The sequence below is a fragment of the Pseudoalteromonas sp. C2R02 genome, assembly GCF_018860845.1.
Lineage (GTDB): Bacteria > Pseudomonadota > Gammaproteobacteria > Enterobacterales > Alteromonadaceae > Pseudoalteromonas.
This window is the reverse complement of record NZ_JAHKQC010000028.1, coordinates 1-57,671: the sequence shown is the minus strand read 5'-3', so window position 1 is coordinate 57,671 and position 57,671 is coordinate 1. Positions and strand designations below refer to the sequence as shown.

The following is a 57,671-nucleotide window of genomic DNA, read 5'->3' as shown; positions in this document are numbered from 1 at the left end:
CATCTGATACCGGTAACGAAAACTCTGCATACATAGATTGTACTGAGTAACTACCTGATGTTGGGTCTTGTTGTGCTGAAGTGCTCTCTCCTGCTTGTGTTATTAAATCTGGCGTATAAAATCCACTTTCGAAGCGGTTTTCAATACCAACTGCGTAGCCTAGATCTGACTCAGTTAAACCACTTAGACCAGCTGACATAATAAATTGCTCGTTTCCACCTTTATTGGTTTCTGTGTACATAATGCCTTCTGACGCTAAAAACTCAGAGTCAATTGATTCACCACTAAACCATAAATCTTGATTGGCGTAGATACTTTGTTCCATATTACCGGCATGAATTGAGTTTTGTACTTTATCTTCTGAGTCGTTACGACCATAAGTTACAGACAAATCCCATTGTGCATCATTATCTAACAGTCCTTGTACGCCTAATGAAGCACGATAAGTATCGGTAGTCTGTTCAAAAATACGTGGGCCGGCATCACTCATACGACGACGATAATTTAGCTCATCTGGCGTATTACCATTTTCATCTTTAAATTGGTCTGTATATTTATCATCTAATTTCGATGTATCTAAATCTATATTGGCAGGTTGTGGAGCCATTTGCTGATTTGAATCACGACGGGTATACATAAAATCAAAGTTTAATTGTGTATCTGAATCTAAATCGGTATTAAAACTACTAAACAGGCTCACTAATTCATTTGGTGTTTGCGCATAACTATCATCTGTATAGTCATAACAATCTGTTCTGTCTTCGAAGCCACCATTACCATCAGGAGTTTTTCCACCTAATGATCCCTCTTCTACAAAAGAAGAACAGCCTGGGTCAATATGATCACGGTCCCCCTGACTTACTTCACCACGTTTTGAATACTGAACACCTAAAACTAAGTTTCCGTCACCTAGCTGCATACCATGTAATAAACTTATACCTGTGCTAGTTCCATCTCCTTTATCAGTTTGACTCCCTTCAATATTTACTTCAGTACCATCGTAATCTTTTTTCGTGATGATATTTACAACACCGGAAATTGCATCTGATCCATATACTGCTGATGCACCATCTTTTAATATTTCAATTGATTTGATCATCGTAACAGGAATTGTATTTAAATCCACTGAAGAGTCAGCACCTGTACCTGATGCTACCATACGACGGCCATTTAATAAGACTAATGTTCTATTTGCACCCATACCACGTAAATTAACTGTAGCTGAACCACCTGAACCATTATTTGATGAAGAGCCTAAGCTCATACCTGCAGCTGCTGGTTGGGTAGATAAAATATCTTGAACAGATGTATAACCACTTTTCGCGATAAAGTCAGAAGAGATTATCGTCACTGGGCTTGCAGTTTCCATATCAGTTCTATTTATACGAGAACCAGTAACTTGGATTTTTTCAATATCTGTATTTATTTGTGGTACTGATACTTCTTGTGCAAAAACGTTAGGTACAGCTAAAGCAGAGAATGTTGTAATTACAGCTAAATTCAATTGTGTTTTTTTCATTTATAAACCCTATTTTATTTATATGTAAAATCAAAAGATGTAAAATCAAAAGGAAACTGTTACCTTTCAATTCGATAAAGCAAGGTTATGATTATTTAACTGAATAGAAACTGAACCTAAAAAAGGGAATCATGAAAGTCGAAATTTTATAGTTACATTTAGGTTATTCTCAAGAAGAACACACAATTAAAACTTTAATTAAACATTAAATAACAACAACTTACAGAATTTATTTCTCGAAATGTAATTTTAACCAGGTAGTTTGTGATAAAATGTAACCCTAGGCATCTGGTCATATTTTAGAAAGAATTAACGTGTAGATATTTAATAATACCTACAACAGCATGTTAAATTGAAATAAAACATCTAATTAATATTGAGAAGTTAAATTATAAATTAATGAGATAGGCTTTTTATGCTCAAGTGAGGTTTGGTCAATAAAATCTAATGATAATTGCCATTGCATAATAGGTTCAGCACATGCCCCCACCATCGCTTTACTTTGCCAAGTACCATTTTTATATTCAAACGATAAAGGAATGCTCCCCATATACATATTAAGACCTTCAAGCTTAGCTTGATTGATTTTAATGTCTTTAGGCGCTTTAAATTGTATAATAAATTCATCTTCAGGGGTAATTATTTCATTTGCTAGCGATATTTCATATCCCCCACTATAGTTACAGGGCTTATTTTCATTGCAGCTAGAATCTAGGGCATTGTTTTCTGACTCAGAGTTACATGCTAAAAGCAAGCTAGCTACTACTAAAATCGTACTATATTTTAACATCTTCAATTTAAATGGTCACTTTTTAATCTAGTGATTATAATGATATAGCAAAATATACAACAAATTTGAGATTAAAATAACTAGTTAATACCCATAGTTTGATTAAGGTCATTATTTTGAACAATTGAGGTATCTTTTTATCGCTAAAATATTTATCATTCACCCGCAAAAATAAGGGTTTGTCTGGTTTGTTTCTTAAATACGTCACAATATTTAAAAAATAAACTAGATGAAAATAAGTAGGGCCTATTCTTTTAGAATAGGAAGTTGATTTCTTAATGCAATTTATTGCATCGGAAGCCGGAAAATGAGCCAAGTAGCATCACAAACAGAATACAACTATAAAGTTGTACGACAATTCACAATCATGACTGTGATTTGGGGCCTTATTGGTATGAGTGTTGGTGTTCTTATTGCAGCCCAGTTAGTTTGGCCTGCATTGAACTTCGACACACCATGGCTAACATACTCCCGACTGCGTCCGTTACATACGAACGCCGTTATATTCGCATTTGGTACTAGTGCATTGTTTGCTACCGCATACTATGTGGTACAACGTACTTGTCAAACGCGTCTTTTCTCTGACAAATTAGCTGCATTTACCTTTTGGGGTTGGCAACTTGTAATTGTACTCGCTGTTATTACATTACCTTTAGGTATGACACAAGGTAAAGAATACGCAGAACTTGAATGGCCAATAGATTTATTGATCACAATAGTATGGGTTACTTTTGCAGTTGTATTTTTTGGGACTTTAATTAAACGTAAAGTATCTCATATATATGTAGCAAACTGGTTCTACGGTGGTTTCATCTTAACTGTTGCTGTATTACATCTTGTAAACAGCATGGCAATCCCTGTATCACTGACTAAGTCTTACTCGATTTATGCTGGTGCAGTAGATGCTATGGTACAGTGGTGGTACGGTCATAATGCTGTTGGTTTCTTATTAACAGCGGGTTTCTTAGGCATGATGTATTACTTTGTTCCTAAGCAAGCAGGTCGTCCAGTTTATTCTTACCGTTTGTCTGTAGTTCACTTTTGGGCACTTGTGTCTTTATACATCTGGGCTGGTCCTCACCATTTACATTACACGGCTTTACCTGATTGGACTCAATCTTTAGGTATGGTTATGTCAATTATCTTATTCGTTCCATCTTGGGGCGGTATGATCAATGGTATTATGACGCTTTCAGGTGCATGGCATAAACTTCGTCATGACCCAGTATTACGTTTCTTAGTTGTATCTCTTTCATTCTACGGTATGTCTACGTTTGAAGGTCCGATGATGGCAATCAAATCTGTAAATGCATTATCGCATTACACTGATTGGACTGTTGGTCACGTACATTCAGGTGCTTTAGGTTGGGTTGCAATGGTATCTATTGGTGCTGTTTATCACTTAGTTCCTAATTTATTTAGCCAAGGTCGTATGTATAGCACTAAGCTAATCAATACACATTTCTGGTTACATACAATCGGTGTGGTACTTTACATCGTAGCAATGTGGATTTCAGGTGTAATGCAAGGTCTAATGTGGCGTGCAGTTAATTCTGACGGTACTTTAATGTATAGCTTTGTACAGTCATTAGAAGCTTCATACCCGTTCTACTTCATGCGTTTTGTTGGCGGTGTATTCATCGTTGCAGGTATGGTGATCATGCTTTACAACGTACTTAAAACAGTTTCTGCGAAAAACGACTCGCTTGAAGCTGAAGTACATCCGGCATAAGGGGTAGATAATGAGTCAAAAAAATTCACAAAATAAGCATGAGATCGTTGAAAAAAATGTTGGTTTATTCGCAATATTAACGATTTTTGCAATTAGTTTTGGTGCGTTAGTTGAAATTACTCCACTTATGTTCCAAAAAGATACCACTGAACCTGTAGATGGATTACGTCCGTTAACAGCTTTAGAAATGGAAGGCCGTGATATTTATGTGCGCGAAGGTTGTTATAACTGTCACTCACAAATGATCCGACCATTCCGTGATGAAGTTGAGCGCTACGGCCATTACTCTGTTGCAGGTGAAAGCGTATGGAACCACCCTTTCCAATGGGGTTCTAAGCGTACTGGTCCTGATTTAGCACGTGTTGGTGGTCGCTATTCTGACGATTGGCAATATGCGCATCTAATGGATCCGCGTTCAGTAGTACCTGAGTCTAATATGCCAGCTTTCCCGTGGTTAGATGAAAATGTACTTGATGGTGAACTAATCGCTAAAAAACTAGAAGTTTTTAAAGGTTTTGGTGTGCCATACACAGATGAAGATATTGCTGGTGCTAAAGCTGCAGTTAAAGGTAAAACAGAAATGGAAGCCTTGATTGCATATTTACAACAGCTTGGTACTCATCTGAAATAATTTTTTATAGGTTAAAGAATTATGGATTACGGAACATTCAGAGGCATATTTACTCTGGTTTTAATGGTACTTTTTATTGTTATCGTTTGGTGGGCATTTAGTAAGCGTACTAAGTCAAAGTTTGACGAAGCTGCTAATGCGATTTTCGAAGACGAAAAAAAGCACGAAACGACAATCAACGATAAAGAAAAGGAGTCTGAGAAATGACTAGCTTTTGGAGCATTTGGGTCGTCGTTTTAACACTAGCATGTTTAGCTATTGTTTTTGGCTTATTAGTTTGGAACTTAACAAACTATGCTGGGGTTGAAGAAGGCGAAAGTTGTGGCCATGAATTTGATGGCATTGAAGAATTAAATAATCCACTCCCTAAGTGGTGGACTTATATGTTCTTCGCAACATTTATATGGGCTGTTTATTATCTAGCTGCTTACCCAGGTTTAGGTAACTGGGAAGGTTTAGGTAATTGGACAAGTTCAAATCAGGGTATTAAATCTCTTGCAGAATCAAAGCAAGCGGTAATTGATGCCAAAGCAGCAGGTAAAACGGTTCAACTTGATGTTGAAATGCGTAAAGCAGAAGAAAAGTTCGGTCCTTTATTCGAATCTTTCGCTAAACGTGACATCAAAGATCTTGCAACTGATGAACAAGCATTAGAAATCGGTCAGCGTTTATTTTCGCAAAACTGTGCGCAATGTCATGGTTCAGATGCACGTGGTTACCAAGGTTTTCCAGATCTTACTGATAACGATTGGTTATATGGTGGTTCTCCTGCACAAATAAAAGAGACTTTAATGAACGGGCGTATCGCTCAAATGCCACCTTGGGGTGATGCACTTGGCGAACAAGGCGTAAAAGAAATGACAGCATTTGTTTTAAGCTTATCTGGTCGTAAAGTTAATCAAAAAGACGCTAATGCAGGCGAAGCTAAGTTTGCTATGTGTTCTGCTTGTCACGGTGCTGATGGTAAAGGGTCACTGGCTCATAATTTACCATTTGGCGCACCAAATTTAACAGATAAAGTTTGGTTATATGGTGGCTCACAACGCGCTGTAGAAGAAACTTTAGTTAAAGGTCGTGCCGGCGTAATGCCTGCTTGGAAAGATATTTTAGGTGAAGATAAAGTACATATCATCAGTGCTTATGTTTACAGTTTATCTAATTCTAAGTAAGCATTTTTAAATGTATGAAAGCCTCCTTTTGGAGGCTTTTTTTATACCTAAAATCTATGATTTTGTCGTAAATTCAAGTAAAATACGGCCTAAATTTATTTGATTAAGACGCTTCAGAAAATGACAAAAACTCTTCCCTGGTATAAGCAATTCTGGCCTTGGTTTTTACTATTTATTCCATTAGCAACTGTTGTTGCATGTACTATTTTTGCATATATCGCATTTTCAAATACGCCGGATATGGTAGTTGATGATTACTACAAAAAAGGTAAAGCAATCAATTTAGATTTAGCCAAATTTGATAAAGCAAAAGCACTGTATTTACATGGTGATTTAAAAATAAATAATGATACTGTGTCGTTTAAATTCACTAAAGGTGACAATAATAATGTGCCTTCCTTAAAAGTCTCTTTTTACCATACAACGATTAAAGCGCACGATTTTACAGTCATGCTAACTAAAAATGGTAATGGTGAATTTACCGCTTTAACAGATAAAATTATTGATGGTCGTTTTAATATATTTATCGAACCATTTGACAGTGTTTGGAAACTAAAAGAAACCATTAAGTTACCGTACGACCAAGCGTTTAAAATCTCACCACAATATAATAAAAAATAAGTAATCTATGACACACCCCAAAGAACATGCCTTTTCTTCACAATCTGAATGTTTTCATTGTCTTGAAAGTATCCCTTTGGGGTTTATTCAAACTGTAGAATACGATAATCAAGCGCAACCTGTTTGCTGTATCGGTTGCCAAGCTGTTGCTGAATCTATCATTTCTTCTGGTATGACTGATTATTATAAGTTTAGGACCACTGCTGCTGGAAAAGTACAAGAACTGATCCCTGAGCAATTATTAATGTTCAAAAGTTATGATGATGACGATATTCAAGAAGATTTCATACATCATTCGGGCGAGTTATCAGAAGTTTTACTCAGCGTTGAAGGCATTAGCTGTGCCGCCTGTGCTTGGTTAATCGAAAAACAATTATTATCTTTAGGGCATATTACGCGAGTCGATGTAAATACATCGACACACCGTGCAATGATCTTGTGGGATAAATCACAACTTAAATTAAGTACTATTATTGAAGCTTTGGCGCGTATTGGTTATAAAGCATACCCTTTTCAGCCAGATGTAGAAGAAGCTCAAAAACAACAAGTTGCCAAGTCATATGTACGCCGACTTGGTGTTGCAGGTATTATGACAATGCAAGTTATGATGTTTGCCTTTGCTTTATATTTTGATATGTTTTCTGATATGGAAGATGACTTTGAGCAATATTTTAGGTGGATCAGCTTCGTTTTAGCCTCTCCAGTAATTCTTTATTCTGCCCTTCCCTTTTTAACCAGTGCCATACGCGCACTAAAAGTCAAACAACTCAATATGGACTTGCCTGTTTCCTTAGCTATTTTTGGGGCATATATTGCAAGCACTTGGGCAACAGTTTTTAATACTGGTGAAGTCTACTTTGAATCAATTTGTATGTTCACTTTCCTTTTATTATTAGGCAAGTATTTAGAGTTTAGAGCGCGTTTAAAAGCCAGTGAGTTCACATCAAATTTACAAAAGCTATTACCACTAACAGCGCGTATTGTAGATAATTTTCAAGAACAAATAATCGCAGCAAAAAAACTAAAACTTAAAGATATCATTTTAATTAAACCGGGTGAAATTATACCGGCTGATGGTGTGGTGATAGAGGGTGAGACCACAGTTGATGAATCGATGATGACAGGCGAGCATCAGGCTGTTACTAAAGAAATCAATACTCAGGTTTATGCTGGTACAACTAACCATGATGGTTTAGTTAAAATCAGTGTCAACCAACTTGGCACGCATACCCTAATAAATCAAATCGTTAGCCTACAAAATAAGGCCCTTACCAGTCGCCCTAAACTTGCTGAAATTACCGACAAAGTTGCTCAGTGGTTTGTCGCCGTTTTATTAGTTGTTGCAGGCTTTACTGCTACATATTGGTATGGCATAGACCCACAGCACGCATTTTGGATCACAATATCAGTGTTAGTGGCAACTTGTCCCTGCGCATTAAGTCTTGCTATTCCTACTGCATTGACGTGCAGTGTGGCAAATTTAACCAAAAAAGGCTTATTAATAAAGAAAGCACATGTACTCGAAACCCTCACAAAAATAGATTCTTTTGCATTTGATAAAACAGGCACGTTAACTGAGGGCTGTTTTACAATCAAAAAGTCGCATTATTTAGATAATCGTTACGATGAAAATACAATTTTAGCTTTAGCTTCAGGTTTAGAATTTCATTCACAACATCCTATTGCTAAGGCTTTTAATTTTGATACTTCGTCTTTAGAACCTTTGACAGATGTTACTATTGAGACCGGTTTTGGTATTAAAGGGTTATATCAAGGTCAAGATATCGCCATAGGTAAAAATGGCTGGTTTAACGCTCTAGAGCTCCCAGTTCAAGTTGTGCTTTATATTAACGAAAAACCTATCGCTGCATTTGAACTTGAAGACAAAATACGTGATCGTGCACAACAGTTAATATCTTTTCTTAAAGATAAAAACTTAAATACCCACTTATTAACAGGCGACCCTTCACAGGCAGGGCCTGACCTTGCAAAAAAATTATCTTTAGATGATGTACAAACGGGCTGTAGCCCCGCTCAAAAACAAGACTACGTTGCTAATATAATTAAACAAAATCATGTTGTTGCTATGGTAGGTGATGGCGTTAATGACAGTCCAGTATTTAATACTGCGCATTTATCGATTGCTATGGAATCTGGTGCCGATATTTCTAAAAACACAGCCGATGTTGTGCTATTAAATAGTGATCTAAGCTCCATTGAACATTTAATTAAAATCAGTCATAAAACACGGTGTATTGTGAAACAAAACTTAGCCCTTTCTCTTGCATATAATGGCTCTATTTTGCCTTTAGCAGCAATGGGCATGGTTCAACCTTGGATGGCTGTTATTGGCATGTCAGCCAGTTCTATAATCGTGATAACAAATTCATTAAGACTATTAAAACCATAACAAAGGTATTGAAATAATGAGCATCATTTATGTATTAATTCCGATAGCAATTATATTTGTAATAATCGCAATCGCTGTTTTTTTCTGGGCCGTTAAAAGTGAACAGTTTTCTGATTTAGACAAACAAGCCCACAGTATATTATTTGACGATAGTGAAATTAAGACAAAACCTAACAAAACGAAAGATCCAAAGAATAATCAGCCGCTATGACAGAGTCTTTATTTTTTACCGCTTTTTTTATGGGTCTAGCTGGTAGTGGGCACTGTATTGCTATGTGTGGTGGTATTGCATCATCTTTACAATTTGCGATTGAAGACAAAACAAAAGCACAACAATATGCCCTACTTTATAATTTAGGCAGATTATTAAGCTATAGTATTTGCGGCGCTTTAGTAGGTGGCATTAGTTCTGTTTTTGCTAAACAATCAAACGATTTTTCTTTATTTTTATCTTTTATAAGTGGTATTTTTATGGTGCTTGTAGGCCTATATATCATGCGTTTGACAGCAAGCTTAAATTGGTTAGAAAAATTTGGGAAATTCGCAATATGGCAGCATATTGTTAAATTGAATAAATACTTATTACCACTCAATACAAAGAAAAAAGCATTGGCATATGGTGCGCTTTGGGGCTGGTTACCTTGTGGATTAGTTTATTCTGCATTAACTTGGGCTATCACAACACAAAGTGCGAGTTCAGGCGCATTATTTATGGCTAGTTTTGCTTTAGGCACCTTACCTGCCATGATAGGGTTAAGTTTTGCAGCACAAACTATCAATAACTGGCTCAATAACAGCATAATCCGTATTGTTCTAGGTAATATCTTAGTATTTTACGGTTTATACCTTTTAGCTATTGCAACCCAAAACGCACTGCATTAATCTATAGTAGTAGTTTAAAATAGACGGAATTTCAATGGATCTTAAAAATAAAATACCGACAAGTTCAAATTGCCAAATTAGCTGTAATAGTTGTAGCATCAGTCAGTTATGCTTACCTGTAACACTTAATGAAAGCGAAATGGGTAAACTTGATGATATCATCGAACGTAAAAAACCATTTCATAAAGGCGATTTACTATTTGAAGCCGGCAAAAAATTAAATTCTATTTTTGCGGTCCGCTCAGGTTCGTTTAAATCTTATACCATCTCTGAACAAGGTGATGAGCAAATCACTGACTTTCATCTAGCAGGTGATATTATTGGTTTTGATGGTATATTTAAAATGGAACATCAAAGTTATTCACAGGCTATGGAAACTGCTATGGTATGTGAAATCCCTTTCACTACTTTAGATGAGTTATCTGGAAAATTACCAAAATTACGCCAACAAATAATGCGCATGATGAGTAGTGAAATCAACTACGATCAAGAGATGTTATTACTTTTAAACAAAAAAACAGCCGAAGAAAGATTAGCTGCTTTTATTTGTAATTTATCTCAACGATTTGGTGAACGTGGATTTTCTAAAAAAGAATTTAGATTAACTATGACACGTGGAGAAATTGGAAACTACCTTGGTTTAACAGTAGAAACCATTAGTCGACTATTGAGCCGCTTCCAAAAGTCAGATGTAATAAAAGTTGAAGGTAAATTCATTACCATTATTGATCTTGAGCAATTGAATACAATTGCAGGTACCAAATCTAAAAGCGAATAATTTCGTCTTTGTATATTGATCTTAGACAATTTTTTTTCATTTAAACCTGTCAAATCTGCTAACTTAACTTACACTAAAAGTAAGCAAATTTGAGAGGTTAAATGATGAATACAATAAAAAAAATACTTGCAGTAATTGATCCAAGTAAATCAGAACAAACCGCTTTAAAACGTTCATTTGAATTAGCACAAAAATCTGGTGCTAAAATCACTGCATTTTTAACCATATACGATTTTTCCTATGAAATGACGACTATGCTATCTCTTGATGAAAGAGAGGCTATGCGTAATGCTGTTATAAATGACAGAATTTCATGGATTAATTCGTTAATAGAGCAATACAAAGAAACTTTAGATATTGACTGCAAGGTTATATGGCATAATCGCCCTTTCGAATCAATTATACAAACCGTACTTAATGAAAACTACGATATTGTTTTAAAAGGTACCCACGAACATGCAACTTTAAAATCAGTGATATTTACGCCAACTGACTGGCATTTAATTAGAAAATGTCCTTGCCCTGTATTATTAATAAAAGAGCACTTATGGCCTGCAAAAGGCAATATCATCGCAGCTGTGAATGCTTCTGCTGATGATGAACAACATCTTGCTCTTAATCAAAGAATAATGAATGATGCAAAATTCATTTCAAACCTCATCGATGGCAATTTACATATTGTAAACTCCTTCCCTGGCACACCAGTTAATATTGCTATTGAAATTCCTGAATTTGATCCCACTCAATTTAATGAATCTGTTAAAGTGCATCATACTCAGGCATGCCACGAACTTGCGCAACAGCATGATATTCCCCAAAGCCAATGTCATATTAAAGAAGGCTTACCAGAAGATGTCATACCCATTATTGCTAATGAATTGGATGCAGAGTTAATTGTTATGGGAACAATCGGCAGAACGGGTCTCAGTGCAGCTTTAATTGGTAATACAGCTGAACATGTTATAGATACCTTAAATTGTGATGTTCTAGCCTTAAAACCTGATGGTTATATTAGCCCATTGGCTAAATAACCTTATGTGGCTATCAATCTAAGATAGCCACCCATATTTTTTGCAAAGCAGCAAAACACCTGCTCACCAATTTCACTAAAAAATATTTTTACTCGCTAACTTTTAATTTTGCTTTATAATACGGCGCTAATTTTATAGCTCAGCTTTCTATTATCATTATAGGGTCCTTAATGTCATCACCTGCTTCTCATTCTGCTCAAACCAAGGCTAAACACACTTTAAATAAATTAGAAAAACGCCTGAGACGTAGCACGGGACAGGCTATTAAAGATTTTAATATGATAGAAGATGGTGATCGCATCATGGTATGTTTATCTGGTGGTAAAGATAGCTATGCGATGTTAGATATCTTAATGCAATTAAAACGTGTCGCTCCTATCAAATTTGAATTAGTCGCAGTTAACTTAGATCAAAAACAACCTGGTTTTCCTGAACATATCTTACCTGAATATCTAGAAACTTTAGATATTGAATACAAAATTGTTGAAGAGAATACCTATAAAATTGTGACAGATATAATTGAAGAAGGAAAAACAACTTGTTCATTATGTTCTCGATTAAGACGCGGTATATTGTATCGTACAGCTAAAGAGCTAAAAGCTACCAAAATAGCCTTAGGCCACCATAGAGATGACATGATAGAAACCATGTTTTTAAATATGTTTTATGGCGGTAAATTAAAAGGTATGCCAGCAAAACTTGCCAGTGACAATGGTGAGCATATGGTGATCCGTCCACTTGCATACTGTAAAGAAGAAGAGATAGCCCAATACGCAATGCTAAAAGAATTTCCTATCATTCCTTGTAACTTATGTGGTTCACAAGAAAATCTTCAAAGACAAAACATAAAAGCGATGATCGCACAATGGGAAGTTGAACACCCTGGCCGTGTAGCGACTATGTTCACTGCAATGCAAAACGTTGTACCATCTCACTTAGCAGATAATTCTATTTTTGATTTCAAAAACCTGCAGAAAACGGGTTTGCCAAATGCAGATGGCGATGTCGCTCTAGACAAACCTGACATTCCCGCTATTCCTGTCGGTTTAAAACAAGAACAAGATAGTAACGGCGTTGAAATTCAAGCAATTGAGTTAAACTAAGTCTATTTTATAAACTCAAAGGAATATTCAAAGTATTTGACTATATTCCTTGAGGTTTTCTAGTGCTATAATACGTGCCTTTAATATTTAGCATTTATTTAATTACTATGAGCGATAATCATTTGAGCGATTCTTCATCTTCTAATAAAAACACTAAAGTCATCGTTGGCATGTCTGGTGGTGTCGATTCTTCAGTTTCAGCATATTTATTAATGCAACAAGGCTATCAGGTTGAAGGCTTGTTTATGAAAAATTGGGAAGAAGATGATACAGATGAATATTGTGCTGCATCAGAAGATTTAAAAGATGCACAAGCAGTATGTGATAAGTTAGGTATTGAATTACACACAGTTAACTTTGCAGCTGAATACTGGGATAACGTATTTGAGTACTTCTTAGCTGAATATAAAGCAGGCCGTACTCCTAACCCTGATATCATGTGTAATAAAGAAATAAAATTCAAAGCATTCTTACAATTTGCTGCGCAAGCTTTAAAAGCAGATTACATTGCGACAGGTCATTATGTAAGACGCACAGAAAATAACGGAAAATTTGAGTTGTTACGTGGCCTTGACGACAATAAAGATCAAAGTTACTTCTTATATGCTTTAAGTCACGAACATATCGCGCAGACATTATTCCCTGTTGGTGAATTAGAAAAACCAGAAGTACGTCGTATCGCTGAAGAGCAAAACTTAATTACCCATAATAAAAAAGACAGTACCGGTATCTGTTTTATCGGTGAACGTAAGTTTAAAGACTTCCTACAAAAATACTTACCTGCACAGCCAGGCAAGATAGAAGATACCGATGGTAATCAAGTTGGCGATCATGAAGGTTTGATGTATCACACTTTAGGTCAACGTAAAGGCTTAATGATAGGTGGTATGAAAGAAGGTTCTGGTGAGCCTTGGTATGTTGTTGATAAAGACATGGACCGAAATGTATTAGTTGTTGGTCAAGGCAAAAATCACCCTCGCCTATTTTCAAATGGTTTAATGGCTAATCAGCTAGACTGGCTTGATAGAGCAGGTCCAAAAGGTACTAAACGTTGTACAGTTAAAACACGCTATCGTCAAACAGACTTGCCTTGTACTTTGCTTGTTAGTGAAGATGGTTATGCCCGCGTATTGTTTGATGAACCACAATCGTCTGTTACACCAGGACAATCTGCCGTGTTTTATGATGGCGAAGTGTGTTTAGGCGGTGGTATTATCGATTCAGTGATTAAATAAGGTCATACTTAGCATGCAATATCAAGTTATGGCACTTGCTGCCATGTGCCAAGCGGCACACATGGTACAAAAAGTAGCACAAGGAAAATCTGTTAATACTTATGACCTTGAAATGATGCTGTCATCTCTAGTTGTCACTGATCCAAACAGCCCTGAAGAAATTTATCGAAGTCAAGGCGATTTAAAAACAGGGTATCAACTCGTTGTACAACAACTTGATTCTGGCCCACAAAAAAGTGTTGAACTAGTAAAATATGTGGGTGGATTAATCCAATTAGAACGTGCTTTAAATAGCAAACCACAACAATTAAACTTATTGGGCACAAAAATAGAAGATATTAAGCGTCGCTTAGCTCATTTTGAAATTACAGATGAGTCTGTTGTAGCCGGCTTAGCTGATATATACGCAGATGTCGTCAGTCCACTTGGACAGCGTATTCAAGTGTTTGGTGAGCCAAGTTTATTACAGCAGAAACAAACCCAAAACAAAATCCGTGCATTATTGCTAGTTGGCATTCGTGCTGCTGTTTTATGGCGACAAATGGGCGGTAAACGTCGTCAATTTATTCTCTCAAAGGGTAAATTGGTACGTACAGCAAAATCTATGATTTAAATTATCTTATGCCTAACGATAGGCATAAGACTCTTCGTATATTTAATTAGGAGTTATAATGGAACTTTCAGCATTAACCGCGATCTCACCTGTTGATGGGCGTTACGGTAGTAAAACTAAAGAGCTACGTAGCATTTTCAGTGAGTTCGGTTTAATAAAATACCGTGTAACGGTAGAAGTTCGCTGGCTACAAGCGCTATCACGCGCTGAAGCAATTGCTGAAGTACCTAGTTTTAGTGATGAAGCAAATGCATTATTAGATGCGATTGTTACTAATTTTAGCGAAGCAGATGCACAACGTGTTAAAGACATCGAAAGCACAACTAATCACGATGTTAAAGCTGTAGAATACCTATTAAAAGAAAAAGTAGCTGATAACGCTGAATTACACGCTGTAAATGAATTTATTCACTTTGCCTGTACTTCAGAAGATATCAATAACCTATCTCATGCTTTAATGCTAACTGAAGCGCGTGATGAAGTATTACTTCCTTACTGTGATAAATTACTTTCAAGCCTTAAAGATTTAGCAGTTGAGTACAAAAGTATTCCGATGATGGCGCGTACACACGGTCAGCCTGCTTCACCTTCAACTATGGGTAAAGAAATGGCGAATGTTTACATGCGCCTTAAACGTCAACGTGATCAAATTGCTCAAGTTGAAATGTTAGGTAAAGTAAATGGTGCTGTTGGTAACTACAACGCTCATCTAAGTGCTTACCCAGAACATGATTGGCATCAACACGCACAAGAATTTGTTACTAGCCTAGGTATTACTTTAAACCCTTACACAACTCAAATCGAACCGCATGATTACATTGCTGAGTTATTTGATGCGATCGCACGTTTCAATACTATCTTATTAGATTTTGACCGTGACGTTTGGGGCTACATTGCATTAGGTCACTTCAAGCAAAAAACCATTGCTGGTGAAATTGGTTCTTCAACTATGCCACATAAAGTTAATCCAATTGACTTTGAAAATTCAGAAGGTAACTTAGGTCTAGCAAATGCTATATTTGCTCACCTAGCACAAAAATTACCTTTATCTCGCTGGCAGCGTGATTTAACAGATTCAACTGTTTTACGCAATTTAGGTGTAGGCATGGGTTATGCTGTAATTGCATACCAATCAACACTAAAAGGTATGACTAAACTACAAGTAAATGAAGCCAAATTACTTGAAGAATTAGATCAAAACTGGGAATTACTTGCTGAACCGATTCAAACAGTTATGCGTAAATATGGTATCGAAAAGCCATATGAAAAACTTAAAGATTTAACTCGTGGTAAACGTGTAAATCAAGAAATTATGGCTGATTTCATCGACGGTTTAGAACTTCCTGAATCAGCTAAAGCTGAAATGAAGCTTATGACTCCAGCCAACTACATTGGCCGCGCAATTGCTTTTGTTGATGAACTATAAACCCGCTTTGCGGATTTATTAAAACCATTAGCTAGAAATGAAATTAAAAGCGAATATGATAATACATATTCGCTTTTTTGTTACAAGAACAGTAAATAAACTTATAGCACCTCTGCATGTGATTTTAATAACTAATATTTAACTATTAATATCAACTTGAAGAATACATTCAACTTTGCCACCCAGTGGCCTCAATAGAGATGCGGAGCAGATCTATGTATCAATTAAATATCAATAATTTAAGCCACAGCGAGTTTTTAGAAAAATATTGGCAAAAAAAACCGTTATTAATCAAAGCTGGTTTTGAAAACTTCCAAGATCCTATCTCAGCTGAAGAGCTTGCTGGTTTAGCCATGGAAGAAAATATAGAATCTCGCATCATTACCAATCAAGATGATAAATGGGATGCACATCATGGCCCATTTGAAGACTTCTCACTTTTAAAACCGACTCATTCTACTTTATTAGTTCAAGCAGTAGATCATTGGCATCCTGAAGCAGCGGAAATACTAGAAGCATTTCGTTTTATTCCAAATTGGCGCATAGATGATCTGATGATCAGCTTTTCTAGTCCTAAAGGTGGCGTAGGACCACATCTAGATCAATATGATGTGTTTATTATACAAGGCGAAGGTAAAAGGCACTGGCGTGTTGGAATGCCACAGCCAAAATTAAAAGAAGTGATCCCATGTAATAGCTTGCTTCAAATTGAAAACTTTGAAGCCTGTATCGATGTTGTATTAGAACCAGGTGATATTTTATATATTCCACCAAGCTGTCCTCATGAAGGTTATGCAGTTGAAAATGCAATTAACTATTCTGTTGGTTTTAGAGCCCCTAATCAAACAGATATGCTATCTTCATTTGCTGATCACCTAATAGATAATGAACTAGGTAAAAGACGTTACAGTGATCCTCAGCTACAATTAAGAGACTCTATAGGTGAAATTCAAGAAGATGAACTCTCTAATATTCAAAACTTATTATTAGATGTCATTAAAGATAAAGATTCTTTAAAAACATGGTTAGGTCGTACTATGTCTGAAGCAAAACATGAACTTGATGTTGCACCAATTGAAGATAAGTATACTTGCGATGATATTATTGATTTGATCAGCCAAGAAGATATTAACTTTGTTCGTATCGGTGGATTAAGAGCATTATATCAAGTAAATAGGGATTCAATCATTTTTAGCTATCAAGGAGAAAATACAATTTTCCCACTTGAGATGCTTCAAAGTATTCAATTACTGACAGATTATAGCTTTATAACATCCGACCAGTTAAAAAGTTCAATTAATTTTTCACTGTTTATCGAAACTTTGACTAAGATCATAAATGAGGGTTACTGGTACGTTGAATAAAGTTTAGACCTATACCCTAAATCAGAACTTAAAAGGCCGCAGAGTTTTTTCTGATAAATGCTATTGCGAACTGTGCTGAATTTAGGGTCAAAAAATGGGGTTTCAACATGTCATATCAGCTACAACAAGTAAATTGGTTAAAAAACAGGGAACGCTTAAAAGCCTTGAGGGAAAAGGTTTTTGTATGTGAATATCATATTCCCAAACATATAGAGTTTGATCAGCTAGACCGAACATCTCAGCACATTGTACTTTTAAATGAACAAAATATCATTATCGCTTCTGCCAGACTATCTGAAGATGGCCTAATGAGCAGAGTTGCCGTACTGCCAGAGTTTAGAACTGAAGATATCTATCAAAACTTATTTTCTTATTTAGTTTCAGTAGCAAAGGAGCAAGGTGCAACTGAAATGAGTTTTAATTGTATCCTACATGAAAAAGATAAATTTTTAAAAGCAGGCTTTTTTTCTAAAGGTCCCGTTTTTATGGAAGCAGGCATTGCAAGACAAAGATTATGCTGCCCAATAGAAAGCTTTACCACTTCGGAATTTAGTTTAGTTCATTAAATATGCTTCATCTAAAAACAAAAAAACGAATATATTTTAAGTATATTCGTTTTTTGTATATCTAAATTATTAAGATTGTAGCTAAAGCTTTAGCAATTCAATCATTATTCATTGCCCCAAAGGTCATCTTTTTCATAAAACTCATAGATCCCTTGTGCACGATTAACTAACAAGTTAGCAAAATCGACTTGTGTTTTATCTCTTGCACCCGCTTTCATAATTTGTTCTGCTTTCATTTGCCATTGAAACGAAAAATAGCGGATCGCTTCACGAGCAGTTGGTGCAGCACCTACTTCGATATGATCTGTTGGTAATTGACCAGATATAACCCAATATGTTTTACCGTTTTCTGATTTAATTTTCCAAACAGCAAAAAGCGGAGATAAGTAGCGACTATCTTTTTCAATAATTGTTTTCGGCATGATACCTTTGCCAGCTAAATGCTTTTGTGCATTTTGAAAGGCTTCACGTTGCCATGCGATATTTTCTTCTTGCGTTAGCTCTCTACGTTGTTCTTGTTGTGGTTTTTGCTCTGTTTCTGACATGATTACTTCCTAAATATTATTCTTGTATATAAACCCTAAGGAATATTTTATTAGTGAGCTCAGCTCTTATTTTTCTTTACTCTATGTCGTAATGAGTCACTACGCAAGTATATATGCTCAATTTATAATTGACCGTTTAAAATATCAGCACTTATAAATCAAAGTCTGACTATTTATTGGCCGAGTACTTTTGCCGGATCAATCCGGCTTGCCTGCCATGCAGGATAAGCAGTTGCTAATACTGTCATCACTAAAGTAATTGAGACCGTGATAGCAACATCTGTAAAATCTAATCTTGAGGGTAAAAATTCAACAAAATAAATGCCTGACAGTACATTTTTTCCTGTGAATTCACTATACCAATTAAAAATATCAGGTATATTCATTGCTAATAACACACCAAGTAAGGTGCCAAAGAATATTCCACTCAAAGATTGCCCTAACCCTTGCAACATAAAGGTAGATATTATTGTGCTATCTTTTGCGCCCATGGTTTTTAATATGGCAATATCTGATTGTTTTTCTTTAACTTCCATTACTAAAGTGGAGACAATATTAAAACTTGCCACAGCAATAATAAGTAATACAACTAAGTAAACTATCGTGCGAACCATCTGAATATCTTGATATAAATTACTATGTTTTATAAACCAACTACTCACATATACGTAATCATCTAACTGATAACCTAATGTCATAGATAATGTCTGAGCCGCAAAAACATCATCAATTTTTAATCTTAACCCTTTCGTTTCATCTTTCTCAAAGCCTAGTATTTCTTGTGTTTTAGATAAGTTAACCAAAGCTGTCATGCGATCAATCGGTCCGCCCATTTTAATAATGCCAACTAACTTTAGTTTCATTTTTTTAGCTGCTTTTAATGAGTTAGCACCCGCATTAATTTGCGGGATCAATAAAGTAATTAAATCCCCTTTTTGTGCGCCGATCTCTTCTGCTATTTGGTTACCTAAAACAACCTGATTGTTAGCCAATGCAGTTAAGTCAAAGTTTTTAATATAATCTTGAACACCAGAAACACCGACTTCTAACTTAGGATCAATGCCCCTGACTTCAACAGCTTTTAGTTTGCCTTTAAACTGTGCCATGCCATTAAGCGCGATAAAAGGCGCACCAGCTATCACAGAGGTATGATCCTCTATACTTTGAATTTTACTTTTCCAGTTTTTTATTGGTGCATTAGGTGCCTCGTACTCAATATGAGGAACAACATTAAGTAATCGGTTAACCATTTGATATTCAAAACCATTAATTACCGATAATGCAACTATCAAAACAGCTATGCCTAAACCTATGCCAATACTTGAAGCTTTACCTATAAAACCAATAAAACCATTTTCATGTTTAGCATGTCTAAATCTTTTACTTAAAAATAAACTAAATTTCACAGCGAACTCTTTTTAAGCGTTAAAATACCATCATCTAAATAAGCTGTTTTACCTAATTTTGCTGCCAATTCTAAGTCATGAGTCACAACAACAAAACTTGTTTTGAGAGACTTATTTAACTCATTTATTAGATTGTAAATTTTAAGTGCATTTTGCTTATCTAAATTCCCTGTTGGCTCATCTGCTAAAATAAGCGCGGGTTCACCCACTAAAGCACGTGCAATTGCCACCCTTTGCCTTTCACCACCAGACAGCTCAGATGGTTTATGCTCAATACGATGACTTAACCCAACTTTATCAAGCATATCTTTTGCTTTTTCTTTTGCTTGCTTTGGCTTCATTCCAGCAATCAACAATGGCATCGCAACATTTTCCAATGCATTAAATTCCATTAGCAGATGGTGAAATTGATAGATAAATCCTAAATTTTTATTTCTAAATTCGGCTTGTTGCTTACGACTCAATTTTGCAACATCTTGATCTAATATCTTACTAGTCCCATCGGTCGCTACATCTAATGTGCCCAATATATGCAATAAGGTACTTTTTCCAGAACCTGAACTACCAACAATCGCTAATAATTCGCCTTGTTCTAATTCTAAGTTAACGCCTTTTAATACTTGTGTTTTATTTTTACCATCTTGGTAAATTTTATTTATGTCCGTGCATTTTATTACTAAATTACTCATATCTTAAAACCTCTGCCGGACGTACACTCGCCGCCTTTGTTGCTGGGTATAAAGTTGCTAAAAAACTCATAAATATACTGCCAAAAATAATATAACTTAACTGAGATACATCAAATAAGACTGGCAAGATTGCACCACCAAGTAAATTTAAACCCACTAAGTCTAATATTTGATTAATATTGGCAGCAAACGCAATACCTAAACCACCGCCGAGCAAAGCACCAAATAAGCCGTTATATAAACCTTGAATAATAAATACCTGTTTTACACTATTTGGGGTTAAGCCTAATGTTTGTAATATCGCAACTTCAGATTGTTTTTCTGCCACCATCATGGTTAAAGCTGAAACAATATTAAATACGGCAACAAGAATAATTAAGCCTAATAATAATGACATAATGCGTTTTTCCATCGCCACAGCCGAAAATAAACCCCCTTGCGTTTTACGCCAATCCGAAACTTCAAATTGATGAAAGGTATTTGAGTGCGTAAATAAAACATTATCAATTGTAAAAGGGTCTTTTAATTGCACTCGAATACTCGGCGCTTGCTTTTGTGATTTTGGAATTTTGAGCAATCTTGATACCGATAAACCATGGCTGAATGCTAAACTTCTATCTATTTCAGAGCCTGTGGAATAAATAGCAACTAATGTGAGCAACCTCTGACTCGGTATTCGGCCCATAGGTGTATAACTTGATGCCTTAGGCACGATAACTCTAATTTTATCACCTATATTTAATCCCAATCTAATCGCTTGGTAGCGGCTCATCGCTATCGTATATTTTTGATTAAACAATGCCTGCCAGCTACCCTGCTTTATACTATCTTGAACTTGTTGAAGTTGCGCCTTGGCATAAACACCTTGCCAGATCACCCCTTGAATATTTTTATTTGTTTGTAGAATTGCCTCAGCTTCAATGTATTGTGATACATCTGAAACGCGTTCATCTTGTAATAGATTTTCTTTAATTTGATTAAAAGTAATCGATTTATCTTGTGATGGGTTTTCTTGAAACCTAAGTTCAATATGGGGCAATAAACCTAACATACTTTGTTTAAGTTTATTTTCAAATCCATTCATAACAGAAACAACGGTGATCAATGCCATTATTCCTAACGTAATGCCTGTAATAGAAAAAAACGAGATAAAGGAAATAAACGCATTGCCTTTCGCCGCACGGCTGTATCTAAGACCTATAAATAGGCTAACAGGTTGAAACATAATGAACAAAAGTACCTAACAGCTACGAAATATTATAGCGAGTTTAACATTAATCATGATTTTTAATGTAGCTTTGTTATTAAGAAGTTTGTAAAAATATGTTCTTTACTTGCCTAGACTTAATAAATGGCTAATATATGTAAAAATTTCTACTAATGCTCAATCTCTTATGTCACAAACAAAACTTGAAGAATTTAAACAATACTTTCAAATTGAAGAAGCTATTAAAGTCAATCTTGAAGCTGTCCCCCCTGAGCAGGTACCTGAAAATACATTAATATTAGAGCAAAGGATCCCACCTTTATTTCTACTTGCAAATGAAGTTAATGAACTTGAGCAAAGTGCACTCAGACCATTAAGACAATTGAGCGACGTTGCAGATGAGTTAGCGGTATTTTTAAAAGCACAATCTAGAAAGATTGATTTGATCATGTCGCATATTTTATCAACAGAGCATGAAACCGATGATAAACTTGTAACACACTCTTATGGCGGCGGCGGATTTACACTCAATACACAAGAAAAGTACGCCATAGGTCAAGACTTTTGCTGTAAACTATTTTTAGATTTCGATGCCGCTGCTGTATATTGTTTCTCTCAAGTTATTGCAATACAAGAAGATAAAGAAGTTGATTCGTTTAGGTATACTTTACTGTTCACTCAAGTAAGAGCATCTGATCAAGAATTATTAGTACGTGCAAGTTTGCATGCACAATCTCGATTATTACAACTTAAAGCAAAACATAAATTATAGGCATCTTAATCGCCTTTTTTATATAGAATATCAACAATACAAAATAAAAAGAGTTTGGAGTTTAAACTAAATGGCATTAACGCAGTGGGCATCATTACCTTGGGTAAAATCTAATAAAGATAAAATTCAATGGGGGCAATTACAAGGCAGTGCATTAAGTTTAACCATATCTCAAGGTGTTAAAGACCATAAAGCCTTAGTTGTGCTAGTCACTCAAGATACACCTTCAGCATTAAAGTTAGAGTCTGAATTAAAGTTTTTACTCCCTGAACAAAATGTCATGATATTCCCTGACTGGGAAACGTTACCATATGATCATTTTTCACCTCACCAAGATATTATTTCAGACCGTTTAGCCAGCTTAAATAAACTCAAACAAACACAAAGCGGTGTTTTAATATTACCAGTAGCGACTTTAATGCTACGTACTTCGCCCCCTGAATTTATTTATGGCAGCACATTATTATTTAAAACCGGACAAACATTAGATAGTCATAAATTAAGAAGTAATTTAGAAACGGCTGGTTATACAAATGTTCAGCAAGTAATGGAACACGGTGAATTTGCTGTTCGTGGTTCTATTGTCGATTTATTCCCAATGGGAAATCATACGCCGTTACGATTAGATTTATTTGATGATGAACTCGACAGCATCAAAGAATTTGATGTAGAAACACAAAGATCTGGCACGGAAATACAATCAATTGAATTAATGCCAGCTCATGAATTTCCGACAAATGAAAAAGATATTGAACGCTTTAGAAGTCAATACAGAGAATTATTTGGCGCCAGTAAACAGCCTGAGTCTATTTATACTCAAGTAACTAAAGGCCAATATCCCGGTGGTATAGAATATTACATGCCATTATTTTTTGAAAAAATGGCAACCATATTTGATTACTTACCAACGAATGCTGTTTTAATGCATTTAGGTGATATTGAGCACAGTGCACAAGCATTTTATAAGGATGTTCAATCGCGTTTTGAAAATCGTAATGTAGACCCTTTAAGACCATTACTAGCTCCAAATTCTATATATCAACCTATTGATGAATTGTATTCAAACATGGGCAATTTTGCTCGCATTAACTTATCGCTTGCAAAATTAGGTACCAAAGCTGGCCACTTTAATTTACCGACAATAGCGCTGCCAAATGTACGTGTTGACCATCAATTAAAAAATCCTTTTGATGCGATTTCTAAATATTTAATAGAACAAAAATCAACTAAAGCACGTGTTTTATTTACCACAGAAAGTGAAGGCAGAAGAGAGTCACTACTCAGCTTATTTAAACCAGCTGGTATAAAGCTAAACTCTTTTGATAGTTTTAAAGACTTTGTTGACTCTAAAACTGACGTTGGTTTAATTGTCAGTCCATTAGAGCAAAGTGTTGTTTTAGATGGGAAACCAAAATTAAGCCTTATTACAGAACAAGAATTATTAGGCTTGAAAGTTTCTCAGAAGCGACGACGTAAACATAAATATGAAGGCACCGCTGATGCCATCATTCGTAATTTAGCTGAATTGAAAATTGGCCAGCCGATTGTACATTTAGATCATGGCGTTGGTCGTTATCAAGGACTACAAACTCTTGATGCTGCAGGAGTTTTAGCTGAGTTTGTAACCATTACATATTTGAACGAAGCTAAATTATATGTGCCTGTCTCTGCTTTGCATATGCTTACACGCTATTCTGGCGGCGAAGACAAAAGTGCCCCATTACATAAGCTTGGTACAGATACTTGGGAAAAAGCCAAACGAAAAGCAGCAGAAAAAGTACGAGATGTTGCCGCAGAATTACTTGATATATACGCTCAAAGGCAGGCTAAACAAGGCAATATATTTAGAATAGATAAAGGTGCTTATGCGCAATTCTCAAATAGCTTTCCATTTGAAGAAACAGAAGATCAAAAAAATGCTATTGAAGCCGTAATTGGCGATATGCAATCACCATTAGCTATGGATAGATTAGTATGTGGAGATGTAGGTTTTGGTAAAACAGAAGTGGCAATGCGAGCGGCCTTTGTTGCCGTTAATGATGGTAAACAGGTGGCTATTTTAGTACCAACTACTTTATTAGCACAGCAACATTATGAAAACTTTAAAGATAGATTTGCTAACTTACCTATTGAAGTTGATGTTATTTCTCGTTTTAAATCAGCAAAAGAACAAACTGAAATATTAGCTAAATTAGCCGATGGCCGTTTAGATATTTTAATTGGTACGCATAAGCTATTAAATCAAAGCATCAAATATAAAGACTTAGGTTTATTAATTGTTGATGAAGAACATAGGTTTGGCGTAAGACAAAAAGAAAAAATTAAATCACTTCGAGCAGATGTTGATATTTTAACACTGACAGCAACGCCAATTCCAAGAACGCTGAATATGGCAATGAGCGGTATGCGTGATTTATCTATCATAGCCACACCACCAGCAAAACGCTTAGCAGTTAAAACATTTGTACATCAATCTGATCCGGCTATTATTCGTGAAGCTGTGCTGCGTGAAATAAAACGTGGTGGCCAGGTTTATTATCTACATAACAATGTTGAGACAATTGCAAAAACAGCGGCAGATTTAGAAATATTATTACCTGAAGCAAATATTACGATTGCCCACGGACAAATGCGTGAACGTGAACTTGAGCGCCTAATGACCGACTTTTATCATAATAAATTTAATGTGTTAGTCTGTACCACGATTATCGAAACAGGTATTGATGTACCAAGTGCTAATACAATTATTATGGATCGTGCAGATAAACTCGGTTTAGCACAACTTCACCAATTACGAGGCCGTGTTGGCCGAAGCCATCATCAAGCTTACGCCTATTTAATGACGCCTGATCAAAAAGTGATTTCAAAAGATGCTAAAAAACGCTTAGAAGCCATTAGCTCTTTAGAAACTTTAGGTGCTGGTTTTGCTCTTGCTAGCCATGACCTAGAAATACGTGGCGCCGGGGAATTATTAGGTGATGAGCAAAGTGGTCAAATTGAATCTGTTGGTTTCACGTTATTTATGGAGATGTTAGAGCAAACAGTTGAATCTTTAAAACAAGGTAAAGAACCGACATTAGAAAATATTTTAGGCCAACAGACTGAAGTTGATTTAAAACTACCTGCTTTATTACCTGATGATTATATTTTTGACGTAAATAGCCGTTTAAGCATGTATAAACGCATCGCATCTAGCCAGGACTTTGACCAAGTTGATGATTTAAAAATTGAATTAATTGATAGATTCGGTTTATTACCAGACCCTGCTAAAAATCTATTTGCTTTACAGTTATTAAAAATCCGTGCCGCTAAATTAGGCATAAGTAAAATTGATGCCAACGCTAAAGGTGGCTCAATAGATTTTACTAAAGAAACCAAAGTTGATCCTATGTTTATCATAGGTTTACTGCAATCAAATCCATCTAGGTATAAAATGGAAGGTGCAAGTAAATTGAAATTTATGATCCCGCAAGAAAAACCAAGTGAAAGACTGAAATTAATCAACGCCATGATCACTGATTTTGAGCAAAAGGTAACTAAATAAATGACGTTAAAATCACTAATAGGACTTTCTTTCCTTTTATTCACTGCTGTCTCAAGTGCAAACGGTCGTTGGTATGAAGTGGAAGTTGTATTATTTGAGCATCCTGATAATGAAAAAGTAAATGAAGATTTTAGCTTTGATTTATCGCCTATTAAGACCAATAAGTCAGTTGATATGCTCTCGGAACATCTTCAGTTAATGGGTCAAAATAAATGTTTATCCAAAAGATCACAAAGCAATATATTCAATAAAGCCTTAAATACATACAGCTCACCTGTTTGTATCGGCAGCGTAGATTATATTGCGCTAATGGATAAAACACCTTTAACTCTTGAAGTAACTTTACAAGAAGGCATGGAAACACCTTATATAATCGCACCTGAAGAATTAGAGTTTCAATCTACTATTAGTCGACTAAAACGTGAAGGCATGCAACCTATTTTACATACAGGTTGGCGACAACCAGGATTAAAAGAGCGCCAAGCGCCTAGCTATCGTTTATTTGGCGGTAAAAATTTTTCAAAGCAATATGATTATTTTGGTAATTTAAAACAAACACAAAATACATATTTAGATAGTTCGAATAATACTGATGATTTAAATACCTTTTTAAACCAAGTTATTAATAGTGATAGTTTAAATAGTAGTTCCGATAACAGATCAATTAATCACACTACCAACAATAACAGTGAATATCCTAATGAAGCATGGCAGTTAGATGGTTTGCTTAAAGTATTCTTAAGAGGACGTTACCTGAATATAAAAGCAGAATTTAACTTACGTGCAGAAGACCGAACAAACGAAAAGTTAAAGAACTTTCATTTTAATCAGTTTCGCCGTGTGATTAGTAATGAAATTCATTATTTTGATCATCCTAAGCTCGGCATTTTGATTCAAATTAGACGTTATATGCATTAATAACTTAACAATTATATAAAAAGAGACAATTATGAAAAAATACCTTTCTATTGCAGCAATTGCTTTAACTTTGACAGCGTGTAGTAAAGTAACTATTGAAAACTATGACAAAGTAAAAGTGGGCATGGATAAAACTGAAATTGAACAATTATTAGGTTCTGCTGATAGTTGTGAAGAAAAAACATTACACACAAACTGTATATGGGGTTCAGCTGATAAAAATATCACAGCGACTATCGTTGCAGACAAAGTCACTTTATACAGTAAAAAAGGCTTATAATCTGAGTCATAAATATTAGGTGAAATGTCATATTTCACCTTTTATATTTTCTTAAACCTATCATTAATAATACTCTAAGATACAAACCGATACATCCTTTATACAAAACCTCACTATAGTTCATCTCTTGTTTGTTCTTTAATCAGTACTGAGAACAAAACAAGGAAACTCAAACATGAAAGCAATAAACAAAAACTTAATAACAATTGCATTGGCTTCTATTTCAGTACTACCTGTTTTAAGCCAAGCAAATGATTTAAAAATGAATATTAAAACCAATCCGACACCTAAAATTGTCGGTGGCGAACCTGTTACAGATAATTCACGTCCATGGATGACAAGTTTGCAATATAATAACCAACACTTTTGTGGCGCATCTCTTATCTCTGATACTTGGGTACTCACAGCCGCACATTGTGTAGAAGATATTACAAAAGGCAATATCAACGGCCTTTCAATTCGTTCTAACTTTTTAAAACTCAGTGATGATACTGGCACTAAAGCATCTGTAGCAGACGTTTATATTCATCCTGATTATAATCAACAAGGCAAAAATGCTGCCGATATCGCACTTATAAAGCTATCTTCTCCAATCACTGATATTCCTTTTATAAAACTGGCAACTGATGAAATCATTGCTGTATCTGGCATGGCTGGTGCGATGGCGTCTGTTTCAGGTTGGGGCGCACTAGAGCAAGGCGGTAGTGGCCCAGATGTTTTACAAAAAGTGAATGTACCTATTGTTTCTAATGATACTTGTAATTCAGCCGAAGCATATTCAGGAAAAATAAGTACAACTGAAATCTGTGCAGGCATTAAAGAAGGTGGTAAAGATTCTTGTCAAGGTGATAGCGGCGGTCCATTAGTGATTAACCATAATGGTGAATTTGTACAGGCTGGTGTTGTTTCTTGGGGCGAAGGATGTGCTGTTGCTAATAAGTATGGTGTTTATGCCCGTGTTAACTCTTTTAATGCTTGGGTTAATGATGTTAAAAGTGGCAATGGCACAGGTGTAGGCGATGGCTCAGGCGGTGGCGACAATGAAATACCAGAAGATGGCTATCTTTTCAGTGGTGAGTTAGTTGAAGGTATTGAAGGTGAAGCTGATAGTACTGTTATTTTTAAAATTGATGTTGGCCCTAAAGCAAAACTACTTTGGTTAGACATTGCAGGCGGTGAAGGTGATGCTGACATTTATGTAAAACATGAGCAAGAACCTACTACGAGTGACTATGATTTTGCACCATTAAATTGGGGTAACGATGAACAAGTATTACTTAAAAGACCACAAGAAGGTACTTGGTATATCAAAATTATTGGTTATGAGGCATATCATGATTTAGAACTGATGGGCTTTGCTAGATAGTTCTCAATAATTCGGTAAAGAAAATTAAAAACAATTTATAAATGTTGTCAAAGCTATGAATATGTCTTCATAGCTTTTTTCTTAGAGATATTTAAAACGAATCTCCTGGAATTCGAACCCAACCTTCCATTAAAATACGTGCACTTCGGCTCATAACTGCTTTATTAACCGTCCAATTACCTTCATTAATGCTAGCTTGTGCACCTACTTTTAAAGTCCCTGACGGATGGCCAAAAGTAACCGAGTTTTTTCCCTCTTGGGATAAAACACCATTGTTTGCAGCTAAGTTAACCAAAGTACCTGGAATTGCCGCTGCAGTGCCAATCGCAACAGCAGCTGTGCCCATCATAGCGTGGTGTAATTTACCCATAGATAAAGCACGTACATTTAAATCTATATCAGAATCCTTGATTTCTTTACCGCTTGAAGACGTATAACTACTGGCTGATGATACAAATGCAACCTTAGGTGTATGTTGACGTGCTACTGCTTCTTCAACATCGCTAATCAAACCCATTTTTATCGCACCATGGGCACGAATGGTTTCAAAAAATGTTAAAGCTGTATCATCGCCATTAATTGCATCTTGTAATTCAGTTCCTGTATATCCAATTTCTTTCGCATTTAAAAATATAGTAGGAATACCTGCATTGATCATAGTTGCTTTAAAAGTGCCAACGCCTGGTACTTCTAGTTCATCAACAATATTCCCTGTAGGGAACATCGCCTCAGAAGGGTCAACTGGCGCAATAAATTCTACAGGTACTTCTGCTGCTGGGAATGTCACACCATCTAGTTCAAAATCTCCTGTTTCTTGCACTTCACCATTTGTAATTGGCACTTGTGCAATAATGGTTTTTTTAATATTTGCTTGCCAAATTCGTACCGTACACACACCATTTTGAGGAATACGTGTGCTATCAACTAAACCAGAATTAATGGCAAATGAGCCCACTGCCGCTGTTAAGTTACCGCAGTTACCGCTCCAATCTACAAACGCTTTATCTATTGCAACTTGGCCAAATAAATAATCCACATCGTGATCTACTACGGTACTTTTAGATAAAATAACTGTTTTACTGGTACTTGATGTCGCCCCGCCCATACCATCTGTTTGTTTACCATATGGATCAGGAGAGCCAATAACACGTAATAAAATATTATCTCTCGCTTCACCTGCCACTTGTGCCGCTTTTGGTAAATCAGTTAAATTGAAAAATACACCTTTTGATGTTCCACCACGCATATAAGTCGCGGGTATTTTTATTTGAGGAAGATGAGTCATAGCGCTCTCTTTAAATTTGAATAGTAAGGCTAAAGCCCTACAATAAAAAATAGAAAATTAGTTAAGCTAACTTTCTATTTTAGTTTTGAATAGTAAGGCTAAAGCCTCACCTACAATAAAAAGCATAAAATTAGTGAATCTAACTTTCTACTTAGTTTTATTTTTAATTTTTTAAATCATTTTTAAACTATTTTGAAATTTTAAGCTTGATAGTTTTTCCTAGAGCAAAGCGAAAGCGCGGAGCTTGGTTTACTAAGTGAGCACTTTCAATGCAGCTATAGGTAAAAATAGCTGCTTAAAAATCAAAATTATGCGTTTGATTCAAGAAAATCTTGAGCAAACTTTTGTAGAACCCCACCTGCATTATAAACAGATACTTCTTCAGCTGTATCTAAACGACACTTAACAGTGAGCTCTACTGTTTCACCAGACTTACGTGTCATAAGAACTTTCATAGCAGAACCTGGCGCCACAGTACCGGCAACATCATAAGTCTCTGTACCGTCGATATTATAAGTGTGGCGTGTTTCACCATTTGTGAATTCAAGTGGTAATACACCCATACCAACTAAGTTAGTTCGGTGAATACGTTCAAAGCCTTGCGCTACGATTACTTCAACACCGGCTAAACGTACACCTTTAGCAGCCCAGTCACGTGATGAACCTTGACCATAATCAGCACCCGCGATGATAATTAGCGGTTGTTTACGCTCCATGTAGGTTTCAATTGCTTCCCACATACGGCTTTCTTGACCTTCAGGCTCAATACGTGCAAGTGATCCTTGCTTTATTTCCCCATTAGCATCACGACACATTTCGTTTAACAGCTTTGGATTAGCAAAAGTCGCGCGTTGAGCAGTTAAGTGATCGCCACGGTGTGTTGCATACGAGTTAAAATCAACTTCGGGTAAACCCATTTTATCTAAGTAAGCACCAGCGGCACTGTTTAACTGAATCGCATTTGACGGAGATAAATGATCTGTTGTTATGTTGTCGCCCAGTACTGCAAGCGGACGCATTCCTTTCATTGTTCGCTCACCTGCTAAAGCACCTTCCCAATATGGTGGACGGCGAATATAGGTAGACATCGGACGCCATTCGTATAATGGGTCAATATCTTCACCATAATTTACTTTTAAATCGAACATAGGCTCATAGATTTTTTTGAATTGCTCAGGTTTTACACTTGAGTTTACAATTGCATCTATGTCTTCATCACTTGGCCAGATATCTTTTAAAGTGATATCGTTACCATTTTGATCTTGCCCTAATACATCTTTTTCAATATCAAAGCGCATCGTGCCTGCAATTGCATAAGCAACAACAAGTGGTGGTGATGCTAAAAATGCTTGTTTTGCATAAGGGTGAATTCTACCATCAAAGTTACGGTTACCAGAAAGCACGGCTGTAGCATATAAATCACGATCTATTACTTCTTGCTGTATTTTAGGATCAAGTGCCCCGCTCATACCATTACAGGTTGTACATGCATAAGCAACGATGCCAAAGCCCAACTTTTCCATCTCTGGTAATAAACCTGACTCTTCTAAATACAGTTTTGCGACTTTAGAGCCTGGTGCAAATGAAGTTTTAACCCAAGGTTTACGGTTTAAACCTAGTTCGTTTGCGCGTTTTGCGACTAAACCAGCAGCAACAACATTTCTTGGATTTGAAGTATTAGTACAGCTAGTGATTGCAGCAATAATACAGGCACCATCAGGCATTTCACCTTGTGATTCTTGCGTTTTACATTCAGCTAAGTCTTTTGCAATACCTTTAGAGGCTAACTCACTTGTCGGTAATCTACGGTGAGGATTTGATGGGCCTGCCATATTGCGACATACACTTGATAAGTCAAACTCAAGTACACGTTCATATTGTGCTTCAACTAAATCATCAGCCCATAAACCGGTAGTTTTTGCATAGTTTTCAACAAGCTCAACTTGCTCTGGCTCACGACCAGTAATCTTTAAATAATCAATTGTTTGCTGATCGATATAAAACATACCCGCTGATGCACCGTATTCAGGTGTCATATTCGAGATAGTTGCACGATCGCCAATTGTTAAATTCGCTGCGCCTTCACCAAAGAATTCAAGATAAGCAGACACGACTTTTTCATTGCGTAAATATTCCGTGATCGCTAAAACAATATCTGTTGCTGTTATGCCAGGTTGGCGTTTACCTGTAAGCTTAACACCTACAATATCTGGTAGACGCATCATAGATGGACGACCAAGCATCACTGTTTCAGCTTCAAGTCCGCCAACACCAATTGCAATAACGCCTAGCGCATCAATATGTGGTGTATGAGAATCGGTACCAACACAGGTATCTGGATATGCAACACCATTGCGAGCTTGTACAACAGGAGACATTTTTTCTAAGTTAATTTGATGCATAATGCCATTACCAGCAGGGATCACATCAACATTATCAAATGCCGTTTTAGTCCACTCAATAAAATGGAACCTATCTTCATTACGTCTATCTTCAATTGCACGGTTTTTTTCAAATGCATTTTTTTCAAAACCTGCATGCTCTACAGCAACCGAGTGATCAACAATTAACTGTGTTGGGACTACAGGGTTTACTTTAGCTGGATCACCGCCCTTTTCTGCGATTGCATCACGCAAACCCGCTAAATCAACTAACGCTGTTTGACCTAAAATATCATGACATACAACACGTGCTGGATACCAAGGGAAATCTAAATCTCTTCTGCGTTCAATTAATTGCTTTAAAGAATCGGTTAATGTATCAGGGCTACATTTACGCACTAATTGCTCAGCTAATACTCTTGAAGTATAAGGCAGCTTTGCATAAGAACCCGGTGTGATTGCTTCAACCGCTTCTCGTGTATCATAAAAGTCTAATGTGCTATTTGGTAAGGGCTTTCGGTATAAGGTATTCATAGTAAATCCAGAAAATCTATTAGGGTGACGGTTATCTCGTGTTTAAAATTAACGAGAACTTCCCTATTTTTGTCGCTATTTTATAACTGTAAATAAAAACAGGCTGCAGTGGCAGCCTGTTTAAAAATTTAGCGTGTTGCGATTGGTGTTACTTTACGAGGCTCACTGCCCGTATAATCGGCACTAGGGCGAATAATACGATTATTAGCACGTTGCTCCATTACATGCGCAGCCCAACCTGTTAAGCGTGAACATACAAAGATTGGCGTAAATAACTTAGTTGGAATACCCATAAAGTGATATGCAGATGCATGGAAGAAATCAGCATTACAGAATAATTTTTTGCTATCCCACATAAACTCTTCACAAGCCACAGAGATATCGTAAAGTGAAGTATCACCATTCTCGTGTGCTAGTTTCTCTGACCACTTTTTGATGATCACGTTACGTGGATCTGATTCGCGATAAATCGCATGACCAAAGCCCATAATTTTTTCTTTACGTGCTAACATGCCAGCCATTTTTTCTTTTGCATCAGAAGGTGAGCTGAACTTTTGGATCATATCCATTGCAGCTTCATTAGCACCACCGTGCAGTGGCCCACGTAATGAACCAATTGCACCTGTTACACAAGAGAACATGTCAGATAAAGTGGACGCACAAACACGTGCAGTAAATGTAGAAGCATTAAATTCATGCTCAGCATAAAGAATTAATGATACATCCATTACCTTACGATGTTGCTCTGATGGTGTTTCACCACGAAGTAATTTAAGGAAATGACCACCTAAAGATTCTTCATCAGTTACACAATCAATTTCTACACCGTCATGTGAGAAACGATACCAGTAACACATAATTGCAGGGAAAGCAGCTAATAAGCGATTAGATGCCATTTGTTGTTGTGAGAAATCAGTTTCAGGCTCTAAGTTACCTAAAAATGATGCACCTGTACGCATTACATCCATGGGGTGTGCATCAGCAGGAATTAGTTGTAATACCTTTTTAAGTGAATCTGGTAAATCACGCATTTGCATTAATTGCGTTTTGTATGCTGCTAGTTGTCCTTCATTTGGTAATTCGCCGTTAAATAATAAGTAAGCCACTTCTTCAAAAGTTGCGTTATCTGCTAAATCAGATACATCGTAACCACAGTATGTTAAACCAGAACCTGATTTACCAACTGTACATAATGCTGTTTCGCCTGCACTTTGACCACGTAGTCCTGCACCGCTTAGTTTTTTATCACTCATTGTCTTGCTCCATAAAACTTGTTATCAATTAGGTTAATTATTGTCTTTTAAAAAGAACTTATTTATTTTTACCTTCACTGAATAAGGCATCTAATTTTTGTTCGTAATCGTGGTAACCTAGGTAATCGTATAAATCCATACGTGTTTGCATGTTATCAATCACCGCTTTTTGGTCGCCATCCGTTAATAATGTTTTATAAACTAATTCAGCTGCTTTATTCATCGCTCTAAATGCTGATAATGGGTAAAGCACCATATCAACACCCCACTGACCTAGCTCTTCTTTATTCCATAGTTCTGTTTGACCAAACTCTGTAATGTTTGCAAGAATTGGTACATCTAATGCCTCAGAAAATGCACGGTAATGTTCTTCAGTTTTAACCGCCTCAGCAAAAATACCGTCAGCACCCGCTGCAACATACGCTTTAGCGCGTTCAATTGCAGCTTCTAAGCCTTCTTGGGCAAATGAATCTGTACGAGCCATTATGAAAAAATCAGGATCAATTCGGGCATCAACAGCTGCTTTAATACGATCAACCATTTCTTCTGTTGATACGATTTCTTTATTAGGACGATGGCCACAACGCTTTTGCGCGACTTGGTCTTCCATATGTACTGCTGCAGCACCTGCTTTTTCCATATCACGGATTGTTTTTGCAATATTAAAAGCACCGCCCCAACCTGTATCAATATCTACCATAAGTGGTAAATCACATGCTGACGTTATACGTTGCACATCTACAATCACATCATTTAATGAGGTCATGCCTAAATCAGGTAAACCATAAGAGGCATTTGCAACGCCGCCACCTGATAAGTAAATTGCTTGATGACCTAATTGTTTTGCCATCATGGCGCAATATGCATTGATAGTGCCTACAATTTGTAGTGGTGCATTAGCTTTTAATGCTTGTCTAAATTTTAATCCTGCTGACATTTTAATCTCCGCTGTCTTTTTATCTTTTATATTCTGTTTAATTTGATTTTAAATTCTTTGTGTTACGCTATTTTTTTATTACTCAGCAACAGTTTCTAAATTAAATCGTGATTTAATATTTGCACCCGATGCGCCTATATGTCTTTTCATTAATAGTTCAGCTAACTCACCGTCTTTACTTTCAATGGCATTAATTATCGCTAAATGCTCATCAAACGCTTTAGATACTCGAGGTCCATTCATGCCCATTTGCACACGAAACATACGGATCAACTGATAAAGCTCATTGCATAACAAATGAATTAGGTGACTATTTTTACTGCCTTTAATAATACGATAATGAAAATCTAGGTCGCCTTCTTCTTGATAGTAAGACTCACCTTGTTTTACTTTTTGAGTAGATAAATGCTGATTAAGTAATGCTTTTACTTCATTGATCTCAGTCATAGTCATATTTTCTGCAGCAAGTCTGCAAGCTAAACCTTCAAGTGCCGTTCTGACTTGATAGACTTCAAGTAGTTTGTCTGGTGTAAGTGCCACAACACGACACCCTATGTTTGCTTTACGCTCAACAAGGTGACAACTTTCTAGGCGATTTAATGCTTCACGTAAGGTTGCACGGCTAACACCATGATATTTAGCTAATTCTGCTTCAGATATTTTACTACCTTGCGCAATGTCACCTTCAACAATCGCCTGACGAATGTCGACAAAAACTTGATCTGATGCGGTTTTTATTGTGTTTTTAACTTCCAACTGACACCCATTGTCGACAATAATCTGCATTAACTATAGTCACAGAGGCATTTTAGTCAAGTTACAACAGGATGGATTGTCGACAATAAATTCTATAAATAATAAATAGTGTAACCTTGTCGTTACAAAAAGATTAAAGTGTCGACAATAAGAGTGTAACTAATAGTTAATTGATTAAAGGAAATCTACATTTCCGTTTAAAGTTTAGATCAAGGAATGACTTCTGTAGCATAAAGTAATCATTAATAGGCTGTTCTTAGCGAAACAGTACATTCATTAAGATCTAACAAGTACATTAGTAAAGAGTTTGCTGATTTTTATGCTTTAAAAAACATTTTAGCAACATAAAAGCTTTTATTTATTTTTCCTCATCTCTACTTTCAAAATACATGGAACATCTAAATTTTTCCTTATTCCATCAATAACTCCCTCAGGCCCTTTTTCATATAACAATATATAATAAATTCGAAGAATATCACCTTTGAGAATAACTCTTGAATTAGAAATATAATCAGACCAACAGCCTGTTTTTATTGAATGACGAGTTGGAGAAGGTCTAAATATATCAACATCAGAAATGGATATATTTTCCCCTATATATGGATCATATGTTGTAATAATTTGCGTTTTGATTAATTCGCCTTCTAAAAGTGTTACTTTCTCACCGGAAATCAATATGTTTTCTAATTCATAAGATTCCATCCTCCCTTTATATAAGATTGTGGCTAAAAATACGATATAACCAATAAATCCAATTTTCGTAATCAATCCAAATTTGAATTTAACCTTTTCAAAATATAAAAACATGTATAAACATATTACAGCCGTAAATAACAATAAAAACTCTTCGCCAGTGAAGCCTCCCACTACATAAATAGATTCCCACATATTTTCCATTTTATTTATTACCATGAAATAAGTTATTGAATACAATGTAGATGGGGCGGGTATTACCTTTCACCTAACCAAAAAACCAATAACACACACCTATTGCAGTTACAATACCTGCTAAATCAGCGATTAAACCACACGCTACCGCATGGCGTGTATGTTTAATACCTACAGCACCAAAGTACACTGCTAATACATAAAATGTTGTTTCAGTCGAGCCTTGTATGGTTGAAGCTAAACGCCCTGCAAATGAATCTGCACCATGGGTATTCATAGTCTCTAACATCATAGCTCTTGCTCCAGAGCCACTTAATGGTTTCATAAGAGCTGTAGGCATGGCATCTACAAAACGGGTATCACCATTAAATATAATGACAATTTGGCGCATCCAATCAAGTACGATATCTAACGCGCCGCTTGCACGAAATACACCTATGGCACATAACATTGCCAATAAATATGGGATCAAAGAGATTGAGAATTCAAAACCTTGTTTAGCCCCTTCTATAAATAACTCATATACATTATGTTTTTTATAAAAAGCCCAAGATAAACACAATAAAACAAAGCTAAAAATTAAAAAGTTACTCAATACTGCTGATTGATGACTTAATACATCAGTCGCCAAAGTAGAAAAATAAACAATCAAGCTACCTAAAACAGCAAATAATCCGCCTAAATAAGCCATCACAACTAAGTTAGTTAATTTTATTTTTTGTACCCAAGCAACAGTCATTAAACCGACAATGGTAGAGCTAAATGTGGCAATTAAAATAGGTATAAATATATCAGTTGGACTTGCAGCTCCTTGCTGTGCACGGTAAACAAATACGGCAATCGGAAATAAAGTCACTGAGCTGGTATTAAGCACTAAAAATAAAATTTGCGCATTGCTAGCGGTATCTTTTTTTGGATTAATACTTTGTAAGTCATGCATGGCTTTTATACCAAGGGGTGTTGCTGCATTATCAAGCCCTAAAAGATTAGCGCTTAAATTCATAGTAATAGAACCAAAAGCAGGATGATTCTTAGGTACTTCTGGCATTAATTTACTAAATAAAGGAGACAAACCTTTCGCTAAAGTATCTACCATGCCCGCTTTTTCAGCAATTTTCATAATACCAAGCCAAAAACATAAAGCGCCTATTAGTCCGATGGCGATATCAACAGACACCTTACCCATTTTAAATAATGCATCAACCATACGCTCAAACACTAAACCATCACCACCTATCCATGTAGCCATGGCAGAAAAAAAAGCGATGATGAAAAAAGATAACCATATTCGGTTGAGCATAATGAGACCAAGGATTGTTATTATTAATTTTAAATATCAGTTTACTAAAGCTTTATCTTAATCAAAACACTTAAATATCGTTAATACGTTATCTATATTAAATAAAAACACTGTAAATCGCTCAACGTAAAGCTCGAGCATGGTATTATTGCGCAAAATTAAGATTTAAAGTTCATTTGAGGTTGATGTGAATCAAAATACCTATATTCCACAAGCATTTATTGATGATGTAAAAAGCTATATTCCTGAACATCTTTGCATAGATGATTACATTGATAAATGTAAACAACCTCTACGCCGCTCTATTCGTGTTAATACACTTAAAATGTCTATTGAAAGATTTAAAAGTATTGCAGAATCAAAAAACTGGAAACTAGATCCTGTACCTTGGTGTAAAGAAGGGTTTTGGTTAGCGCGTCCAATTGATGAAGAACAGAATTTATCTATCGGTAATACAGATTTACATTTAAGCGGTGCAATATATGTGCAAGAAGCAAGCTCAATGTTACCACCTACTGCTTTATTAGAAAATGGGGAGTTTAATGCTGCTAGCGCATTAGATATGGCTTCGGCACCAGGTTCTAAAACCTCGCAAATTGCTGGATATATGAAAGGTGATGGCATTTTAGTTGCCAATGAGTTTTCATCTTCGCGTCTTAAAGTATTAAGTGCCAATATGAAACGGTTAGGTATTGCTAATGTGGCGTTATCTCATTTTGATGCTGCTGTATTTGGCCCATATATGAGCGAATGTTTTGATTCAATTTTATTAGATGCGCCTTGTTCTGGTGAAGGCACCGTGAGAAAAGATGCTGATGCACTTAAAAATTGGTCACTAGAATCAAATATTGAAATTGCTAATGTGCAAAAACAACTGATAGAAAGTGCTTTTTATGCCCTTAAGACTGGCGGTACATTAGTTTATTCAACTTGTACTTTAACGCCTATTGAAAACCAAGCTGTATGTGAACATGTTTTATCTCTGTTTGACGGCTTGATTGAAATTGTGCCTCTTACTAATTTATTTGAAGGCGCAGAAAAAGCGACTACACCTGAAGGTTATTTACATATTTGGCCGCAAACTTTCGATTGTGAAGGCTTTTTCATCGCTAAATTTAAGAAAGTAGCACACCAAGCCCCTAAAGAAATCAAAGTTAAAAAAGGTGATTTCCCTTTTTCTGAATTTGATCAAAAATCAGAACAGGCTTTTTATAACACGCTTAATAAACAATTTGGTATTAAATCATTGCCCGGTACTTTAATGCAAAGAGATAAAGAACTCTGGTTATTCCCTAAAGCCTTTTCTGCTATTTCAAATAAAATAAAATATGCGCGTATAGGTATAAACATAGGTACTTTACATAAAAATGGTGTGCGCTTAAATCATGAATTTGCAACTTGCTTTGGTGATTTGGCCACTAAAAACACCTTTGAACTGTCAGATCTACAGGCAAATGATTACTTTGGCGGAAAAGATATCAAATTAGAACAATTATCCACAGAAAAAGGTGAGTTATTGTTAACCTTATGTGGTACAAGTATAGGTTTAGGTAAGTGGATGAAGAATAAAATAAAGAACAGCTTACCCCGTGATTTAGTTAGGGATAACCAGTTAATAACTTGGGGTAAAGCTATTAAATAGTTGTGAACACAATTTGAATTAATTTAAAATTAGTTTTTAAACATTTAATTATAAAGGAAATATTTTTACAATAAATATTTTCCTTTTCAGATTTTGTTAACTACACTTATTAGTACTTTCACTTCTCCCGAAACGAATGTGAAATTATTTTTAAGTTACGCACGGCTCGATTGAGCCAATCCCCTAAGCCCAAAGCAAATATATTCGCTTTGGGCCTTTTTTATCCAGTTTTAAAACCTGAAATGATAAACTTAACTAAATCTCATAGTAAAACATGTAAAAATACCCTTTTAAGCTTTTTTACAGCTCAAAGTCCGTAATTTCACCATTGCCATGCAAAATCTGATAACTGGCTAACTTGCCTTGATCCAATTTTATAAGGCTTATACCAGATAAACTCATTAAATGTTTTTTATCATTATGTGTCACAGGATGTCTTGATACTTTCATTTGCCAACGTTTGGTAAAGAAATTTAATGGGCTTTTAGCGCCATAAAACCAAGTATCTAATGTATCTAATACAGCAAGCAGTTTTGTTGGAAATTCATTCTTAATACCACTGGCTGTGAGTTGCCAAATTCGGTTATCTCTTTGACTAAATCGTGCTTGTACGGAATAACAAAATGAATAATGAACGTCACCAGAGAGTATTAATGTTTCAACAGGTGTATCTGCACGCCTAAAGGTATTCATAAGCTTTCTTGCCGCACCTTCATGAGCCATCCAGTTTTCAACATCTACCAATAAAGGGTGACCACATATATTAAACAGAGATTGAATAGCTTCAATTGATTTAACACCAAAAACAGGAGCCGGAGACATTAATATCACCCCCTCTTCTCCTATTAGGTTTTGCTCTAAGTGCGTTAACTGTTCCCAATCTAATAAACCGGAAGGCTCATCAAAATTATGCTCATTACGCCACCTGTGCGTTCTTGTATCTAGTACAACTAATTTAGGTTCACACGGGACTTCAAAATGCCAATATGAAAAGTTAAATATTTCTTTATCTAAATTCTCAAAATACCACTGCTTTTCAATTTTTGAATCAAGCATTAAGTCTTTAAAAAAGCCTGACTTTTTGCCAGCGTCATTACCCCAACCTTGAAAAATCCAATAACTAATTAAACCATTTGCAACTATACGTCTGCTCACTGGGTCTTGATAGACATTTTGCTCCCAATTTGCTGTTAAGTTCCAATCATCAGTCACATCATGATCGTCAAACATCATTAAACAACTCATATTGGCATAGAGTCGTTGGCTATGATGTAAACCAGCCACAAATTTTAGTAGTGCGGATTTTTCATCGTCAAAGCATTTTTTAATTTTTGCTTCACTGCTTGTAAATGTTAATAAATCTAAATTGATGCATTGCCATGCTTGTTTGCTATAACACAGTAAATACATAGCGACAAATTCTTCAAAACCTATTAAATGGTTTTCTGACTTCGCACTGGTGAAATGCTCTAAATCTTTTTTAAGCCAGTAGCCTAAAGTGCGTTTGGATCTATCTTGCCAAGCTGTAACTGGCAATTTTTGTGCTCTTTGGTACAACTGCTCATTGATATTATCTGGTAAATCAATATTAAGTGATGTTTCTTTAAATATACCTAAAGTATCGATCAGCTGATAAATTGCTTGCAACGTCACACCAGCGACATCATCTGCATAAATTTGGTCACCAGATAACAATAAAAGCTGAGCGCCTATTTCCCCTTGATTTCGTTGTGTGTCTTGATAGTTATCCGCACTAATTAATGCGTCTTCACTTGGATGATGTGGATTTCTACAAGAACCATGTAATAAACTGTCTATTTTGTTAGGAACTACAAACGCAGGTAAATTACAGCCATCATAACAAAACATGCTTATATCAATTTTCTCACTGGTATTTAGCTGATATTTAATTAATTCGTCAGTTGGAAAAGGCGTGTCTTTAGCAGTAATATGAATTAAGCGAACAAACAAATGTTCACCTAATTGCAGTATTTCTTCTTTGGTTTCATGTTGTTGGTTGACCAAACTAATATCACACGCATTTGCGTTGGAAGTGGCCAACCAAATACAAACTGTCTCAGGCGTTGCAAGCCTCACCATTGGCCCTGCAATTAAAAATGGCAGCATGTATATTTACTATTCCTCTATTATTGTTATTTTTTTATATTAAATAAATTGTAAAAGTTTTCAGTTGTTTGTTTTGCAAGTTCAGCGTAACTCACACCTTTTAGCTCTGCAATATAATAAGCGACATCTTGAACATATGCAGGTTGATTTGTTTTGCCTCTGTAAGGCACTGGCGCTAAATAAGGAGAGTCGGTTTCAATTAGTAAACGATCAAGAGGGATTTTTTTCACAACTTCTTTGAGTTCTACTGCATTTTTAAATGTCACTATACCTGAAATCGAAATATATAAACCAAGTTCAAGCGCTTGCTCTGCCATTTCCCAATTCTCAGTAAAGCAATGTAAAACCCCCTTTACCTGACCTTCGCCGTGCTCACGTAATAAGCTAATGGTATCTTCTCTGGCGTCACGAGTATGAACAATTAATGGTTTATCTAATTGTCTGGCAACTTCAATGTGACCAATAAAAGAGTCTATTTGAACTTGTTTTGAGTCTTCAGAATAGTAATAATCTAAGCCTGTCTCACCAATTGCCACTACTTTTTTATGATCAGCTAAAGCTAATAACTCAGATTTATCTAGGGCATCTTTTTGATCTAACGGATGAATACCGCAAGAGGCTGATACATCATCAAATTCTTCTATTTTTGCTAACATATCAGGAAATTGCGCTAAAGTGACTGATACACACAAAAAATGTTCTACATCTTTCGCTCTGGCATTATCAAGCACTTGCGCTAATGTTAAGTCTAATTTATCAAAATCTAATCGGTCTAAATGGCAATGAGAATCTACAATCACGGTTTTCTACAGCTTTTACATAGTATATGTTCGGTCACCCGAGTGTATCATATCAAGTACCAGTTTTTCGATTTTATCTTTTACATGGGCTTTATCATCTATAAAACTGACACCTACTCCAGGAGGATTAGAGTTTTGACTTCCCTGCCCTGTGATCCAAGCAACTTTACCGGAAACAACATCATCTTCTAAAGCATCTGGTAAAGTGATCCTAAGCGCTAAAGACTCGCCCATTTCATATTGCATATTAGTACGTATAAACAAGCCTCCATTTTTTAAAAATGGCATATAGCACTTATATAACTCTCTTAAATCTTCAAAATCTATTAATAACTCTTGCAAAACTTTATCTCTTTTAATTATTTAGTTGTGCCTGCAGCGAAAAAATCAGACGACTTGTTGCTAAAGTTACATTAAGTCCTAAAATTGATTTTCGACTATTTTCAAAATTTCCTAACAGCTTAATGCATTCTTGATAGTTATTAAATGCGATGTTTTTTTGTATTAAATACTTTTTAATAATAGCAAATAAAAAAATACTAAAAACACTTATATACTCAGGCTTATTCTTTAAAATTTCATTCAAAATCTTTAAATCAATCTGTTGATGTAAGTTTTCAACAGTGCTGTATAAGCTATCTAATTGATTTAAATCTCCTTGCTCATGCCAGTTTAATAACATTAAGGGCTGTTGTGCAAATAAAATATGCCATGGTTGGGACACCAAATTAAAATTAGCAAGCCAATCAGTCACCAGTTCTGGTTTATTTATTGTTAAGTTATAGCATAAACAGCGACTTCGTATAGTTGCACCTAAGCGCATAGGTTCATGTGATACTAATAATAAATACCTCTGATGATTGGGCTCTTCAAGGGTTTTTAACACTGCATTTTGTGCCGCTACAGTCATTAACTCGGCATTATGAATTACTACAACTTTATTAGCATTTTGCCCAGCAGATGATTGAACAAACTGTGCTACCTTACGGATTTCATCAATGCCTATGGTTTTATTATCTTGCCCTATAATAAGTTTGTCTGGATGTGTACCTGCTTGCTGCAACTGACATGACTTACATTGCCCACAAGATTGTAAGTGATTGGATGAAGCATTACACAAGATACTTTGCGCAATATCTTGCGCAAATTCAGCTTTACCTATGCCCGCCTGTCCACTCAATAAAATACCATGATGTAGTTTATTTACAGAATAAGCTGTTTCGAGTGGTTGTTTAAACTCACTCAGCCATGGGTATATCATTTATTAGCTTCTGTTTTAAAGAAATCATTCAATACAGCAGTAATATTTTTATGAACTGATTCAATATCTTGACTTGCATCTACTGTTTTAATTGAATCATCACTATTTGCAATTTCTAAATACTTTGCTCTTGTTCTTTGAAAGAAAGATAACTGTTCTTGTTCTATTCTGTCTAGTTCACCACGTTTTGCAGCACGTGCTAATCCTATCTTAGGATCTAAGTCTAAATATATTGTTAAGTCAGGTCTTAAATTTTTTAAAACAATATTTGATAACGCGCTTAATGTTTCACTCGCAATTTGTCTACCACCGCCTTGATAAGCTTGTGAAGATAAATCATGTCTATCAGCTAATACCCAAGTATTGTTCTCGAGTGCCGGTAAAATAATATTAGTCACTAACTGTGCTCTTGCTGCATACATTATCAGAAGCTCAGCTTCAGCACTCATTGTCTCTTTATGTTCCGCTTTTACTAATTCTCTTAACGATTCAGCTAATGGTGTGCCGCCTGGCTCTCTTACGTCTATATAAGAGACATTTTTTTGATGAAAGTAATTTTGACATAATGCAATTGCAGTTGACTTTCCTGCACCTTCAAGGCCTTCGATCACAATAAATTTAGCTGTCATTACTTACCTTTTTCTTTAATTGATATTTTCTTACCGCTTGATTGTGTTGCGATAGGTTTTCTGAAAATTGGTGACTACCATCACCTTTTGCTACAAAATAATAATAATTAGACGACTCTGGTGACAAAGCAGCTTGTATTGCTGCATATGATGGCATCGCAATAGGTGTTGGTGGTAGCGCTTTAATTCTATAAGTATTATATGGCGTATATTGCTTTAAATGTGCACGTGTTAAATCACCATCAAACTGATCCTTTAGTCCATAAATAACGGTTGGATCTGTTTGCAAACGCATCTTTTTATGTAAACGATTAATAAAAACCGATGCGATTAAAGGTCTTTCGCTTGCTTTAGCGGTTTCTTTTTCAATAATAGACGCCATAATCAAGGCTTCATACGCATTGGCATAAGGCAAATTTTGTTCTCTTTTTTGCCATAATTCATCAAGCGAAATTTTCATTGCACTGTGTGATCTTTGTAATAAAGATAAGTCTGTATCACCCGCTTGATAAAAGTATGTATCAGGAAATAGCCAACCTTCAGTATTTGCATGTTTGATTTTAAGCGCATCAACATAAAAGCTATCTTTGCCCTGTTGCATTACTTTTTTAATATAAGGTAAATTTGAGATGTTATTTAATACTTGAGAAAAACTCTCACCTTCAATAATGCTAAAACTGAATAAATGCACTTGAGAATTATTTATTTTTTTAACATTATCTAGCAATGAGTCTGCTGTAAGTTGATAAACACCCGCTTTAATATCAGTTAGTGTCGGATCTAACTTAGCCAAGATCCTTAAAGACCAGCAATTATCAGTCAACTTTTCTGCTTGGAATTGTTTACACAAAGTTGTTAAACCTGTACCAGATTTTACTTCAAATAAAATAGGCTCTTTTAAATTAAGCGCTTTGGTTTGTAACAACTGTATATGAGAATAAACATATGAAGCTATAATCCCGAGAATTATAGCCATTGATAATAAAATTATTTTAATACTTTTCATCATAATATTCTAAATACGATCAAATTAGCTTCGTATCAACGAACATGTCCTTTTGTAATCTAAGCGCTAATTCTAAATCAAAATGTGTCTTTTGTATTGATTTAATCGGCACTAATCCCATTAAACTATTACAGCAAAATACTGCTTGAGCTGTTTTTATTTCATCTAACGTAATTTGAGATTCAATAAGTGCGATTTTTGATGACAGATATTCTCGATAAACACCTTTAATACCTGATTGATCTAATTTCGGTGTATGCCACTGGCCATGGATATAACATATTAAATTAGCAATTGAAGTTTCAATTACATTATCATTTAAATCAAGTACGATAGCTTCCGACCAAGATTTTTCGCTTAACTCCTGCTTTATCAATACTTGCTCTAACCTATTTAGCGTTTTCATTCCCGCTAAAAGTGGTTGTAAACCTAATTTGATACTAGACACCTCAAGCGATATGCCTGTTATTTTTAGTGCGTCATAATTATTGGGAAAAGGTAAAACACTGAGAATTTGAACAGGGTTTTGCACTTCGGGTAAGCCATAACCGCGACCACCTGAACCTCGCGTAATCATTATTTTTAAAACGACACATTTTTGATTTAAACACAGTTGTTTTATTGACGTTTCTAATGCGATAAAGTCAATTTCAGGAAATCCTAGACGCTTTTGACATTCAATAAGTCTTTGCTTGTGAAAATGCCAATGTTCAACGGTTTCATTTACGACTTTAGCCGTCGTGAAAAAACCATCCCCATAACTCAACCCTCTATCTGATAATGGGATTGAATTTGAAGTATCATTATTTATTATTGTTTTATAGGTATTATTTTTTGTCATAAACATCGATATACAAAAAAGCCTGACATAAGCCAGGCTTTTATAAAATCTCTCTGGTGAGGGAATTATACCCTCAGAGACGATTTTTGTTTATATTTTTTTGAAAAGCAATGAACCGTTTGTACCACCAAAACCAAATGAATTACATAAAGTAAAATCTAATTTAGCATCACGCGCAGTGAAAGGTACATAATCCAGATCGCACCCTTCATCTGGGTTATCTAAATTAATTGTTGGTGTAACTTTTTGATTTTCTAAAGCAAGAATACAAATAATTGATTCTACAGAGCCTGCAGCACCTAATAAATGACCCATCATAGATTTAGATGAACTGACCATAACGTCTTTAGCTGCATCACCAAATACTGATTTTATTGCTGCTGTTTCAGCTTTATCACCGGCATTTGTAGAAGTACCGTGTGCATTAATATAACCAACTTGATCAGCGTTAACTTTGGCATCATTTAATGCATTTATCATAGCTCTCGCACCACCAGAACCATCTTCAGGAGGAGAGGTCATATGATATGCATCACCACTCATACCAAAACCAGATAGTTCAGCATAAATTTTAGCACCACGTGCTTTCGCTTGTTCATATTCTTCAAGAACGATTACGCCCGCACCATCAGATAATACAAAACCATCACGGTCTCTATCCCATGGACGTGAAGCCGCGGCAGGATCATCATTACGAGTTGATAATGCTCGAGCCGCATTAAATCCGCCCATTCCGATTGGCGTACACGCACGTTCTGCACCACCGGCAACCATAGCATCAGCATCACCATAAGCAATCATACGCGCCGCATGACCAATATTATGCAGACCTGTAGTACATGCCGTTGCAATAGAGATATTTGGACCACGTAATCCATGCATAATAGATAGGTGACCAGAAATCATATTGATAATTGTTGCAGGTACATAAAATGGTGATAATTTTCGAGGACCACTTTTAAGCATTTTTATGTGGTTTTCTTCAATAAGGCCTAAACCACCAATACCCGCACCAACAGCAACCCCAACTCGGTCTGCATTTTCTTCAGTTACTTCTAAGCCTGAGTCTTTTAAGGCTTGTATACCCGCAGCAACACCATATTGAATGAATAAATCCATTTTTTTGGCATCTTTCTTAGGCATAAATTGTGTAACATCAAAATCTTTTATGTTACCAGCAAACTTAGTTCCAAAGTCTGACGTGTCGAAGTGAGTTATGATATTAATACCACTGTCACCATTTAATAAACCTTGCCAAGTAGATGCTACATCGTTACCTAACGGTGTTAACATACCTAAACCAGTTACTACAACTCGACGTTTAGCCACAGAATCCTCCGGGGAATAATTTAAATATTGGGGGGTTTAAATTTGATTAAATAATAATTTTTGTAAAAACAATTATTTAATTAACTTGGATAAAAAGTGATAGATACAATAAGGGCAGCTAACGCTGCCCTTAGAATCAACAAATTTGATTATTCAGCGTGAGCTTGAACGTAATCAATTGCAGATTGAACTGTAGTGATTTTTTCAGCTTCTTCATCAGGGATTTCAGTATCAAACTCTTCTTCAAGAGCCATTACTAGTTCAACTGTATCTAAAGAATCAGCACCTAAATCATCAACAAATGAAGCTTCATTTTTTACTTCTTCTTCTTTAACACCTAACTGCTCAATTACAATTTTTTTTACGCGTTCTTGGATATCGCTCATTCTTCTTTCCTTTATTAAAAAACGCCACTGCGTTATTTTTCAGATTGTGGCGTAGTTTACGTTGCTAAAATCTCTGATTCAAGTATTTGCTTCGACTTTTTTTCTGGTCGAACCTGTTAAATCAGAATCTAATAGTTTATCGCTTATTTTAACAGCAATTTCAAGTGCTTTTGCTGCTAAATACAAATAAAATGTAACAACTTGTACCTAAAGCGTCACAACTTGTTTCTATAATCTCTAAAACTTAAATATATATTAAATGAAATTCATCAAATTTTTATTAAGTTCTAAATCATATACATACCACCATTTACATGAATAGTCTCACCATTCACGTATGCAGCAGCATCTGAAGCTAAATAAGTTACTGCAGCAGCAATTTCATCAGGATTACCTAAACGACCTGCAGGTACATTTGCAAGTGTTGCAGCTTTTTGATCTTCTGTTAACTCATCAGTCATATCAGTTTGAATAAAGCCTGGTGCAACAACATTTACGGTAATACCACGAGATGCAACTTCACGCGCCATAGATTTAGAAAAACCAATTACGCCTGCTTTAGCTGCAGCATAATTTGCTTGTCCAGCATTACCCATAGTACCCACAACTGACCCTATATTGATGATACGACCAGCGCGTTTTTTCATCATAGGACGTAAAACAGCTTTAGAGAGACGGAAAATAGAACTTAAGTTCGTATCTATAATGTCATCCCATTCTTGATCTTTCATACGCATTAATAAGTTATCGCGTGTGATACCCGCATTATTAACTAATACATCTAAATCGCCTAAATCAGCTTTGATAGCAGCTAATGTATCTTTAATAGAATCAGCGTCAGTTACATTCAAAGCATAACCTTTACCTGCTTCACCTAAATATTCACTGATCTTAGCGGCACCAGATTCACTTGTCGCTGTACCTGCAACAGTTGCACCTTGAGCAACAAGCATTTGTGCGATTGATTTACCAATACCACGGCTTGCGCCAGTTACTAAGATAACCTTACCGGTTAAAGAAAATAAATTACTCATATTTTTAAACTCTTTCTTAATTAAAGTGCTAATGCTTTTTCGAGCGATTCGACATCATTAACTGATGCGCATGAAACTGATTTATCAATGCGTTTTGCTAAACCTGATAATACTTTACCTGGACCAAATTCATAAGTCGTAGTAATGCCGTCTTTTGCGAACATTTGAACTGTTTCAGTCCATCTAACTGGACAGTATAATTGACGCACTAGGGCATCTTTAATCGCTTGTTCAGCTGTTTCAACTTTAACATCAACATTATTGATCACTGATACTTCAGGTGCATTAAATGTTAAAGCGTTTAAATCTTTTGCTAATTTTTCAGCTGCTGGTTTCATTAATGCACAATGAGATGGCACACTAACAGCTAATGGTAATACTCGTTTTGCACCCGCTTCTTTACATGCAATAGATGCACGTTCAACAGCATCTTTACTACCTGCGATCACAACTTGACCAGGAGAGTTAAAGTTAACAGCGGAAACAACTTCACCATTTTCACTTAGCTTACAAGATTCAATCACTGCTTCATCAGCTAAACCAATCACAGCTGCCATTGAACCCGTTCCAGCTGGCACGGCTTCTTGCATATAAACGCCACGTTTTTCAACAAGTTTTACCGCATCAGCTAATGAAATAACGCCCGCACATACCAGCGCAGAGTATTCACCTAAACTATGGCCAGCTAATACATCAGGTTTTTGACCGTTTTGTGCTAACCAATGTCGGTAGATAGCAACACTTGCAGTTAATAATGCAGGTTGTGTTCTATGTGTTTCATTTAACTTTTCGCTTGGACCATTTAAAACTAAGTCTGTTAAGTCATAACCTAAAGCTAGTGAAGCTTCATCAAATGTTGTTTTAACGTCTTCAGATGTTTCAAGTAACTGGGCTAACATACCAACAGATTGAGACCCTTGTCCCGGAAATAATATCGCTAATTTTTCAGACATGTTTTTATCCAATATATCTTGTTATTAATATTTAATACCAATCCCAATAAATATGTGATCAATCTAAATGGCCTAAATATACAATTACTGCGTTATTTTCAATCCCAATAGCCAGCTATTGCTCTATCAAACGCCTTGCTCTTGAAAATTTACCCTAATTTATATTAGCTCACTAACTTAATAGAATTGGTATAACTCATACAGAAACCCAGTAGCAATGTTCTTGATATTGCACTTGTTCAATTAATTTCTGTAACAGTTTTGTTTCTTAAAAATATGACGTTGTTTTGTAAGGGTTAGTTCAATGTTCAATCGCCCTATTATAGAGAGCAGTTTTTCTATATCAGCATTTGGCCAAATTTTGTTTGGGATATCTCTCCCAATAAAAAAAATGATTGAATGCATGAATCCCCTATTCGTCTGTATTTATAATCTCTTCGAATTTGTGCCGGATTTTTTCAGGAAGTTGACGTTCAACCTCTCTTACGGCTTCTTCGATTGCAGCTAAAAAGGCTTTTTTGGAAGCATTTCCATGACTTTTCACTACAATACCGCGCAATCCTACCAGACTTGCACCGTTATACTGGTCGGGGTTCACTCTTTTATAGAGTTTTTTTAATACGGGGAACAATAAAAGTGCTAAAAACTTATTAAATAAGCTTTTGTTTAATGCTTTTGTTAGTTTATGAACGATTAGTTTTGCAATACCCTCACATGTTTTTAATGCAACATTTCCAGTAAAACCATCACATACAATAACATCGGCTTTACCTGTAAAAATATCATTACCTTCTGAATAACCAATATAATTAATATGGTCGCTAGATTGTAATAATTTAGCTGCCTCTTTAATGCTATCGTGGCCTTTTATTTCTTCGGCGCCCATATTTAATAGGCTTACTTTTGCATTAGTGATATTTTGAGCTTGCTCAGCAACCACTGAACCCATAACGGCAAATTGAAATAATACATCACTATCACAGGCAACATTCGCGCCTAAATCTAGTAAATAAACTGGTCTTGGGGTTTGAGTCGGTACCGTAGATATCAGAGCTGGACGCTTAACGCCTGGTAGCATTTTTAAAACGTAATGTGCCATTGCTAATAAAGCACCGGTATTACCCGCTGTCACACAAGCTTGTGCTCTACCTGATTTAACTAAATCAAGAGATACTCTCATAGAAGAGTCTTTTTTATTACGTAAAGCAAATGAGGGTAAATCATCATTATTCACAACTTCGGAACAATGTTCGATTTGAATTCTTGGGTGTGTTAAGGCTTCTAGTTTTTTAAGTTCGCAGCGAATTTGACGTTCATTACCGCATAAGATCAAAGTGAGATGATCTATTAACTTGACTGCTTCTACGGCAGCTGGAAGAGATGAACGGGGGCCGTAATCGCCCCCCATTATATCTAACGCTATGGTTAGATTATTAGACATAAAATAGTTTCCGTTAAGAAATTACTTTAACGCCTTTGTAATAACCATCTGCAGTTACGTGGTGGCGACGGTGAGTCTCACCTGATACTGCGTCAACTGTTAAAGTTGGGTTACTGATCGCGTCATGAGAGCGGCGCATGCCACGTCTAGAACGAGATTTCTTACTTTTTTGTACTGCCATAAGTCTTCTCCTAAGAATTTTTCTTAAGTTGTTTCAAAATATCAAATGGATTTGGTTTGTCATCTTCTTCATCAATTTCTCCAAAGCTTTGAGCTTCTTCAGAATAATGACAAGATGTCTCATCATGTTTAGGCACTATTGGAATCATTAATATTAATTCATCTTCAAGAAGACTATAAATATCAATTTCTCCATCTTCGTCAAGCTCAACCGGTTCATACCGCTCAGGCAAGTCTTCAGACTCAGCACCCATTTTAATCGGAGAATAAGCAAAGCTCATTTCCAAATCCAACCCTAAATCGTCATTACATCGCTGACACAATATCAAAGCTTTAGTTTTAACGTTACCGCTAATAGCAACCAAACCTTGATGGTCTTCTTTGCAATGAATTTTTACCTCTATCTGTCCAACTAATGCCTTTAAAGCTTTTCCTAAACGGGAAAACTCAGTTTGCTCAATAAAACCATCATAAGATAGTTCATGTTGTGCAGATTTTGCAGGATTAATTTTTACAGGAATTTTTACCTTTTGCATAGGGGCAGCATCTTATAGATAGTTAACTGTATAGTCAAAATAAAAATGATACTTTCCTTTGCATTTCGTCTGTTAGCGACATATTCTGCTAAAAAAGTAATCAGATTAAATAAATAATGACTCCAAAGCTTATTTTAGCCTCTACATCACCCTTTCGTAAGAGCCTTTTAGAAAAATTTAATATTAATTTTTCTGTCGCATCTCCAAATATCGATGAAATGCCTTATCACAATGAAACCGCTTGCTCACTTGTTGAACGGCTTTCAATCGAAAAATCAAAAGTTCTAAAACAGCAATTTGATTCTGGTATTGTGATCGGTTCAGATCAAGTCGCTTTATTTGATAATAAAATACTAGGTAAGCCTCACTCTAAAGAAAAAGCAATTGAGCAGTTATCAAGTTTCAGTGGACAAAAAGTCACTTTTTTAACCGGCCTTGCACTTCATAATGTAACAACAAATGAAACTGTAAGCACAGTTGAACAATATCAAGTACAATTTAGAGACTTAACAGCTAAGCAAATTAATACATATTTAGATATTGAACAACCTTACAATTGTGCAGGAAGTTTTAAAAGTGAAGGCTTAGGAATTTGTCTATTTGAACGATTTATAGGGGATGATCCAAATTCTTTAGTGGGATTACCTTTAATTGCATTAAATAGATTATTGTTACAATGGGATATCGATATTTTAGACCATCAAAAATAAAACTCCTTCTAAGGAGTTTTATTAGAATATCGCTTTTCGAAAAAACAAACCATAAAAATGATGTAAAATAAACTGAGCTTTAGGACCCTGTAAATAGCTTCAGTTTATTTTCGGCGCAAAAGCCCTCATAAAAATTTTATAACAAATATTGATCTAATTGTGAAAAGCAATCCACAATTGCGACAGGTTCATATGTAGCTAGCTCATCACGTTCACCAACGCCAAATGTAACACCTATACTATCCATACCTATATTTTGTGCCATTTCAAGGTCAAGTGTGCTATCTCCGATCATAACAGCCTCAGCAACAGCTAATTCTGTATGGGCTAATATTTGGGATAACATTTGTGGAGAAGGTTTAGATTGCGCTTCATCGGCACTTTGCGTAAAAACAAAATAGTCCGTTAACCCTGTCAAAGATAATAACCTATCTAACCCTTGTCTGCTTTTACCTGTGGCTATCGCTAATTGACAACCATTAGATTGCAATTTTTTAAATAAAGCTTCTACCCCATCAAATAAAGGTGTATCAGTGCTATCTTCATTTACAAATTGTTTTTTATATTCCTGCATCAGCGTTTGATGAAGCGCTTTATGATCAGGAAACAGCTTATCCATTACGACCGGCAAACTTAATCCAATAATGCTTTTAGCTTTATCATCACTCGGTACTGGTACCAAATGTATTCGAGCAGCAGATTGTAAAGATGAAACAATACGTGCAATGGAGTCCATTACAGTACCGTCCCAATCAAAAATAACGAGTTTATATTTCATTATCTGTTTTTCTTTTATTCACTTCTTGTTTTAATATTTTAATTGTTTTAATTAATACATTATCAAGAGGCGCCTCTACTGTTAATCTTTCTTCAGTAATAGGATGTGTAAAAGTGAGATCATGAGCATGCAAAAATAAGCGATTTAATCCTTTTTCACGCATATATGCGTCAAACCCTTCATCACCGTACTTATCATCACCCGCAATAGGATGACCAGCGCATTGTGTATGTACACGAATTTGATGTGTTCTACCCGTAACTGGAGATGCCTGTACTAAAGTACATTCAGTAAACCTTTGTAATACTTTAAAACGCGTATGAGATGCTTTACCTTCTTCTTCATCAACACGTACTATTCGCTCACCTGATTTTAAGGTGTTTTTTCTAAGGGCTGCGGTCACATTTTTAACTTTAGTTTTCCAACTGCCATCAACAAGCGCCCAATAATTCTTTTCCATGGTTTTTTCTCTAAGTTGTTCATGTAACCCTTTAAGTACTGAACGCTTTTTAGAAATTAATAAACAACCAGAAGTATCTCTATCAAGTCTGTGAACGAGTTCCAAGGCACGCTCATCAGGACGTAAACTTCTCATTGCTTCTATCAAACCATAACTTAGGCCACTGCCACCATGAACAGCCATACCTGTTGGCTTGTTGATGACGATAAGGTATTTATCCTCAAAAATAATCGCATTTTCTAAATTAGCTATTTTATCTAAGTTTTTTGGTACAAACTCTTCTTTCTCAGCAATTCTGACCGGCGGAATTCGAACATAATCATCAATTTGCAGTTTATATAATGGTTTTACCCGCTTTTTATTTACACGAACTTCACCTTTGCGCAATATTTTATAAATTGCACTTTTAGGCATGCCTTTTAACTTAGTTAAAAGGAAATTATCAATTCTTTGACCATCATGGTCTTCCGTAATAGTTACAAAAGTAACCTTGCTTCCAATATTTTCTGACGGTTCTGTTTTTTCAGACATTGTATAATCACTGATTTGAGTAATAATTTAGTTGCTAACAGACTAACAATAATGGGATAATCCCAATGTAAATTGCCTGTAAAGCAGGAATTTTGGTGCTTTTTTGCCAAAGCAGATACTGTGCTGCACACTCCGGATAAGCGATCATACAGATTCAAACTCTGTTTTCCAAAAGATTTTATAGATATCTGGTTGTCATGTGCCTTTAAATTGCGTTGATGCGAGTAATATATCAACAAGAGATTTAACGCAGCTGCTGCAAAAAGCGAATGTAATGAATATGTCATCTACGCTCAAGAGATCATATCGTTCAGCAAAGATACCCTAAAAACCGAATAATAAAATTCAGGTTTAGGGTGAATAAAAGTAATTCTTAGGTTAACCCAATCGTGAGATTGCACTATAAGCGAAAGAAAAAAGACTGAACGGATATTGATAAGCTCAGATCAGCGAGAGACTTTAAATAATAAATAGAGTAACAATATGAAACGTATGCTAATCAATGCTACGCAGCAAGAAGAAATGCGCGTAGTACTGGTTGACGGGCAACAACTTTACGATTTAGATATCGAGAGCCCAGGTCACGAACAGAAAAAAGCCAATATTTATAAAGGTAAGATCACACGAGTAGAACCAAGCCTAGAAGCTGCATTTGTAGATTACGGTGCGAACAGACATGGTTTTTTACCACTAAAAGAGATTGCAAGGACTTATTTCCCTAAAGGATATACTTTCAAAGGTCGCCCAAGCATTAAAGAGGTGATTAAAGAAGGTCAGGAAGTTATCGTTCAGGTAGATAAAGAAGAACGTGGTCAAAAAGGTGCTGCTCTAACAACTTTTATCAGTGTTGCAGGTAGTTACTTAGTATTAATGCCTAATAACCCAAGAGCTGGCGGTATTTCTCGTCGTATCGAAGGTGATGAGCGTACTGAATTAAAAGAAAGTTTAAGTCGTTTAGAGTTACCAAAAGGCATGGGACTAATCGTTCGTACTGCTGGTGTTGGTAAATCATTCGAAGAATTAAACCATGATTTAAATTCTTTAATACTGCACTGGGAAGCCATTCAAACAGCTTCTGAAACAGGTCCTGCTCCGTTTTTAATTCATCAAGAAAGCAATGTTATCTTCCGTGCAATCCGTGACTACTTACGCCGTGATATTGGCGAAATCATCATAGATAAAAAATCAGTTTTTGAAGAAGCAAAATCACATATTGAGCGCTTCAGACCTGACTTTATGAGCCGTGTAAAGCTTTATCAAGGTGAAGTGCCTCTTTTTACACATTATCAAGTTGAAAGTCAGATTGAATCAGCTTTCCAACGTGAAGTGAGACTACCTTCAGGTGGTTCAATTGTAATTGATCCTACCGAAGCCCTTACTTCAATCGATATCAACTCCTCTAAAGCAACTAAAGGGAGTGATATTGAAGAAACAGCTTTAAATACTAACTTAGAAGCCGCTGATGAGATTGCACGTCAATTAAGATTACGAGACTTAGGTGGCTTAATTGTTATCGATTTTATCGATATGACACCGCCGCGTCATCAACGCGAAGTAGAAAATCGTTTAAAAGATGCAGTACGCCCTGATCGCGCTCGTGTTCAAATAGGCAAAATTTCACGATTTGGCTTACTTGAAATGTCGCGTCAACGTTTAAGACCTTCTCTTGGTGAAGCAAGCCAACATGTATGCCCGCGTTGTAATGGTCAAGGGACAGTGCGCTCAAATGAGTCTTTAGCACTTTCTATCCTTCGCTTAATTGAAGAAGAAGCATTAAAAGACAATACAGCTCAAGTAAATGCGCTTGTGCCTGTTGCCGTAGCTGCTTACTTATTAAATGAAAAACGTAGAAGTGTACGTGCCATTGAAAAGCATCATGATTGTGAAGTGATCATTATTCCAAATCAACATATGGAAACGCCACAATTTGAAGTACAACGTTTAACAAGTGATAACAGTATAGAAACTGTTAGCTTCAACCAAATTCAAGCGCCTAAAAAGGCAGCACCAGAATTTGTTAAAGCTAAAACAACAGTTAAAGAACAGCCTGCATTACAAAATGTTGTTATTTCTAAAGAAAAAGCACCGGTACAACCAACTGCAGCGTCAACACCTTCTGAACCAGGTTTACTTACGAAATTGGGTAACTGGCTAAAATCTTTATTTAGTCCTGAACCTGAAGTTAAAGAGCCGGAAGTTGTAGCTGAAGCTAAACCTCGTAGTAAACGTCAATACGATAATAAACGCCGTAATCCGCGTAATCGTAACCAACGAAATAAACAAGGTGATGACAGCGATAAATCAACAACTGAGAATAAGCGCCCTAACCGCGATAAAAACGATTCTAATGAGAGCCGCGACAATAAGAATAAACGTCGTAATAATCAAAACAATCGTAAACCTGCGCCTAGTGCACAAGCTCAGAATGATAATGCTAAAGCAGAACCAAAAGAGCAACGCGTAAAAGAGCGTCGTCAACGTCGCAATACACGTAAAAAAGTACGTGTACAAGAGCAAACTGAAGTAGCAACAAATACAGCTAATGAATTAAATGCTGTTGATGTTAATGCTCAAGTAGATGCAACTGTTGTTGAAACTGCTAAAGTTGAAGCTAAAGATATTAAAGTTAGCCAAAAGCCTGTTGCTGCAAATATTAAGGTTGAAGAATCTAAATCTGAGAAAAAATCGGATGAAGCTAAACCTGTAGATGCTGAAGTTGAAACAACAGACGAAGAAAAAGAGCCTAGAACACGTTCACGTCGTTCACCTCGGCATTTACGTTCTGCAGGTCAACGCCGTCGTAAACCACAAGAACAAGGTGAAAAGAACATTGACCTTGAAACAACAGAAGCCCCTGCATTTGTTCCTGTAGCTGATCAAGCTATGGCAGAACAAAGTATTGCTGAAGCTACAGTTGAAACGCCTGTAGTTGAAACTCCTGTAGTTGAAACTCATGTAGCTGAAACACCGGTTGTTGAGATGCCTGTAGTTGAAACACCTGTTGTTGAGACCCCTGTAGTTGAAACGCCTGTAGTTGAAACGCCTGTAGTTGAAACGCCTGTAGTTGAAACGCCTGTAGTTGAAACGCCTCTAGTT

53 protein-coding genes (1 of these 53 running past the window's edge) are annotated in these 57,671 nt (G+C 35.9%); 24 read left to right on the top strand and 29 right to left on the bottom strand.

Annotation, left to right across the window (positions count from 1 at the left end; genetic code table 11):
- Positions 1 to 1,519 carry the 5' portion of a TonB-dependent receptor gene (locus KO527_RS10375; protein WP_216040243.1) on the bottom strand. It extends 941 nt beyond the left edge of the window, so only the first 1,519 of its 2,460 coding nucleotides appear in the window; it begins with the start codon at positions 1,517 to 1,519; the stop codon falls past the left edge of the window.
- A 370-nt stretch (positions 1,520 to 1,889) separates the two neighbouring features.
- On the bottom strand, positions 1,890 to 2,315 hold the full coding sequence (locus KO527_RS10370) for a hypothetical protein (RefSeq protein ID WP_216040242.1): 426 nt from the start codon (positions 2,313 to 2,315) through the stop codon (positions 1,890 to 1,892).
- A gap of 301 nt (positions 2,316 to 2,616) precedes the next feature.
- Between KO527_RS10370 and ccoN the strand changes: the two genes are divergently transcribed.
- The 16 genes from ccoN (at position 2,617) to KO527_RS10290 (ending at position 17,870) form a co-directional block, all read left to right on the top strand.
- Complete coding sequence (gene ccoN, locus KO527_RS10365; protein WP_216040241.1) at positions 2,617 to 4,041, top strand: cytochrome-c oxidase, cbb3-type subunit I; 1,425 nt, start codon at positions 2,617 to 2,619, stop codon at positions 4,039 to 4,041.
- 10 nt (positions 4,042 to 4,051) lie between these two features.
- Entirely contained in the window at positions 4,052 to 4,672 is a 621-nt protein-coding gene (gene ccoO / locus KO527_RS10360) for a cytochrome-c oxidase, cbb3-type subunit II (protein WP_042144045.1), read from the top strand.
- Between the two features lie 21 nt (positions 4,673 to 4,693).
- Positions 4,694 to 4,879 carry a cbb3-type cytochrome c oxidase subunit 3 gene (locus tag KO527_RS10355; RefSeq protein ID WP_042144043.1) on the top strand — a complete coding sequence of 62 codons (186 nt, stop codon included), beginning with the start codon at positions 4,694 to 4,696 and terminating at the stop codon, positions 4,877 to 4,879.
- Positions 4,876 to 5,841 carry a cytochrome-c oxidase, cbb3-type subunit III gene (ccoP, locus tag KO527_RS10350; protein WP_216040240.1) on the top strand — a complete coding sequence of 322 codons (966 nt, stop codon included), beginning with the start codon at positions 4,876 to 4,878 and terminating at the stop codon, positions 5,839 to 5,841. The genes KO527_RS10355 and ccoP overlap by 4 nt, the downstream gene beginning before the upstream one ends.
- Positions 5,842 to 5,961: 120 nt before the next feature.
- Entirely contained in the window at positions 5,962 to 6,462 is a 501-nt protein-coding gene (locus KO527_RS10345; RefSeq protein ID WP_216040239.1) for a FixH family protein, read from the top strand.
- Between the two features lie 7 nt (positions 6,463 to 6,469).
- Positions 6,470 to 8,872, top strand: a complete 2,403-nt coding sequence (locus tag KO527_RS10340) for a heavy metal translocating P-type ATPase (protein WP_216040238.1) — start codon at positions 6,470 to 6,472, stop codon at positions 8,870 to 8,872.
- Positions 8,873 to 8,888: 16 nt separating this feature from the next.
- On the top strand, positions 8,889 to 9,083 hold the full coding sequence (gene ccoS, locus KO527_RS10335) for a cbb3-type cytochrome oxidase assembly protein CcoS (protein WP_216040237.1): 195 nt from the start codon (positions 8,889 to 8,891) through the stop codon (positions 9,081 to 9,083).
- Positions 9,080 to 9,754, top strand: a complete 675-nt coding sequence (locus KO527_RS10330; protein WP_216040236.1) for a sulfite exporter TauE/SafE family protein — start codon at positions 9,080 to 9,082, stop codon at positions 9,752 to 9,754. The genes ccoS and KO527_RS10330 overlap by 4 nt, the downstream gene beginning before the upstream one ends.
- 34 nt (positions 9,755 to 9,788) lie before the next feature.
- Positions 9,789 to 10,532: a fumarate/nitrate reduction transcriptional regulator Fnr gene (fnr, locus tag KO527_RS10325; protein ID WP_216040235.1), complete on the top strand. Its 744-nt coding sequence runs from the start codon at positions 9,789 to 9,791 to the stop codon at positions 10,530 to 10,532.
- 104 nt (positions 10,533 to 10,636) lie between these two features.
- Positions 10,637 to 11,563, top strand: coding sequence for a universal stress protein UspE (uspE, locus tag KO527_RS10320; protein WP_216040234.1), 927 nt, complete (start codon positions 10,637 to 10,639; stop codon positions 11,561 to 11,563).
- 170 nt (positions 11,564 to 11,733) lie between these two features.
- Entirely contained in the window at positions 11,734 to 12,666 is a 933-nt protein-coding gene (gene ttcA, locus KO527_RS10315; protein WP_216040233.1) for a tRNA 2-thiocytidine(32) synthetase TtcA, read from the top strand.
- 107 nt (positions 12,667 to 12,773) lie between these two features.
- Entirely contained in the window at positions 12,774 to 13,901 is a 1,128-nt protein-coding gene (gene mnmA / locus KO527_RS10310) for a tRNA 2-thiouridine(34) synthase MnmA (protein WP_216040232.1), read from the top strand.
- Between the two features lie 13 nt (positions 13,902 to 13,914).
- On the top strand, positions 13,915 to 14,514 hold the full coding sequence (gene hflD / locus KO527_RS10305) for a high frequency lysogenization protein HflD (RefSeq protein WP_252733617.1): 600 nt from the start codon (positions 13,915 to 13,917) through the stop codon (positions 14,512 to 14,514).
- Positions 14,515 to 14,572: 58 nt separating this feature from the next.
- A complete protein-coding gene (purB, locus tag KO527_RS10300) occupies positions 14,573 to 15,940 on the top strand; it encodes an adenylosuccinate lyase (protein WP_216040231.1) in 1,368 nt (455 codons plus the stop codon).
- A gap of 215 nt (positions 15,941 to 16,155) precedes the next feature.
- Positions 16,156 to 17,304, top strand: a complete 1,149-nt coding sequence (locus tag KO527_RS10295; RefSeq protein WP_216040230.1) for a cupin domain-containing protein — start codon at positions 16,156 to 16,158, stop codon at positions 17,302 to 17,304.
- A gap of 107 nt (positions 17,305 to 17,411) precedes the next feature.
- On the top strand, positions 17,412 to 17,870 hold the full coding sequence (locus tag KO527_RS10290) for a GNAT family N-acetyltransferase (protein WP_216040229.1): 459 nt from the start codon (positions 17,412 to 17,414) through the stop codon (positions 17,868 to 17,870).
- Between the two features lie 104 nt (positions 17,871 to 17,974).
- Here KO527_RS10290 and KO527_RS10285 read toward each other — a convergent pair whose 3' ends face one another.
- From KO527_RS10285 to KO527_RS10270, 4 genes are all read right to left on the bottom strand, one after another.
- Positions 17,975 to 18,415 (bottom strand): DUF4826 family protein, encoded by a 441-nt coding sequence (locus KO527_RS10285; RefSeq protein WP_216040228.1) that lies wholly within the window; start codon positions 18,413 to 18,415, stop codon positions 17,975 to 17,977.
- 173 nt (positions 18,416 to 18,588) lie between these two features.
- Positions 18,589 to 19,821: a lipoprotein-releasing ABC transporter permease subunit gene (locus KO527_RS10280; protein WP_216040227.1), complete on the bottom strand. Its 1,233-nt coding sequence runs from the start codon at positions 19,819 to 19,821 to the stop codon at positions 18,589 to 18,591.
- Positions 19,818 to 20,510: a lipoprotein-releasing ABC transporter ATP-binding protein LolD gene (gene lolD / locus KO527_RS10275; protein WP_216040226.1), complete on the bottom strand. Its 693-nt coding sequence runs from the start codon at positions 20,508 to 20,510 to the stop codon at positions 19,818 to 19,820. The genes KO527_RS10280 and lolD overlap by 4 nt, the downstream gene beginning before the upstream one ends.
- Entirely contained in the window at positions 20,503 to 21,735 is a 1,233-nt protein-coding gene (locus KO527_RS10270) for a lipoprotein-releasing ABC transporter permease subunit (RefSeq protein ID WP_216040225.1), read from the bottom strand. The genes lolD and KO527_RS10270 overlap by 8 nt, the downstream gene beginning before the upstream one ends.
- 169 nt (positions 21,736 to 21,904) lie before the next feature.
- Between KO527_RS10270 and KO527_RS10265 the strand changes: the two genes are divergently transcribed.
- From KO527_RS10265 to KO527_RS10245, 5 genes are all read left to right on the top strand, one after another.
- Positions 21,905 to 22,489 (top strand): PilZ domain-containing protein, encoded by a 585-nt coding sequence (locus KO527_RS10265; RefSeq protein WP_216040224.1) that lies wholly within the window; start codon positions 21,905 to 21,907, stop codon positions 22,487 to 22,489.
- A gap of 70 nt (positions 22,490 to 22,559) precedes the next feature.
- On the top strand, positions 22,560 to 26,033 hold the full coding sequence (gene mfd, locus KO527_RS10260; RefSeq protein ID WP_216040223.1) for a transcription-repair coupling factor: 3,474 nt from the start codon (positions 22,560 to 22,562) through the stop codon (positions 26,031 to 26,033).
- Positions 26,034 to 26,951 (top strand): CsiV family protein, encoded by a 918-nt coding sequence (locus tag KO527_RS10255; RefSeq protein WP_216040222.1) that lies wholly within the window; start codon positions 26,034 to 26,036, stop codon positions 26,949 to 26,951. It abuts the gene before it with no gap.
- 31 nt (positions 26,952 to 26,982) lie between these two features.
- The gene (locus tag KO527_RS10250) at positions 26,983 to 27,231 is read left to right on the top strand and encodes a lipoprotein (protein WP_216040221.1); all 249 of its coding nucleotides are present in this window, start codon (positions 26,983 to 26,985) and stop codon (positions 27,229 to 27,231) included.
- Positions 27,232 to 27,406: 175 nt separating this feature from the next.
- On the top strand, positions 27,407 to 28,597 hold the full coding sequence (locus KO527_RS10245; protein WP_216040220.1) for a trypsin-like serine protease: 1,191 nt from the start codon (positions 27,407 to 27,409) through the stop codon (positions 28,595 to 28,597).
- Positions 28,598 to 28,688: 91 nt separating this feature from the next.
- On the opposite strand, the gene prpF is transcribed toward KO527_RS10245, so the two are convergent.
- The 7 genes from prpF to KO527_RS10210 form a co-directional block, all read right to left on the bottom strand.
- On the bottom strand, positions 28,689 to 29,882 hold the full coding sequence (gene prpF, locus KO527_RS10240) for a 2-methylaconitate cis-trans isomerase PrpF (RefSeq protein ID WP_216040219.1): 1,194 nt from the start codon (positions 29,880 to 29,882) through the stop codon (positions 28,689 to 28,691).
- 308 nt (positions 29,883 to 30,190) lie between these two features.
- Positions 30,191 to 32,797 carry a Fe/S-dependent 2-methylisocitrate dehydratase AcnD gene (gene acnD / locus KO527_RS10235; RefSeq protein WP_216040218.1) on the bottom strand — a complete coding sequence of 869 codons (2,607 nt, stop codon included), beginning with the start codon at positions 32,795 to 32,797 and terminating at the stop codon, positions 30,191 to 30,193.
- A gap of 128 nt (positions 32,798 to 32,925) precedes the next feature.
- Entirely contained in the window at positions 32,926 to 34,050 is a 1,125-nt protein-coding gene (prpC, locus tag KO527_RS10230; RefSeq protein WP_216040217.1) for a 2-methylcitrate synthase, read from the bottom strand.
- 58 nt (positions 34,051 to 34,108) lie between these two features.
- Complete coding sequence (prpB, locus tag KO527_RS10225; RefSeq protein WP_216040216.1) at positions 34,109 to 34,987, bottom strand: methylisocitrate lyase; 879 nt, start codon at positions 34,985 to 34,987, stop codon at positions 34,109 to 34,111.
- 78 nt (positions 34,988 to 35,065) lie between these two features.
- On the bottom strand, positions 35,066 to 35,743 hold the full coding sequence (locus KO527_RS10220) for a GntR family transcriptional regulator (protein ID WP_252733615.1): 678 nt from the start codon (positions 35,741 to 35,743) through the stop codon (positions 35,066 to 35,068).
- Between the two features lie 354 nt (positions 35,744 to 36,097).
- Entirely contained in the window at positions 36,098 to 36,640 is a 543-nt protein-coding gene (locus tag KO527_RS10215; RefSeq protein ID WP_216040214.1) for a hypothetical protein, read from the bottom strand.
- Positions 36,641 to 36,704: 64 nt separating this feature from the next.
- Positions 36,705 to 37,931: a spore maturation protein gene (locus KO527_RS10210; RefSeq protein WP_216040213.1), complete on the bottom strand. Its 1,227-nt coding sequence runs from the start codon at positions 37,929 to 37,931 to the stop codon at positions 36,705 to 36,707.
- A 187-nt stretch (positions 37,932 to 38,118) separates the two neighbouring features.
- On the opposite strand from KO527_RS10210, the gene rsmF reads away from it, so the two are divergent.
- The gene (rsmF, locus tag KO527_RS10205; RefSeq protein WP_216040212.1) at positions 38,119 to 39,573 is read left to right on the top strand and encodes a 16S rRNA (cytosine(1407)-C(5))-methyltransferase RsmF; all 1,455 of its coding nucleotides are present in this window, start codon (positions 38,119 to 38,121) and stop codon (positions 39,571 to 39,573) included.
- A 300-nt stretch (positions 39,574 to 39,873) separates the two neighbouring features.
- Here the strand turns inward: rsmF and KO527_RS10200 are convergent, their stop codons facing one another.
- From KO527_RS10200 to yceD, 14 genes are all read right to left on the bottom strand, one after another.
- The gene (locus KO527_RS10200; RefSeq protein WP_216040211.1) at positions 39,874 to 41,700 is read right to left on the bottom strand and encodes an alkaline phosphatase D family protein; all 1,827 of its coding nucleotides are present in this window, start codon (positions 41,698 to 41,700) and stop codon (positions 39,874 to 39,876) included.
- A gap of 26 nt (positions 41,701 to 41,726) precedes the next feature.
- Complete coding sequence (locus KO527_RS10195; protein ID WP_216040210.1) at positions 41,727 to 42,500, bottom strand: TatD family hydrolase; 774 nt, start codon at positions 42,498 to 42,500, stop codon at positions 41,727 to 41,729.
- 15 nt (positions 42,501 to 42,515) lie between these two features.
- Positions 42,516 to 42,842, bottom strand: coding sequence for a PilZ domain-containing protein (locus KO527_RS10190; RefSeq protein ID WP_216040209.1), 327 nt, complete (start codon positions 42,840 to 42,842; stop codon positions 42,516 to 42,518).
- Positions 42,843 to 42,855: 13 nt separating this feature from the next.
- Positions 42,856 to 43,761, bottom strand: a complete 906-nt coding sequence (locus KO527_RS10185) for a DNA polymerase III subunit delta' (protein ID WP_216040208.1) — start codon at positions 43,759 to 43,761, stop codon at positions 42,856 to 42,858.
- Positions 43,758 to 44,390, bottom strand: a complete 633-nt coding sequence (gene tmk, locus KO527_RS10180) for a dTMP kinase (protein WP_216040207.1) — start codon at positions 44,388 to 44,390, stop codon at positions 43,758 to 43,760. The genes KO527_RS10185 and tmk overlap by 4 nt, the downstream gene beginning before the upstream one ends.
- Positions 44,380 to 45,399: an endolytic transglycosylase MltG gene (gene mltG / locus KO527_RS10175; RefSeq protein ID WP_216040206.1), complete on the bottom strand. Its 1,020-nt coding sequence runs from the start codon at positions 45,397 to 45,399 to the stop codon at positions 44,380 to 44,382. The genes tmk and mltG overlap by 11 nt, the downstream gene beginning before the upstream one ends.
- Before the next feature lie 16 nt (positions 45,400 to 45,415).
- Positions 45,416 to 46,243, bottom strand: coding sequence for an aminodeoxychorismate lyase (gene pabC / locus KO527_RS10170; protein ID WP_216040205.1), 828 nt, complete (start codon positions 46,241 to 46,243; stop codon positions 45,416 to 45,418).
- An 84-nt stretch (positions 46,244 to 46,327) separates the two neighbouring features.
- Positions 46,328 to 47,566 carry a beta-ketoacyl-ACP synthase II gene (gene fabF / locus KO527_RS10165; RefSeq protein ID WP_216040204.1) on the bottom strand — a complete coding sequence of 413 codons (1,239 nt, stop codon included), beginning with the start codon at positions 47,564 to 47,566 and terminating at the stop codon, positions 46,328 to 46,330.
- Between the two features lie 149 nt (positions 47,567 to 47,715).
- Positions 47,716 to 47,952, bottom strand: coding sequence for an acyl carrier protein (gene acpP / locus KO527_RS10160; protein WP_216040203.1), 237 nt, complete (start codon positions 47,950 to 47,952; stop codon positions 47,716 to 47,718).
- A 287-nt stretch (positions 47,953 to 48,239) separates the two neighbouring features.
- On the bottom strand, positions 48,240 to 48,986 hold the full coding sequence (fabG, locus tag KO527_RS10155; RefSeq protein ID WP_216040202.1) for a 3-oxoacyl-ACP reductase FabG: 747 nt from the start codon (positions 48,984 to 48,986) through the stop codon (positions 48,240 to 48,242).
- Positions 48,987 to 49,006: 20 nt separating this feature from the next.
- On the bottom strand, positions 49,007 to 49,939 hold the full coding sequence (fabD, locus tag KO527_RS10150; RefSeq protein WP_216040201.1) for an ACP S-malonyltransferase: 933 nt from the start codon (positions 49,937 to 49,939) through the stop codon (positions 49,007 to 49,009).
- Between the two features lie 412 nt (positions 49,940 to 50,351).
- A complete protein-coding gene (gene plsX / locus KO527_RS10145) occupies positions 50,352 to 51,380 on the bottom strand; it encodes a phosphate acyltransferase PlsX (RefSeq protein WP_216040200.1) in 1,029 nt (342 codons plus the stop codon).
- 13 nt (positions 51,381 to 51,393) lie between these two features.
- Complete coding sequence (gene rpmF, locus KO527_RS10140; protein WP_042143954.1) at positions 51,394 to 51,561, bottom strand: 50S ribosomal protein L32; 168 nt, start codon at positions 51,559 to 51,561, stop codon at positions 51,394 to 51,396.
- Positions 51,562 to 51,571: 10 nt separating this feature from the next.
- Positions 51,572 to 52,096 carry a 23S rRNA accumulation protein YceD gene (gene yceD, locus KO527_RS10135; RefSeq protein ID WP_216040199.1) on the bottom strand — a complete coding sequence of 175 codons (525 nt, stop codon included), beginning with the start codon at positions 52,094 to 52,096 and terminating at the stop codon, positions 51,572 to 51,574.
- 116 nt (positions 52,097 to 52,212) lie between these two features.
- Between yceD and KO527_RS10130 the strand changes: the two genes are divergently transcribed.
- On the top strand, positions 52,213 to 52,806 hold the full coding sequence (locus tag KO527_RS10130; RefSeq protein ID WP_216040198.1) for a Maf family protein: 594 nt from the start codon (positions 52,213 to 52,215) through the stop codon (positions 52,804 to 52,806).
- 136 nt (positions 52,807 to 52,942) lie between these two features.
- Here the strand turns inward: KO527_RS10130 and KO527_RS10125 are convergent, their stop codons facing one another.
- On the bottom strand, positions 52,943 to 53,584 hold the full coding sequence (locus KO527_RS10125; RefSeq protein ID WP_216040197.1) for an HAD-IIIA family hydrolase: 642 nt from the start codon (positions 53,582 to 53,584) through the stop codon (positions 52,943 to 52,945).
- A complete protein-coding gene (rluC, locus tag KO527_RS10120) occupies positions 53,574 to 54,575 on the bottom strand; it encodes a 23S rRNA pseudouridine(955/2504/2580) synthase RluC (protein WP_216040196.1) in 1,002 nt (333 codons plus the stop codon). The genes KO527_RS10125 and rluC overlap by 11 nt, the downstream gene beginning before the upstream one ends.
- Before the next feature lie 483 nt (positions 54,576 to 55,058).
- Between rluC and rne the strand changes: the two genes are divergently transcribed.
- Positions 55,059 to 57,671, top strand: a 2,613-nt coding sequence (rne, locus tag KO527_RS10115) for a ribonuclease E (RefSeq protein WP_216040195.1), incomplete at its 3' end; no start/stop codon positions are given.

Excerpts from the sequence above, each read along its gene's own strand:
- ccoN (WP_216040241.1), top strand. The coding sequence starts at position 2,617 with ATGAGCCAAGTAGCATCACAAACAGAATACAACTATAAAGTTGTACGA.
- ccoO (WP_042144045.1), top strand. The coding sequence starts at position 4,052 with ATGAGTCAAAAAAATTCACAAAATAAGCATGAGATCGTTGAAAAAAAT.
- KO527_RS10355 (WP_042144043.1), top strand. The coding sequence starts at position 4,694 with ATGGATTACGGAACATTCAGAGGCATATTTACTCTGGTTTTAATGGTA.
- ccoP (WP_216040240.1), top strand. The coding sequence starts at position 4,876 with ATGACTAGCTTTTGGAGCATTTGGGTCGTCGTTTTAACACTAGCATGT.
- KO527_RS10345 (WP_216040239.1), top strand. The coding sequence starts at position 5,962 with ATGACAAAAACTCTTCCCTGGTATAAGCAATTCTGGCCTTGGTTTTTA.
- KO527_RS10340 (WP_216040238.1), top strand. The coding sequence starts at position 6,470 with ATGACACACCCCAAAGAACATGCCTTTTCTTCACAATCTGAATGTTTT.
- ccoS (WP_216040237.1), top strand. The coding sequence starts at position 8,889 with ATGAGCATCATTTATGTATTAATTCCGATAGCAATTATATTTGTAATA.
- KO527_RS10330 (WP_216040236.1), top strand. The coding sequence starts at position 9,080 with ATGACAGAGTCTTTATTTTTTACCGCTTTTTTTATGGGTCTAGCTGGT.
- fnr (WP_216040235.1), top strand. The coding sequence starts at position 9,789 with ATGGATCTTAAAAATAAAATACCGACAAGTTCAAATTGCCAAATTAGC.
- uspE (WP_216040234.1), top strand. The coding sequence starts at position 10,637 with ATGAATACAATAAAAAAAATACTTGCAGTAATTGATCCAAGTAAATCA.
- ttcA (WP_216040233.1), top strand. The coding sequence starts at position 11,734 with ATGTCATCACCTGCTTCTCATTCTGCTCAAACCAAGGCTAAACACACT.
- mnmA (WP_216040232.1), top strand. The coding sequence starts at position 12,774 with ATGAGCGATAATCATTTGAGCGATTCTTCATCTTCTAATAAAAACACT.
- hflD (WP_252733617.1), top strand. The coding sequence starts at position 13,915 with ATGCAATATCAAGTTATGGCACTTGCTGCCATGTGCCAAGCGGCACAC.
- purB (WP_216040231.1), top strand. The coding sequence starts at position 14,573 with ATGGAACTTTCAGCATTAACCGCGATCTCACCTGTTGATGGGCGTTAC.
- KO527_RS10295 (WP_216040230.1), top strand. The coding sequence starts at position 16,156 with ATGTATCAATTAAATATCAATAATTTAAGCCACAGCGAGTTTTTAGAA.
- KO527_RS10290 (WP_216040229.1), top strand. The coding sequence starts at position 17,412 with ATGTCATATCAGCTACAACAAGTAAATTGGTTAAAAAACAGGGAACGC.
- KO527_RS10285 (WP_216040228.1), bottom strand. The coding sequence starts at position 18,415 with ATGTCAGAAACAGAGCAAAAACCACAACAAGAACAACGTAGAGAGCTA.
- lolD (WP_216040226.1), bottom strand. The coding sequence starts at position 20,510 with ATGAGTAATTTAGTAATAAAATGCACGGACATAAATAAAATTTACCAA.
- KO527_RS10270 (WP_216040225.1), bottom strand. The coding sequence starts at position 21,735 with ATGTTTCAACCTGTTAGCCTATTTATAGGTCTTAGATACAGCCGTGCG.
- KO527_RS10265 (WP_216040224.1), top strand. The coding sequence starts at position 21,905 with ATGTCACAAACAAAACTTGAAGAATTTAAACAATACTTTCAAATTGAA.
- mfd (WP_216040223.1), top strand. The coding sequence starts at position 22,560 with ATGGCATTAACGCAGTGGGCATCATTACCTTGGGTAAAATCTAATAAA.
- KO527_RS10255 (WP_216040222.1), top strand. The coding sequence starts at position 26,034 with ATGACGTTAAAATCACTAATAGGACTTTCTTTCCTTTTATTCACTGCT.
- KO527_RS10250 (WP_216040221.1), top strand. The coding sequence starts at position 26,983 with ATGAAAAAATACCTTTCTATTGCAGCAATTGCTTTAACTTTGACAGCG.
- KO527_RS10245 (WP_216040220.1), top strand. The coding sequence starts at position 27,407 with ATGAAAGCAATAAACAAAAACTTAATAACAATTGCATTGGCTTCTATT.
- prpF (WP_216040219.1), bottom strand. The coding sequence starts at position 29,882 with ATGACTCATCTTCCTCAAATAAAAATACCCGCGACTTATATGCGTGGT.
- acnD (WP_216040218.1), bottom strand. The coding sequence starts at position 32,797 with ATGAATACCTTATACCGAAAGCCCTTACCAAATAGCACATTAGACTTT.
- prpC (WP_216040217.1), bottom strand. The coding sequence starts at position 34,050 with ATGAGTGATAAAAAACTAAGCGGTGCAGGACTACGTGGTCAAAGTGCA.
- prpB (WP_216040216.1), bottom strand. The coding sequence starts at position 34,987 with ATGTCAGCAGGATTAAAATTTAGACAAGCATTAAAAGCTAATGCACCA.
- KO527_RS10215 (WP_216040214.1), bottom strand. The coding sequence starts at position 36,640 with ATGGAAAATATGTGGGAATCTATTTATGTAGTGGGAGGCTTCACTGGC.
- KO527_RS10210 (WP_216040213.1), bottom strand. The coding sequence starts at position 37,931 with ATGCTCAACCGAATATGGTTATCTTTTTTCATCATCGCTTTTTTTTCT.
- KO527_RS10200 (WP_216040211.1), bottom strand. The coding sequence starts at position 41,700 with ATGCTGCCATTTTTAATTGCAGGGCCAATGGTGAGGCTTGCAACGCCT.
- KO527_RS10185 (WP_216040208.1), bottom strand. The coding sequence starts at position 43,761 with ATGATATACCCATGGCTGAGTGAGTTTAAACAACCACTCGAAACAGCT.
- tmk (WP_216040207.1), bottom strand. The coding sequence starts at position 44,390 with ATGACAGCTAAATTTATTGTGATCGAAGGCCTTGAAGGTGCAGGAAAG.
- mltG (WP_216040206.1), bottom strand. The coding sequence starts at position 45,399 with ATGATGAAAAGTATTAAAATAATTTTATTATCAATGGCTATAATTCTC.
- pabC (WP_216040205.1), bottom strand. The coding sequence starts at position 46,243 with ATGTTTATGACAAAAAATAATACCTATAAAACAATAATAAATAATGAT.
- acpP (WP_216040203.1), bottom strand. The coding sequence starts at position 47,952 with ATGAGCGATATCCAAGAACGCGTAAAAAAAATTGTAATTGAGCAGTTA.
- fabG (WP_216040202.1), bottom strand. The coding sequence starts at position 48,986 with ATGAGTAATTTATTTTCTTTAACCGGTAAGGTTATCTTAGTAACTGGC.
- fabD (WP_216040201.1), bottom strand. The coding sequence starts at position 49,939 with ATGTCTGAAAAATTAGCGATATTATTTCCGGGACAAGGGTCTCAATCT.
- plsX (WP_216040200.1), bottom strand. The coding sequence starts at position 51,380 with ATGTCTAATAATCTAACCATAGCGTTAGATATAATGGGGGGCGATTAC.
- rpmF (WP_042143954.1), bottom strand. The coding sequence starts at position 51,561 with ATGGCAGTACAAAAAAGTAAGAAATCTCGTTCTAGACGTGGCATGCGC.
- yceD (WP_216040199.1), bottom strand. The coding sequence starts at position 52,096 with ATGCAAAAGGTAAAAATTCCTGTAAAAATTAATCCTGCAAAATCTGCA.
- KO527_RS10130 (WP_216040198.1), top strand. The coding sequence starts at position 52,213 with ATGACTCCAAAGCTTATTTTAGCCTCTACATCACCCTTTCGTAAGAGC.
- KO527_RS10125 (WP_216040197.1), bottom strand. The coding sequence starts at position 53,584 with ATGAAATATAAACTCGTTATTTTTGATTGGGACGGTACTGTAATGGAC.
- rluC (WP_216040196.1), bottom strand. The coding sequence starts at position 54,575 with ATGTCTGAAAAAACAGAACCGTCAGAAAATATTGGAAGCAAGGTTACT.